Source organism: Methylorubrum rhodesianum (genome assembly GCF_014199985.1).
Lineage (GTDB): Bacteria > Pseudomonadota > Alphaproteobacteria > Rhizobiales > Beijerinckiaceae > Methylobacterium > Methylobacterium rhodesianum.
Genome location: NZ_JACHOS010000022.1, coordinates 1 through 56,111 on the forward strand (window position 1 = coordinate 1; position 56,111 = coordinate 56,111).

Sequence of the window (56,111 nt, forward strand, 5' to 3'; positions counted from 1 at the left end):
CTGCAGGCAATGGAGACGCTCGTCGAAGCCGCCCCCGACCGGCAGATCTCGCTGACCGATCCGGACGCGCGGGCGATGGCCACGCGCGGCAAGGGAACGGGGATGGTCGGCTACAACGTGCAGGCGGTCGTCGACACCGAGCATCATCTGATCGTCGCCCACGCGGTCACCAACGTCGGGCACGACCGCACCCAACTGGCGCACATGAGCTGCCAGGGCCAAGCAGCGACCGGGCATGAGGCGCTCACCGTGCTGGCTGACCGCGGCTACTTCTCGGGCGAGGAGATCCTGGCCTGTGATCAGGCCGGCATTGCGGTGACGTTGCCCAAGCCGCTGACCTCGGGTGCCAAGGCGGAGGGGCGCTTCGGCAAGCAGGACTTCGTCTACGAGGCGGAGGCGGACGCCTACCGGTGTCCGGCCGGCGAGCAGCTCTCCTACCGCTACACGAATGTCGAGGGTGGGCTGACGCTACGCCGTTACTGGACGACAGCCTGCCACGGCTGCGCGCTCAAGGCGCGCTGCACGCCAGCCAAGGAGCGGCGGGTGACGCGCTGGGAACACGAGGCGGTCCTGGAAGCCGTGCAGCGGCGGCTCGACGCGGATCCTCATGCAATGCGCACGCGGCGGCAGACGGTCGAACACGTGTTCGGGACGCTCAAGGGCTGGATGGGCGCGACGCACTTCCGGATGCGCCGGTTGAGAAACGTGGCGACCGAGATGAGCTTGCAGGTCCTGGCCTACAATCTGAAGCGGGTGATGGCGATCCTCGGCACTGGACCACTCCTCAGCGCCCTCCGGGTGTGACAGCACGCGGCACCGCGCGCTGTCATCGACTCCGAACCGGCCCAACACTCCGCGTTCTCACACAGCCTCCACCCTGAGCAGTCCCTCGGAAGGTCCGTTTTGGGGCAGCTTGGTAGACGACGACCTACGTCCGGGTTGGGTGGAAAGATGAAGGGCCGCTTTCTGGCCGAGACGGACGATAGCGGCAGTTCGGTCGCAGTTACGGCATCGCCGAGGGTGAGAATAAGCCAGGACAGGTGATCATGCTCGCGGAGGGGGGCGCTCTACAGCGACGCCCGCTGCTGGTCATAGCGCTTTCGGTTGTCATGGATGGTCGCGAGGTTGGTGATCGACCATTCGGCGAGCTGCCGCACGGTGTCCGACAGCGAGCGTCCGAGATCGGTCAGTGCGTAGCTTACCTGAGGCGGCGTGGTGGCTCGCACGGTCCGTTCGACCATACCGTCCCGTTCCAGCGTCCGCAGCGTGGAGGTCAACATCTGCTGCGAGATGCCGCCCACCTTTCGTCGCAACGCGCTGAAGCGACATGGTCGGTCGCACAGCGCGACGACGACCAGCACCGTCCACCTGTCGCCGACCCGGCTGAGGATATCGCCAACAGCCCGGCAATCGGTGTCTTCGGAGGTCGAGGTAGTCAGGTCCATATGACCATGTCCTGAAAAGATGCGTTCTTGCGACAGTTCGGGGTGTCTCATAGCCTGAGAAGGTCAGCAATTCGAACCGAACGTGGTGCATCCGCAAGCACTTCCGTGGAGATCTTCATGCGTCTCTATCTTTATCCCGGTGCGTGTAGCCTAGCCGATCACATCGCGCTGATCGAGGCCGGCCTGCCTTACGACCTGATGCCTATCGATCACGCCAAGCAGACGCAGGACGGTCGCGACTATCTGACAGTCAACCCGCGTGGCTACGTTCCCGCGCTTGAGGTTGAGGACGGGACCATTCTCACGGAGAACCTCGTCATCCTCGCCTACATTGCCGACAGGAGCGGCGCCCTGCTTCCCGCAGGTGAGTTCGGCCGGTGGCGCGCGCTGGAGGCGCTGTCCTACATGGCGACGACGATCCACGGTAATCTGGGGCCGTTCTTCAAGAAAGCGCCCGACACGGAGAAGGACGCGGCCCGCAAGGCGCTGGCGAAAGGTTTCGCCGTTCTCGATGAGCAGATGGGCGTGCAGCCCTTCCTGCTGGGGAGGACGATGTCGATCGCTGATCCCTACCTATTTTGGACCGTGCTGGCGACATCGCGCTTTGACATCGCTGTGCCCGAGCGGCTCCAAGCATTCTTCGATCGTATGAGCCAAGAGCCGTCGGTCCTTCGGGCGCTCGCCGAGGAAGGGCTCTCCCCATCCGGACGATGAGCCGCGGTCGCCTCAATGTACCGACATACCCGAACGTCTGGTCTCGGGATCGTGCAGCCATCGCCTGAGCGGCAAGGTTGGTCGGAGGCGGAACGGCCGCGTCGGCGCGAAGCGCTAGGGTCCGCTCCCCCCCTTGCGGACATTTGGCCCGCTTCCGCCGAAGGTCCGGATGGGGTCATTTGCAGGCCATTCGTGTAACTATCACCGCGAACGTTCGTCGACGTTTTGCGTTAAAAGCCATGCTTGTGCGACCGCCTCACGCCATGACTGGCAGCCCAACCAACCGCATCGAGGCTACTGATGTCGCAACTGGGCTTAAGCTTGTTCACGCCAAGGATCATTCTGCAGTTCGTGCGTTGGCACGGGCAAGCGAGGTGGGAAGCTGGCAGTCTCTGCTCACCCTATCCGTCGGCACCTTGGCCTGGGGTACGGTCGCGCACGATCGCCGGCTTGCCGCAGCAGGTCGGCGCATGCTGCGGGCTGGCATCCTGGCCAGCCTCGTGAAGACGAGTCTGGAGCGGACGGTGCATCGGACCCGCCCGAATGTTCTCCTAGATAAGGGGATCTACGCGCGAGGTTGGCCAGGGACAAACGTTGGGCCGTGGCAGTCCTTCCCCTCGGGTCATTCTGCCCTGAGTGCTGCTGTCGCCTGCGCCACGGCTCGTGCCTACCCGTAGATCAAGGGTCCCGCGTACGCCGCAGCTGCCGGGGTCATAACCGCTCAGGTTGTGCGCGGTGCGTACTTTCCCGCCGACGTGCTGACGGGCGCCCTCATAGGAGTTGCCGCGGAGGCTGCCGTCCATAAGCTCACGCACCGACGCCGACGACTTGGGATGAGAGAGTCTTCGGTCGCCTAAGAGGCCAGCGCGTGTGAGGAGCCGACGTTGGGTTCAGGGAGGGCGAACCGCCGCCCTCGGCCCTTAGCAGTCATTCAACGAATTCGCTGCAAGCAGCCCCTTTCGGCCTCGAAGCGGACGTGCATCATACGTGGCGAAGCTCGACGGAAGCGGACCCGTATCCCTTATAACCTGTTACTGTTGCAGCGTGATCGATCGGTCCGCGATCCGCTCGGCCATCACCGTGTCATGCGTGACGAAGAGGATGGCGAGGCCGTCCTGCTCGCTGGACTCACGCAGCAAGCCCGCAACCTCCATCTGGTTGACGGGATCGAGTCGTGACGTCGCCTCGTCCGCGAACAGGAAGACGGGATCGAGCAGGAGCACGCGTGCGAGGGCGAAGCGCTGCAGCTCGCCGCCCGAGAGCTCCCCAGGGCGTTGCTTACGGAGGCCAGGCGCGAGCTTGAGGCGCGCGAGCAGCTCCTCGACCCGCTCCCGGTCGACGCCATGTCTTCGCGCCAGGTGGTCGAGCGCCCGCCCCATGGTCTGGTGCGGCACGAAGGCCGCAGGAGGATCTTGATAGAGCTTCTGGAAGCCAAGGGGCGCGGCGCCCGGCACACGCCGGACCCGGCCGCGATCCGGCCGCTCGGTGCCCACGAGGATGTTCCCGAGCGTGGTCTTGCCGCTGCCGCTCGGGCCGACCACGGCAACGATCTCGCCTGCCCGGACCTGGACGTCTAGGTCTGTGAACAGCCGACGTCGGCCGAATGCTTTCGCCAAGCCCATAGCTTCGATCACCGAGGGGCCCGGCTCCCGCGGCGTGCGGGGTGGCCACGCGCTTGGGTCGGCGTCGATTAGCGCCCGCGTATAGCTGTGGGCGGGCGCATTGAGGAGCCGCACCGTCGGCCCCGCCTCGACCGCCTGCCCGTCGAGCATCACGCAAGCCGTGCCGCCGAGGACACGGGCCAGCGCGACGTCGTGCGTTATGGTGAGGAGCAGGCGCCCGGCCGCGATCTCCCGCTGCAGCCGCGCGACGACGTCGGCACGCAGGACGCCGTCGAGGCCCTTGCTGGGTTCGTCGGCGAGAAGCAGCGGGGTGTCCGCCGCGTGCGCTATGGCGAGCGCGAGGCGCTGACACATGCCGCCCGACATCTGGAACGGGTAATGCCCGCCCGCGTCGGCGAGGCCGACCTCGCCGAGCCCCGCGGCCGCGAGGCCGTCCGCGTCGTGGCGCCCGTGCACGTACCGGTGGACCTCGGCGAGCTGGCCGCCCGCCCGCATGGTCGGATCGAGGGCGGTCCAGGGCTCCTGGGGCAGGAGGCCGATGCGCCGTCCCCACAGGCTTCGTCGGGCCACCTCGTCGAGGCATAGGAGGTCCGCGCCGTCGAAGAGGATACGGCCGCTCGCAAGGAGGCCCGGCGGCAAGGTCCCCATGATGGCCTGGGCCACCAGCGACTTGCCCGAGCCGGACTCGCCGAGCAACGTCAGCGGCTCGCCCCGCCCGACCGTGGCCGAGAAGCCGGAGACCAGGATCCGGTCCGCCGTTCGGATCGTGAGGTCCTCAATGCGCAGGGCTGACGTCACCGGACCGTTCCCCCGCGCGCGGTGAGCTGCAGGCCGAGCACCAGCAGGAAGATCAGGATGCCGGGCATCAAGACGGTTAGCGGCGCCTCGTCGTAGTAGGGCAGGAGCTCGACGATCATGCTGCCGAGTTCCGGCGTCGGCGGCTGCAGGCCGACGCTGATCGCCGACAGGGTCGAGATCGCCAGGATGGCCGTGCCCATCGCGAAGGAGGCCAACGTCAGGAGGAGCGGTGCGATCTCGGGCAGCACCTGGTGGCGCAGGATGTAGAAGGTCCCGAAGCCGAGCAGGCGCGAGGCCTCGATCCGTGGCTCGACGAGTAGCCGGGCCGTAGTCGTGCGGGCGACGCGGAAGAACTCGACCCAGAGCGAGAGTGACAGGCCGAGGTAGAGCGGCAGGAAGTGACCCGGCGCGAACGCGAGCAGGAGCAGCACGAGTAGTAGCCCGGGCAGGGCGAGGACGATGTCAGACAAGGCCACGAGAGCCCGCTCCGTTACGCCGCCGCGCCAAGCCGCCAGCACGCCGAGCAGCAGGCCCGGAGCCGCGGCGCTCAGCATGGTCAGCAGCGCCATACCGAAGGAAAGCCGGGCGCCGTATGCGAGCCGCGCCAGCATGCTGCGACCGTAATGGTCGGCCCCAAGCAGGAAGTCGCTGCCGATGGGCGCAAGGCTCGCGGACAGGTCCTGACGAGCGGGATCGGCGGTGACGAGGACCGGGCCGAGGAGCGCGAAGGCCGCGAGCAGGGCGAGGAGCCCGAGGCCGATCCGGCGCGAGATCGGCCAAGGGTCCGAACGCGGGGGCGTCGTACCGGCGAGGTCCTGCATCTGGAGCATCATCGGCCGGCCCCCAGGCGCGGGTCGAGGAGCCGGCAGAGCAGGTCGACCCCGAGGTTCAGGAGGACGAACATCAGGCCCATGACGAGGGCGGCGCCCTGAACCATGGGCACGTCGCGGGCGATGACGGCGTGCACCAGCGCGTGGCCGATGCCTGGATATGCGAACAGCGACTCGACCACGACGACGCCCTCGATGAGGTAGACCGCCTGAAGGCCGAGGTAGGTGATGACCGGGATGGCCGCGTTGCGCAGCCCGTGCCGAACGAGCACCGCGCGCTCGGGCAGGCCCTTGAGCCGGGCGAAGCGGTAGTAGGTCGTGGCCCCGACCGCGGCGACGGCGTCGCGCGCGACGCGGCTCGATACGGCGGCGAGCCCGAGCGCCAGGGTCAGGCTCGGCAGCGCCATCTCGCGCCAAGTGCCATAGCCGGCGGGCGGCAGCCATTCGAGCCGGATGCTGAAGACCAGCATCAGCACGAGGCCGAGGACGAAGGGTGGCAGGGCCCGCAGCGCCACGGCTCCGATCAGCGCGAGGCGGTCGAGGCCCGATCCGGCTCGCAGGCCGCTCACGAGGCCGAGCGGCAAGCCGATCAACAGGGACAGGACGAGGGCGCTGGCGGCGAGCCACAGGCTGGGCCCGAGCTGGCTCGCGAGTTCTTCGGAGACCGGTTCGCCGCTGACCAGGGAGTTGCCGAGGTGCCCCTGGGCGAGCTCGCCGAACCAGCGCAGCAGCAGCTCCGGCCAGGGTCGGTCGAGGCCGAGCTCCTGCCGGACAGCCTCCGCGGCCTGGGCGGTGAGCGCGTCAGGGCCGTAACGGTCGGCGGCGATGCGGAAGGCTGCGTCGCCCGGCAGGACCCGGACGAGGGCGAAGCACAGGCCGCCGACGACGAGCGCGACGAGCGCGGCCTGGACCAACCGTCCGAGGAGAAGGCGCGTCATGGCGTCCCCCAGCGCATCTCGGCGAGCCCGTAGCTCCGCTCCAGTGGGTCGGCGCGCACGCCAGCCACGCGACGGTTGGCGACCACCGCCAGCTCGGCCCAGGTCACCGGGATGACCGGCAGTTCGGCCTGCAGGATCTCGGCCAGCCTGCGCTGTAGCGGCTCACGCTCGGCCGGATCGGCGAGGACGGCGAGCCGGTCGAGAAGGGAGGCGGTCTCTGCGCTCGACCAGTTCATCGCGCCCCAGTCGCCACCGTCCAGCCCGAAGTCCTGCAGCATCGTGCCCAGCGGATCCGGGATCATGGCGAAGCTGCGGGATACCAGCCCGAGATCGAGGCTGCCGTCGCGGTGGCGAGCCGGGATGTCCGAGGTGTTGCCGATCGAGACGGCGAGATCGATGCCGACCTCGCGGGCCTGCGCCTGGATGGCCGCCGCCAGAGGCGGCAACTCGGGCCAGGCGGAGTAGGTGCGCAGGGTTGCGGCGAAGCGCCGGCCGTCCCGTTCCAAGATGCCGTCCGTCCCCGGCCGCCAGCCGGCCTGCGCCAGGAGGAGGCGCGCCTGCGCGAGATCGCGGGTCAGCGGCGGGAGCCCCTCGGCATGCCAGCCCGAGACAGCGGGCGGGAAGAGCTGGTCGGCACCGAGGCCGGGATTGCGCAGCAAGACCTTGGCGAGGCCGGTGCGGTCGAGGGCGAGGCTCAGCGCGCGTCGGGCGCGGGGGTCGGAGAAGAGCGGCGAGCCCGCGTTCAGCTTCAGGAGCCGGGTCCGGGGAGGCGTGACCGTCTGCACAGCGAGCTTCGGGTTCCGGCGCAGCCGCGCGAGCGAGACCGGAAGGATCGAGACCACGACGTCTGCCTCGCCGCTCTCGGCCATAAGGGCGCGCGTCTCGCCCTGGCCCACGGCGAGGTAGCGCGCCCGCGCGATGGCCGGTCGTCCACCCCACCAGTCCTCGAAGCGCTCCAGTTCGATCCGCAGCGGCGGGGCGACCGTGACGGCGCAGTATGGGCCGGTGCCGATGATCCGGACGACGCGACCGCTTGGCTCATAGGAGGCCGGCGCCAGGATGATCGTGGTGTGGTTTGCCAGGAAGGCGGGCAGCAGCGCGAAGGGCCGCTGCAGCACGACGACGACGGCTCCGTCCTCGGCCGAGATCGTGGCTATGGGGACGCGCGAGAGCGGACCGACATTCGCCCGGGCGCGTCGCAGGCTCTCGGCGGCGATCCCCGCGGTCAGGGGCGAGCCGTCATGGAATCTGACGCCCGAACGCAGGAGGAAGTGCCAGGTGAGGCCGTCCGGCGCCACCGTCCAGCCGGTGGCGAGGCCGGGCGCCGGGGCGCCCGCTGCATCGACGCCGACGAGGGTCTCGGCGACCTGCAGGCGGGTGAAGGCGTGGCCGTTGCTCGCCGGATCGAGGCCGCCGACCTCCCAGGGGCCGACGACGGTCAGCGCGCGCTCGGGCGCGCTCCGACCCTCGGCGGCTCCGGCGGCCGGGGCCAGTGCGAGGAGGCCGGCAAGGCCAATCAAGCCGCGGAGGACGGCGCGGCGTGGCCGGGGCACGAACAGCATGCGGAACGGGGCTCCGGGGAGAGGCATCAGAAGCGGGCGGCGACGCCGCCGGTGATCAGGCGCGGCGTGCCCGGCGTGGCGTAGCGGTTGCTGAAGCCACGGTCGTAGTAGACCTCGTCGAAGAGGTTATCGACGTTCAGGTAGACCCGCACGTCCGGCGTGATCCGGTAGTAGGAGATCAGGTTGAAGGTCGCATATTCCGGCAGGTCGAAGGTCGAGACGGCCGTGCCCGCCGCGCGGCGGCCCACGAAGTTCACGCCGCCGCCGAGGCCGAGGCCTCGCAGCGCGCCGCCCTGGAACTCGTAGACGCTCTGGAACGCGAAAGCGTTCTCGGGGATGTTGGCGACGCGCGAGCCGACCGGGATGGTGTTGTCGCGGGTCACGGCGGCATCGACGTAGGTGTAGGTCCCGATGACCCGCCAGCCCGGTGCGAGATAGCCCGCGACGCTCAGGTCGAAGCCGCGGCTGCGGATCTCGCCCGCCGCGACGCTGAAGTTCTGGTCCACCGGATCCGCCGTGAGGACGTTCGTGCGGGTGATGTCGAACAGGGCGGCGGTGGCGCTGAGGCGGCCGTCGAACAGGTCGAACTTCGTACCGACCTCGTAGCCCTCGCCTTCCTGGAAAGCGAAGGGCCGGAAGTTGCGGTCGGTGCCGCTGTTCGGCCGGAACGAGCGCGAATAGTTGCCGTAGACCGAGACCCAGTCGAGCAGGTCGTAGACGAGACCGAAGCGCGGCGTCGCGGCCGTGCCCTGGAGGCGCGTCGTGCTGTTGTTGATGTAGGAGGTCGAGGTCAGGCCGATATCCTCGACGCGCACGCCCACCAGGGCGTGCAGGCGCGGCGTGATGTCGATCTGGTCCTGCACATATCCCGCGTAGCTCTCGGTGTTCTCCAGAAGGTTGCTGCCCGGCACGGTGAGCGGCGGCAGGGCTTGGCCGTAGCGGGGGTTGAGCAGGTCGAGGAAGAACGGGTTGGTGGTCGAATTCGACCGGGTGATCACTTCCCGGTAGCGGTAGCTGTCGTACTCCAGGCCGAGCAGCAGGGTGTGCCGGAAGGGACCGGTCTCGAACTTGCCCGCGAGGTTCACCTGCACGTCGAGGTCGGACCAAGTCAGCTCGCGATGGTCCAGGGTGCGCCGAAGGGTGCGTCCGTCGCCGAGGACGCCGACCGTCTGCACGGCGTCGCCCGCGATGTTGCCGCCCAGCACTTGCGTGCCTGCGGTCAGCACCCAGTCGGGATCGAACCGGTGCTCGATGCGCAGCTGGCCGAGCGCGTTATCGTTGCGGAACGGCGCGAGGCCGGGCTCGCCGATGTAGCGGGAGCGCGGCACCGCCAGGACGTTGCCGCGGAACGGCACGATGCCCCGGTCGAAGATCTGCCCGGCGCTGATCAGCTCGCCTTCGAGCGTGATCGTCGTGTCCGCGGTGGGGCGCCACGCGATGGCAGGCGCGACGTAGTAGCGGTCGCTGCTCACGAAATCGCGGAAGCTGCCGTTGTCCTCGACCGCGCCGGTGATGCGGGCCAGGACCGTCCCGTCCTCGCTGACGGCGCCCGTCGCGTCGAAGGTGCTGCGTTTCGTGTTGAAGCTGCCGTACTGCGTCCCGACGGCGAAGGTGCGCTCGGCGAGCGGCTGCTTCGAGACGATGTTGAAGGTGCCGCCCGGATCGCCCCGGCCGTAGAGGAAGGCCGAGGGGCCTTTCAGAACCTCGACCCGCTCGATGGAGGCGATGTCCGGCGAGTTCGGGTAGCCGCGATTGATCGGGAAGCCGTTGCGGTAATATTCGCCCGTGGCGAAGCCGCGGATGGTGAACTCCGAGAGCCCGAGGCCCGCGAAGTTGTTGGCCCGGCCGACGCCGGCGAGGTCGAGGGCGGTGTCGATCCGGGTCGCGGCCGCGTCTTCGAACACTTGGTTCGGGACGACGACGACGGTCTGGGGAACCTCTCGCAGGGGGGTATCCGTGCGGGTCGCGCTGACGCTCTGCTTCGCCAGATAGCCGTCCGCGACGAGACGCGGCCCGGCAGTCCCTTGGACCGTAAGCTCGTCCAGCCGCACCTCCTGGGTCGCGTCGGCGGCCAGTTGCGCGGACGCGACGACCGGATCGAGGCCGACGGCAAGGAAGGTGGCCAGGGCGACCGTGCACGACCGTGCCTGTTCCCGGCTGAGGCCGGATGCGGCAGCACGACCGACCTTGTCACCCGGCTTGCGAGCGGCTCGAAATGATTCCAAGAGCGTGAGACCTGACCGGCGCGGCATCGAAGAAGCCCTTGACCGGACAAGGGCAATTCCAGGCACGCTTGCGCGAGAGCAGGCGGTCAGCGCCTGCCACGGCCATGCGTTCCCTTCGGACACCCCGCCCGAGAAACGAAAACCATCGCCAAGGCAGGTCTCCTGGCTCGCGGGTCGTCACCTCTGCCTGACCTTCCCGGTGCGGGGCACCAGTGGTCGTTCTCGGCAGCGGCTCGCCGCTCACAGTTGCGGGGGCAGCTCCGGTCTCGCCCTCGCGGGCTTCACCGAATTCCCTCTTAGCTCACGGTCACGGGACCGTGAGAACCTTGACGGTAGCCCTCATCGGTCCTGCAGGTACGGGAGTCAACCGATCGAACGCGGCTTCGATAGCTGGCGCGTCCGGCACAGGGCTGTCCCTTCCTGCCCAGTAACAGGTGGCTCCTTCGACCGCATTGTCCTGTCCACAAGTCGGAACATCGCCGTCCAGCTGTCGAGAGCAGGTTGTTGACAGGTGTTGCCCGGCCGCGACGGACTGGAGCCGGAAGCTCGGTAGTATGTCCGCGACGGTTCCCCTCGGGGATCAAAAGGGAACGCGGTGAGGGCGCAAGCTCGATGCCGCGGCTGCCCCCGCAACTGTAAGCGGCGAGCCTTCCGCCACCATGTCACTGGGCAGCCTCGCCCGGGAAGACGGTGAGAGGGCAGCGACCCGCGAGCCAGGAGACCTGCCGTCAGTCGTGGTCACACGCGAAACGCGTCGGGCGGGGTGTCCTGGCGGGTGTCGAGGGTCCGCCAATCCTGCGAGGAGGCGGTTCCCGAGGCCTCGTTCGCGGTGACGTGCCACTGCCGTCGCCTGAGGCCTGTCTCCCGTGCCCCATCCCTTCCGTTCCGCTCTCCGGAGCGTGCTGGCGCTGTCCTGCGCCGGCCCGGCCCTGCTCGCCACGCCCGCAGCCCATGCCCAGCAGGTCGCCGCACCCTTCGCGGACTTGCCGCGCGGCGGCGAGGCCGCCGTCTCGCTCGCCGAGATCTCGGTCTCGGCCACCGGCGTGCCGACGCCGGTCACCCAGACGGGCTCCAGCGTCACGGTGCTGACCTCGGACCTGCTCCGAGCCCAGCAGGTCCGCACCGTGCCGGACGCCCTGCAGCAGGTGCCCGGCCTCAACGTGGTTCGCACCGGCGGCGCGGGCGGCCAGACTTCGGTCTTCATTCGCGGCACCAACTCGAACCACGTGAAGGTCCAGATCGATGGCATCGACGTCAACGACCCCTCGACCCCGAACCGCGCCTTCGACTTCAGCCAACTCCTGACCGAGGATTTGTCCCGCATCGAGGTGCTGCGCGGGCCCCAGAGCGGCCTCTACGGCGCGGACGCCATCGGCGGCGTGATCTCCTTCGTGACGAAGCGCGGCGAGGGACCGGCCAGGGCCACCGCGTTCGTCGAGGGCGGCTCCTACGGCACCGCCAACCAAGGCGCCCGCATCTCCGGTTCGGAGGGCATCTTCGACTACTCGGTCAGCGTCCAGCACCTGCGCCAGGCCGCGCTGCCGGTGACACCCTTCGAGCTCCTGCCAGTCGGCGTGCCGCTCCGGACCGCCTTCACCGACATCAAGACCGTCTCAACCAAGCTCGGCGCCCAGCTCACCGACACCTTCCGCCTGAACTACGTGTTGCGCTTCTCCGACAGCGCCTATCTCGACCAAGCGGACGGCGGCTTCCCCTACCGGCCACTACCGTACCGGAACCTCAACGACCAGCAGCAACTCCTCATGCGCGGCGAGGCCGAGTGGACGCCGGTGCCCGGCTTCCACAACGTCTTCGGGGCGAACTACGCCACGTTCGATCGGCTCTTCGCAGGTCCCCTCGATCCGCTCTCCGTGCCGACGCCGACCACGTATTTCGGCGAGCGCACCCGCTTCGACTACCGCGGCGACGTGCAACTCGCGCCGGGGAACCTCCTGCTGTTCGGGGCGCAACGCGAGGACGAGCGCATCGAGACGGCCGGCCTGAACCGCGCGAACGGCAACACCGGCGGCTTCGCCGAACTCCAGTCCGCCGTTACCGACCGCGCCTTCCTCGTGGCCAACATCCGCCACGACGCGAACGACCAGTTCGGCGGCGCCACCACCTTCCGGGTCGCGCCGAGCTACATCCTTCCGGGCACCGAGACACGCTTGAAGGGCAGCGTCGGCACCGGCTTCAAGCCGCCGACCCTGAGCCAGCTCTACCAGGACTATCCCGGCTTCCGCTTCTTCGGAAACCCAGCTTTGCGACCCGAGGAAAGCTTCGGGTTCGATGGTGGCTTCGAGCAGCCGCTCGGCGAGAGGGTGCTGGTTGGTGCGACCTACTTCGAAACCGACTTCCGCAACCTGATCCAGACGGCCTACTTCCCGACCTACTCGACCAACGTGAACGTCGGCCGGGCGGTGGCTTACGGCGCCGAGAGCTTCGTCTCGGTCAAGCTCACCAACACCTTCAGCGCCCGCGCCGACTACACCAACACGGTGACGAAGGACGAGGTCGCCAACCAGGAACTGCTGCGGCGGCCCCGCCACAAGGTCAGCTTCACCGGTATCTGGACGCCCCTGCCGAACCTGACGCTCACCGGTACGCTGATCTCCATCGGCTCCTTCGTCGATGGGAATCGGGATTTTTCGGTCACGCGGCTGAAGAACCCGGGCTTCACGCTGGTCAACCTCTCGGCCAACTACGTCTGGTCGGAGACCACGACGTTATTCACGCGCATCGATAACCTGTTCGACCAGCGCTACCAGAACCCGACCGGGTTCCTCGGGCCCGGCTTCGCCGTCTACGGCGGCGTGCGCCTGACCACGTTCTGAGGTGACGATGCGGTTGCGGGCTATCCTCGCTTTCTGGGCCATCCTGGCCGCGATGCCCGCGGCCTGTGCCGCCGGCTCGGCGGAGGCGCCAGTGCGCGTGGTCTCGATGAACCTGTGCGCGGACGAGCTCGTCCTGCGGCTCGCCGACCGAGACCAGGTACTGGCGGTCACCTACCTCGCCCGGGATCCGCGCGGATCGACGGTCGCGAGCGAGGCCGCAGGAGTGCCGGTGACCCGTGGCCTCACCGAGGAGATTGTGGCGCTCAAGCCCGATCTTGTCATCGCGGGCGCCTTCACGACGCGCGCCACGGTCGGCATGCTCAAGCGCGTCAGCTCGCCCGTGCTCGAACTCGGCGTACCGGCCGATCTCGACGGCGTGCGCGCCCAGATCCGGCAGGTCGCGGGGGCGCTCGGCCATCCTGAGCGTGGCGAGGCGATGGTGGCAGACCTCGACGCTAGGCTCGCCTCGGTTACCCCGGCGACGAAACCGTTGCGGGCGCTCGTCATGCGCCCGAACGCTTTCACGGTCGCGCCCGGTGGCCTCGGCGACGCACTCATTCGCGCCGCCGGCTTGGTGAACGTGGCGGCCGAGATCGGGCGCGACCGTTTCGGGCAGGTGCCGCTCGAAGCCGCCGCGCTCGCGAATGCGGATCTGATCGTGGTGGACGAGGCCGCGCCGGGTCTGCCCTCGCTCGCGGACACGCTCCTGCATCACCCCGTCTTCCGGGCGCTCGCGCGTGAGGGTCGGACCGTCGCGATCCCGAACCGGTTCTGGACCTGCCCGGGGCCCCAAGTCGCCGAGGTTGTGGCACGGCTGGCTGCGGCCGCGAACGAGCCGGGGCCCCGGCCATGAACGCGCCCGTTCGGACCATCGCCAGCCCTGCCGCGCGGCCCCTCGGCATGCCGCGCGCACGGCGGGCGGTCATCGCCGTCCTCGCCCTCGCCGTCCTCGCGCTGACACTCGTCTCGGTCGCCATCGGCTACGCGCCCTTCGACGTGCCGGCCGCGTTCGCAGACCTCGTCGCGGGCCGGACCACGCTGCCGGCCATGGTGCTGTGGGAGTTGCGCGTCCCGCGGGCGCTGCTGGGCAGCCTCGTCGGGTTCAGCCTCGGCCTGACCGGCGCGGCGATGCAGGGCTACCTACGCAACCCGCTGGCTGATCCCGGCATCCTCGGCATCTCCTCGGCCGCGGCGCTCGGTGCCGTGATCGTCTTCTACGGCGGTCTCGCCGCTTCCTTAAGCCTTGCCCTGCCGCTCGGCGGCATCGCAGGGGCGGGCATGGCGGCGCTGCTCCTCAACGCGCTCGCCGCCCGCGGCAGCTCCACGCTCGGCCTGATCCTGGCCGGCGTCGGCCTGTCGAGCCTCGCTGGCGCCCTGACCGCGCTGGCGCTCAACCTGTCGCCGAACCCCTACGCCGCCCTGGAGATCGTGTTCTGGCTGATGGGGTCGCTCAGTGACCGCAGCCTGGATCACGTCGTCCTCTGCCTACCGCTGATGCTGGTCGGCTGGGGCCTGATGCTCTCGACCGGCTCCGCCCTCGACGCCCTGACGCTCGGCGAGGACACCGCCGCGAGCCTCGGGGTCGGCCTCGTCTCGGTCCGGCTGCGCCTCGTCACAGGAGCGGCGCTGGCGGTCGGCAGCGGGGTGGCGGTCTCCGGCGCCATCGGCTTCGTCGGCCTTGTGGTGCCGCACTTGATGCGGCCGCTCGTCGGGGCCCGGCCCGGTGCCGGCCTGTTGCCGAGCGGGCTCGCCGGCGCGGTCCTGGTCCTGGCGGCGGATATCGGTGTGCGCCTGCTCGCCACCCGGCCCGAGCTGAAGCTCGGCGTGGTCACCGCCTTGGTGGGCGCGCCGTTCCTGATCGTGCTGCTCCTGCGGAACCGCGGGAGGCGGGCATGAGCCTCGACCTCAACGACGTCCGGGTGACGCTGGATGGCCGGACGATCCTCACGGACATCGACCTCGCCCTGGAGCGCGGCCGCTTCGTCGGGCTCGTCGGTCCGAACGGAGCCGGCAAGACGACGCTCCTGCGCGTCCTGACTGCGCTAGTCGCGCCGAGCCGGGGCGGTGTCACCCTGGAAGGCCAAGCGCTGTCCGGCATGAGCCGCGAAGTACGGGCCCGCCGCATCGCCGCCCTGTTCCAGGGGGCCGGCGTTGGCTGGCCGATCACGGTGCGCCAGATCGTGGCACTCGGCCGGCTGCCGCACAGGCGCGCCTTCGCGGGATTCTCGGAAGCCGACGAGGCCGCGGTCGCGCGTGCGATGGCACGCACCGATGTCGGACACCTTGCCGGCAGGACCGAGCCCACCCTGTCCTCGGGCGAGCGCATGCGCGCGCTGCTCGCCCGGGCGCTCGCGGTCGAGGCCGAGTGGCTCCTCGTCGACGAACCGATCACGGCCCTCGACCCAGCCCACCAGCTCGACGCCATGGCGCTGCTACGCGCGGCGTCACGCGACGGTACCGGCGTGGTCGCCGTTCTGCACGACCTCGCGCTCGCAGCCCGGTTCTGCGACCGTATCGTCGTGCTATCCGACGGCCGGCTCGTCGCGGACGCCTCACCCGAGGAAGCCATGACGGACGCCTTGCTGGCCCGCGTGTTCGGCGTGACGGCCGAGCGTGGCGAGGCCGCGGACGGAACCCGATACCTCCTACCCTGGGCGCGGTCCGGGGCCACCACGGAGACGAGCGATGACGCCATCATCCCAGGCTGAGGCGGTCGCGGCCCTGCTGCGCGAGGCGCTGTCCGACCCCAGCACCGCCTGGAGCCTCGGCAGCTTCGGTGCCATCGCCGAGTTCATGCGCGACCCGGACGAGGCGGTCTCGGCCCTACCGGACGACCGAATGGGCATGGCGACCGAGCGCGGCGCCATCGCCCTGACTGCCTGTCCCGACTTGCGCCCGGTGGCCTACGAGACCGCGGTCGCGTCCGGTTGGAACCACGCCGTCGCCCTCTGCCTGCCGCAAGACGACTGCGCCATGAGCCGGCGGGGCGTGGTGACGGAACTCGGTCCGGACCATCATGCCGCCCGCGAACAGGATCGAGACGCCCTCCTGTTCGACCTGGGCCTCGACCTGCTCGCCGTCGATGCCTGCGTGCGCACGAGCGACCCGAAGGCTATCGCATGTCTTCGGTCGGGCGTCGGGCAGCCCCTGTTCGACCCCGCCAACCCCATCGGTCGGCAGCTCGTAGCGATGAGCCCGCACCGGGTATTCCTCGCCAGGGCCGGCCGCATCGAGGTCTATGCCCCGATCCCGGGGCCGGGAGGCACGAGCCCTGAGGGACCGCACACCCACGTCCTGCCCAAGCTCCTGCGCAGCGGGCGCACGCACGCGGCGACGACCCCAATCCCCGCGGGCTGGGTGCCCTGCGCCGGTCTCCATCCGGCCCACCCCTACAAGGACATGATGGGCCAGCGAATCGACTTCGATGCCAGCCGGCACGCGGCCTTCCAGGTCCTACTTGACCGCTGGGGCGACCCGGACCTGCTCTCGGTCAAGCGCGGCGGCGACCTCGGTTCGGACAGCCTCGTTTCCAGCCGCCACGCGCAAGGTGCCCGGCGCGTCGCTGAGGTGCAGGCCCGGTACCTGCGAGGTGAGGTCATCGAGGCCGACCCCGAGGCCGACGAGGACGAGGCGGTCGCCGACCATGCCTGACCCTGTTCGCGATGGCCGGTGACCTGCCCCTACGCCGACAAAGGGTGGTCGGGCTGATCGGCTGCCCCGGCGCCGGCAAGACGACCTACGCGCGTCGGTTCGAGCCGTCGAAGGGATGGGTGCACCTGACCCTCGACGACTTCCGGCAATCGCTCTGGCCGCCGGATCGACAGGTCTACTGGGAGGTGCGCCGCAGGGGCTGGGACGGACCGGCTCATCGGCTCCTACATGCGGTGAAGGTGGCCGCCCTCGACACCGCCCTGACCCAGGGCTTCAGCGTAGTGATGGCTGACACCCACCTGACGCGCACCGTGTTCGAGGAAGAGCTTGAGGTCGTCGTTCGGCATGGCCTCAACGTCGAGTGGAAGGTGTTCGACGTGCCCTGGAAGGTGCTCCAGGCCCGCAACGAGGAGCGCGCCGCCCACGACCCGTCGCATCGCCAACCGGAGGATGTACTGAGATTCACCTATAATGCCTTCCATGCGCCTGAGGCTTGGTGGCGGACGCTTCCTTCTGGTCAAGTCGAGATCATTGAGGGCTGATTGCGACTGCCGCGGGAGGTCTCCATTGGCATCATGAGCGGACGTTGCGTCCTGAGAATTCCAGAGTCTGCTGCTGGCGCGATCCTCCCATCCAGCTTCAAACCGGTGAGCCACCGCTACCCACCCTCTGCAGGCATCGAGTCGGCGATCAAGCGCTACTGGCTCTCTACCGGCAATTGATGGCAGATTGGTGAGCTTCCGTTCTACGGGCCGGTTGCCCAATCTGGGTTTGATCAGCCTGCGGACCGCCGGCTTTTCGATTTGGAAAGCCATAAAGCCATCGGCCCTTACGAAAAATCGTAAACAGTTCAGTCAAGATCGGTCATCCCATCGGACGTCTGATTGGAAGCTCCAGAGCGGCCGCTGAATGTCTGCCAGTCGATATGATCTCCATTGGGAAAGCGGATTCTTACATCTCGCATGCCCAGCTTCGTAACTCGTTCAGCCTCTTGATAAGCGCCACGAGCGGTAGGCACAACCGCCGATACGGGCCCCTCGGGCGTCGTCCACTCAACTGTGAAGCACATCTCCCCTCCGTGTGACCGGATAGGCCACAATGGACCCGCAGAGCGAACGCTCACGATGCCGTGATTAATCCGACTGCTGAGTTGATCTGGCAAAATTGCTAAGCTGCCAAGCGGGCGATCATTATCTCCAGCACCGAGAACGTAAGCGAGTGGATCTCAGCGCATTGCCGAGTTGGAGTGCCAATCGCGGTGGACTAACCGCTCGTCGTCACCCGTCTACCTTATACCCGCTCTCCAGCGGGTTTCGATACCTGACTTGCCTCGCCCGGCTCAGCCGCGGCGGGGTTTTTCGTTTCCGGCTTAGGCGCGGCGCATCTGCTTGGGCACTGGTCGGGGCGGGAGCTTCTTGAACGGTACCGGGAGGCACAGCGTTCGTTTGGGGTTGGTTCTGTAGCCAATACCCATGCGAACTGGTTCGCCGTCCATCGCGGGGGCAACAGCGCACGATGCACATCAGAGACATAGGATCCTCTATCGCGGCGATCGAGCATCAAGGCTTCCGTCTGCGAGAGCGACGACTGCCGCGCTTACCTCTTTCGCGTGCGACCGGCGTATCCCTCTACCTTTAGAGAGACCGCCAGTGGACGCCAGTCTCACATTACTCAGCATTCATTTGCTCCTGATCAGCGTGGCAATATCAGCGCGATCAGGTCCAGAGGCATCGGCTTCGTTGTTGGGTAAGAATGATACGATCTTTCAGCGTCGAGCAGCGGGGTTTTAACCCGTGCCGCAGGTCATGTCATAAAGAAGAAAGAAGCAACTCTTTCGCGCGGCACTCTCGGGCAGACTGTCTGCCGGATCTTTGTTGGCTGTAGTCAAGTCGCTCATTGGAGGATGTGGTTATAAGGACATTCGACGTTGCGCCCCTGTTCAGTTCGTCGGTCGGCTTCGACAGGCTGCTCGATCTGCTGAGCCTAGCCGAAAGGGCCGAAGCGACAGCCGCTTGGCCGCCCTACAACATCTAGAAGGTGGCTGGATTCTGTCCGGCCCGAACCAAGTCAGCGGCAGCATCTTAGTTAGAACAATTCGTTTTAGTTGCTGTGAAAACACATCCACAGAGCGATGGTGCCATTCCGCTTGCTCACATCGCTGTGATCGCCTATTCGCTCAAAATATTGGTGCAGATGAAGTCGCATGACGACTTGAAGCAGCTCTATGGTCCTGCGGGAGCGCGCTCCGCTGGTCATTGGACTAAGGACGCAACGGTGTTCAATCCTGGATATCAGCTTACTTCAGCCTCAATCTGTGCGCTGATCGGCGCCGCATCACTCGGCATGGCCGCCCCATGGTCGGTGACGAAAGCGTGGGCGCAGGACGCGGTGCAGCTCGACGAGCTCGCGGTCCACGGCCAGGTCGGCAATGTCGGACGGGTCGGTCAGGGCGTTGGCCTCCAGAAGGACCTGCCCGCCCCCTATGCCGGCGGTCAGTTTGCCCGCGGCGGCTCCCTCGGCGTCCTTGGAACCCGGGATGCGTTGAACACGCCGTTCAGCACGGTCAACTTCACGCAGCAGGTGATCCAGGATCAGCAGGCGCGTACCGTCGCAGACACACTCGTCAACGACTCATCGGTGCGACTGACCACGGGCAGCAATGGCTTCGACGACACGTTCCAGATCCGGGGCTTCCAAGTTCCTTCTCAGGACGTCGGCCTGAATGGCCTCTACGGGCTGATCTCCTCCAACCGCGTCGCCGCGCAATACATCGAGCGCATTGAATTGCTGAAGGGCCCGGGCGCGTTCATGTATGGCATCCCGCCGGGCGGCAGCGTCGGCGGCAGCATCAACATCGTGACCAAGCGCGCGCTCGATGTGCCGTTCCTCCGGATCACGCCGCAGTTTATCAGCGCCGGCAACTTCGGTGCGCATGTCGATGCCAGCATGCGGGGCGGTGAGAACAAGGAGTGGGGGATCCGCTTCAACGGCCTGGGCCGGACCGGAGAGGCGTCGATCAACGACGGCAACTGGCAGACCGGACTGGGCGCCCTGGCCCTCGACTATCAGGGCGAGCGCCTGCGCTGGGCCCTCGACGTCATCACGCAGAATGACGATACTAAGAACTTCCGTCCGCAGATGACCCTGCAATCGACGATCCCGTTCATTCCCCGTCCGCCGGACGCCCGCGGCAACTGGTATCCGGGAACGCTTCTCAAGCAGCGGGACAACACGATCGCCTCCTTCATCGAGTACGATCTGACCGACTGGCTGACGGCCTATGGCGGCATCGGCTATCGCGCCGGCTCGAACGAGCAGACCTTCCCGGATTCCCGCGTCGCCGGCTTCACGAGCGGAGCGGACGCGCTCGGCAATTTCCGGCTCATCAACGCCTATTACGACTCCTACAGCAGTTCCGTCAGCGGCAATGCCGGCCTCAAGGCCCGCTTCGACACCGGGTTCATCAACCACTCGCTCAACTTCGTCTTCACCGGCTTCGCGCGCGAGGACGGAAACGCCTATGTCGCGAACTCGGCGGCGCAGTCGGTACCGTCGAACATCTATCGTCCCTCGCCGCTTCCGGTCGTGACGGGCGCGCGGATCGATCCCCGGCGAGCCTCGGACACGTCGCTGACGAGCGTCGCCGTCGTCGACACGATGTCGATCGCGGACGACACCGTCCTGCTGACGGCGGGCGTCCGCTACCAGATGGTGCATCAGCAGGGCTACAGCACCACGACCGGCCTGCGGACGACCGAGTACGACGCCGACGCGACCTCGCCCCTCGCCGGCATCGTGATCAAGCCCTGGCAGAACGTCGCGCTCTACGCGAACTACGCCGAGGGTCTGACCTCGGGGACGATCGTCGGGGCCGGCTACAGCAATACGGGCGAGATCCTCAGCCCCTACAAGTCCGATCAGCAGGAAGTCGGCATCAAGATCGACTGGGGCACCATCACGACGACGGCGGCGCTGTTCCAGATCAGCCGGCCGAACCAGGTCCGCACCGCCGCCAACGCCCTGGCCTACGATGGCGAGCAGCGCAATCAGGGGCTGGAATTATCCGCCTACGGTGCAATCGTGCCGAGCGTGCGCGGTTTCGCGAGTGCGACCTTCCTTCGTCCCGAGTTGACCAAGCCGGCCAATCCATTGGAACGCGGCAACGACGCTGCCGGTGTGCCGGATCTGACAGTGTCCGCTGGGCTCGAATGGGACACGCCCTGGGTTCCCGGGCTCACCCTGAACGGCCGGGTGATCTACACGTCGGGCTCCTACCTGACCAACGCCAACACGCTGCAGTTCCCCGACTGGGCGCGGGTCGATCTCGGACTTCGCTACGCGACGATCGTATACGATCGTCCGATCACCGTTCGGTTCAACGTCGAGAACGTCGCCGACAATCGGTACTGGCTCACGACAGGTACCTTCGTGACGGTTGCGTCGCCCCGAACCTTCATTCTGTCCGCGTCTCTTGATTTTTGACGATGACCACCTCCAGCGATCGAACTGCGGCGGCCGCCTTTCGCGCTTCAGTCACAAGGGTGTCGAGTATCCTCTGGCTGTGTAGACGGACATGTCAGGGAGGTGGTGCCACCGACTAGCGAGATCGTTCCGCCGCTCCAGGACGGGCCCGGCATCAGCTCGAAAGCGAGAGCAGGCGACACGACACAGGCGAGCCAGCGCCGCGAGCAGAAGCACACAGGTCATGATATTGGTCCTGAAAATGTGGTGCGCGGCTGGCCCGGTTGGCGCAGGACATATTTTCGGGGCAGCCGAAGGTGCCCCTTGTGCGGCTTTGAATTGAGGCGCACGAATGAATGGGTCTGCTAGACCGTATCACTGCGCGGAGGCTGCGGACTGCGGGCCGGTGCTCTTCTGAGGGCGCGCCGAGTATAAGATGTGATGTCGCCGTGCCGAAGGCTACTCAGCTTCGCGGCCGTCAGACGGGCGGCCAGCGGAACGCGGTGAACTCCTTGCGCGGGAAGGCGGCGATCGACCACGCATTGCCCCGGTTGCCGCCGAGTAGGAAGATCTGCGTCGGGCACGCGCCGACTACGAACTCGACATGGCCCTGCCAAGACGAGTTGCCTCGCTTCTTCGTGGCGATGGCGCCGAGCGCCGGCTCCTTCAGCCCCACGCCTCATCCTTCATAGCACCGCGCCGCAAGGCTGCCCAAGGGCTTGTGACCGGCCCGCTTCAGCATGGCGCCGACGGCCGCCGAGCAACACGCCGCTGAGACCTGTTTGATGCTGGAGAATCCCGCATCGGCGAAGAGCTGCACAACGCGCGAATTTTTGGCAGCGCCTGCGCCTTCGCGCACGCCGAATTCGCCCTCTTCCAGCACCGGCCGCCCGCCTTGTCCGGTACCTCGGGCCGCTCACTGATGTCGGCCTACTGTATGGCGGACCGCGTCTTCGGCCCAGCGATGCTTTCGGCGACGAGGCCGGCTTCGCGCTGGAACGCGGTCACGGCGGCGATGGCGCGCGGCCCGGCATCGCTGTCCGCTCTGGAAAGTCCGAGGTCATACCCGCGTGCGAGGAGCGCGCGCTGGATCTCAACGACGGTGATGGTGGTATTCTCCGATGTGAAAGTTTCCCGGCAGACCTGCTGGGAGCGGGGGAATGGATGAATCACGGGACCGTGAGCGTCTGACCTCGAGGGACGATCTCGCCCGACGGCATCAGCGGGAGGAGGAATGGCTTTCGCGGTTCAATGGACGAGTTCACTGGGCACAGTATCGCTGGCGCAAGCGACGGCGCAGGGCGCTTATCGCCAGGCTGAACGCGTTACGATGCTGGGGATGAAGAATGTCAGAATTCGCCTGCCAAATGGAGAGCTCGTTACTCTCGCCGATTTTCAAGAAGCATTTGCGCCGCCTCGATCTAAGGGGGCTTCTGGGATGAACAATTTTGGCGGAAGCGTCAGTTGATTGTCGTCAGGGATCTCAGCCTCATCAGCGCAAGCGACGACAGGAGGGCCGACCTTTCCCCACTCTCACAGGTCGGTCCGCCACATTGAGTGGGCGACTTGGATCGCGCGACCGCCATAGTGTTCTTCGATGTCAAGGGAAGGCGTAGGGCTCGGGCCGGGTGGCGCGGCGAGCGGGTCCGGGTGAGGCTGACGACGGCTGGCCTTCATTTATGAGGTCTGGTTGGCCGGCCTGCGTTTCTACTGAGGTCGGGATGGCGCGCGTCGTTTCGGATCTCGTCGGTGACCTGCGCGGCGACCTTGCCACCGTTCTTCATGGCGGCGAGCCCTTGGGCCACGAGCGTCTTGAGAGCGTCGTTGTTCATCGTCGTCCTCCGGGTAGTGTGCGCCGGCGCGGGATCCAGCCGCCGACGACAATGAGAACGTCTGGAAAGCAAGCAGCACTTCGTGTGCGACGATAAATGTCGGTTGCTTTATGATACCAAGCTGAATTCAACTAAGTATAAGTTAAGCTCGGCGCTCGCACCAGCCGCCCTGATCAGCAAGCCATTAGAATACAAGCAAACAAGTGCCCAATTAGCGCAGCCATTGCTGGAACAGGGTAATCCAGAGATAGGCTTGGCATGGCGCTTCCGTCGCACATCCATACCCGGAACGGAGGTGCCCGGTTCACGTTGGCGGGCGAACCCGACACCAACAAGGAGTCAGGACAGCATGGCCAGCACGGACATCGGCACGATCTACGCGGGCGCGCTGCGCAACACCCGCGCCCTGGAACGGCAAGGCCTGGAGCAGATGGAGCGCCAGCTCTCCGGCCTGGAGCGCTACCCGGATTATGCCGCCGTCCTGCGCCGTCATATCGAGACTACGAAAGGTCAGATCGACCGCCTCGACAAGGCGCTGGACGCCGTTGGCGACAGAGCTTCGACCCTGAAGGCGACTGCGACCAGTGTCGCCGGCTCCATCGGCGCGGCCGTGCACGCCGTTGCCCAGGACGAGACCCTGAAGAATCTCTACGCGGGCTACGCCTACCAGTACGACCGGATTGCCGCCCGCCGCTCGCTGGCCGTCATCGCCGAGCGGGCCGGCCAATCCGACAAGGTCGAGGGCTTCCGCACGGCGGTCGAGGAGGAGACGAAGGCGGCCGATAAGATCGCAGCGCTGATTGAGCCGGTCACCAAGACCTACCTCGACCTGACGCTGAGCGGCTCCAAGGCCGACAGCTAATCCTGTTCCCGGGCGGCGTCACTTGAGGTCGCCCGTCTTCCTACCCGGAGGCGGACCATAGCGGAGAAGGACGACTACGAGGAGACCTAAATGGCGTTCAAGGAGGTCGTGAACATGACCGCTTCGGCGCTGGAGAAGCATCTCAAGACCGAGGAGAACCAGTTGGTCGGCCAGAAGAAGGACGGAGCCGGCGAGGCGACGGGCCACGTCGAGGGCCGGCGCGTCGTCGAGATGCTGCACAAGAAGAAGTCCGGGCTCTCGGACGAGGACTACGGGCACATGCGCAAGGTGGTCGGCTACGTGCACCGCCATCTCAAGCAGGGCGGCCCGAAGGACAAGGACGTAGTGAAGGATTCGCCCTTGCGCCTCTCCCTGAGGAACTGGAGCCACGACCCGCTCAAGAACGCGTAGCAGCATATCCTGCTGGTCGGTGCGGATCAGGCGCCGCCCAGCACGAGCCGCATCTTGGTCGCGAGTTCCTCGCGCTGGTAGGGCTTGCTGAGGAGCGGCAGGTCGGCCGGCACGCCCTGGTCGTCGAGCGCCGTGCCGGTGTAGCCCGAGGTCAGCAGCACCCTCAGTCCCGGGCGCAGGCGCCGCGCCTCGACCGAGAGCTGTACCCCGTTCATCCCGCCTGGCATCACCACGTCCGAGAACAGGATGTCGATCCGCTCCGGCCCCTGTAGGCGGTCGAGCGCCTCGCTGGCCTGCGTGGCGGTCAGCGTCCGGTAGCCGAGCTCGCCCAGGCTCTCCACCGCCATCTCCAGCACCGCCGGCTCGTCCTCGACCACGAGCACCACCTCGTCAGCGGCCGCCCGGCGCAGCGGCAGCAACCCCTCCGGCCGGCTCTCCGCCACCTGCCCGACCGAGCGCGGCAGGTAAAGCTCCACGCTCGTGCCGCGACCGGACTCGCTCTTGATCTGCGCGTGGCCACCGGCCTGCCGCACGAAGCCGTAGACCTGGCTCAACCCGAGGCCCGTGCCCTTGCCGACGTCTTTGGTCGTGAAGAACGGCTCGAAGGCGCGCGCCATCGTGGCTGTGTCCATGCCGTGGCCGGTATCCGTCACCGCGACGAGCACGTAAGCACCGGGGCAGAGATCCGGTCGGTCGGCGAGTTCGCCGGGGTCGAGATGCGCGTTGCAGGTCTTCACCGTCAGCGTGCCGCCGCCCGGCATCGCGTCGCGGGCGTTCACGGCGAGGTTCAGCACCGCGCTCTCGAACTGCCCCGGGTCAAGCCGGACCGGGTCTAGGCTGGCGTCGAGGTCGAACCGCACCTCGATGGTCTCGCCCAGCGCGCGCCGCAGCAGGCCCTGGAAGTCCTTGAGCAGACGGTTCGGGTTGACCGTTTCGGGGCGCAGCACCTGCCGGCGCGAGAAGGCCAGGAGCTTCTCGGTCACCTCGGCACCCCGCTTGGCCGCCTGCAGGCCGGAGGCCGCTAGCCGCGTGACGCGCCCCTCGTCTCCGGGCCGGCGCACGATCATGTCGAGGTTGCCCACGATGATGGTGAGCAGGTTGTTGAAGTCATGGGCCACGCCCCCGGTGAGCTGGCCGATGGCTTCCATCTTCTGCGCCTGGTTCAGGCGCTCCTCCGCCTCGTGCTGGCGCGTCGTGTCCATGACGATGCCGGCCAAGCCCCGTACCTGCCCCGCGTCTCCGAGGTACGCCTTGCCGCGCAGCGCGATCCAGCGCATCGCGCCGTCGTCGGCGCGCCGGATGCGGCAGTGCAGGTCGATGCGCTCTCGCCCGACGGCGTCCTCCAGCGCCGCGCGCGCAAGGGCTCGGTCCTCCGGGACGACGTGGCGCAGGAAGGTCTCGACGTCCCACGCCGCGACCGGCCGCTCGTAGCCGAAGATCGCGTCGTGGCGTGGGTGGCGTCGGGACGCGCCCGACCCGAGGTCGAGCTCCCAGTCGCCCATCTCGGCGGCCTCCAACGCCAGGGCGAGATTGTCGCGCGCGAGCTGCAGCTCGGCCCGGCGCTCCTCGCGCTCGCCGGCCGCGTCCTCGGCTCGGGCGTACAGGAAATCGACCTCACGCAGGTAGACCCCAAGCAGGATGAGGCCGGCGAACAGCGCTTCCATGCGGCCAGCGAACCAGCCGACCGTGCCGCGGGCGGCGCCCGGCAGGGTGATGAGGTTGTCGCAGACCAGCAGGAACAGCGAGACGGCCAGCCAGAGCTGTAGCACGGTGCGGAGGCGCGTGGTCCAGCACAGCACCGCGAGGGCCAGGACCGTCAGGGCGATGACGGCCGGGCCGACGCCCGAGGTGGTCAGCAGCCAGTAATCGTCGCCCTCCACGCTTTTCGGCAGCAAGTGCACGTAGCGGGTCACCGCCACGGCCGTGAGAGCGGCAGCCGCCACGGTCCCGGCGACGGCGAGCAGGCCGACCCGGTCTGTTCGCGGCGGAGGGATCGACCGGTCGCGTCCGTTGCCTTCCATGATGGCGTAGGGCAGCGCGAACAGAGGGGGGCCGAGATGCCAGAAGGTCCAGAGCCAGGTCGTGGTGTCCGGTCCGCTGCCGAGGATGCGTCCCTGCGCCAGGACGTTCGGGAAAGACAGCATCTGCAGGAGCACGGCCAGCGTCACGTAGAGGCTGCCGGTCGCGAGCACGAGCAGCGAGCCCGAGCGGGTGCGGCGATACTGGACCAGGAAGAGGTAGGTGGTCAGCCCGTAGACCACGATGAGCGCCGATTGATACACGGGCACGAAGCCCGGCATCGGCGGCATGGGTCGGCTCGCGAAGGGCAGGAGCGCGAGCGTGACAGCGCCGAAGGCGAGGCTGACGAGGCCGGCGGTCAGGCGCTGCGTCTTGCCGGCCCGGGCGGTTGCGAGGGTTGCGAGCGCGGGGCTCGCGGTAGCCGTGCCCATCGTGTGCTCCGTGACGAAGCGCGATGGCTGACCGTGCGGTAAGTCGCTCGCGAAGCACAGGGGTACCATGGCTTCGGCCGAGGCGCCATTTGTCACCTCGGCAAGCGCCCGAACCGGCGTTCGTATCCGGAGGCGTCGATGGCGCCTCCACCCTCTCGCCTCGACGGAGGGCGCCGCACCCCCGGGCCGGCGGAGCGGACCGGCGAAGAAGCCTATATCTCCCAGGGGGCGGCACGGACCTGCCGCATGCGCGCGATGACCGTCCTCAGGACCTTCCCGAGCTGCTCGGCCGAGTAGGGCTTGCGCACGAGCTCGAAGCCGTGGGCATCGTCGCTCGCCAGCACGTGGCTGTAGCCGGAGGTGAGCACCACCGGCAGTTCCGGGTGGAGTTCCCGCAGCCGCTTGGCGAGTTCGACGCCGCCCATGCCCGGCATCACCACATCGGAGAACACGGCGTCGAAGCGGAAGGGCACTGCCTCGATCTCCGCGAGCGCCGCCTCAGCGGTTTGTGCCAGGAATGTGCCGTAGCCGAGGTCGTGCAGGATCTGGGTGCAGAAGCGGCCGACCTCGATGTTGTCCTCCACCACTAGGATGCACTGGTCGACTTCCTCGACTGGGGCGCCCTCCAGCTCCGCATCCGTCCCCGCCGCGTCCGCCTGCGCGTCGGCTTGCGCGTCGGCCTGCGCGTCGGCCTGCGGCAGGTAGACCGTGAAGGTGGTGCCACGCCCGACCACGCTGGAGACGTCGACGTCGCCGCCGGATTGTTTGGCAAAGCCGATGACCTGGCTCAATCCCAACCCGGTGCCCCTGCCGACTTCCTTGGTCGTGAAGAACGGCTCGAAGATCCGTCCGACCTGGTCTGCCGCGATGCCCGTGCCGGTGTCCGTGACCGACAGCACCACGAAGTGGGTCGCCGCGCCGGCATGGCCGCGGATGGCGGGCTTCGGCCGGTCGCAGGCCAGGGCGATGGACAGCGTGCCCTCACCGCCCATGGCGTCGCGCGCGTTCACCGCGAGGTTCACCAGCGCGGTCTCGAACTGGCTGACGTCGGCGCGCACGAAGCAGGGAGTGTCAGGCTTCTCCGTCACGATGCGAATGCGCGCGCCCATGAGGGAGTCGAGCATCGTCGCCACGCCGGCCAGGCGCTCGCCGGCGTCGAACACCTCCGGCTTGAGCGCCTGACGCCGGGCGAAGGCGAGGAGCTGCTCCGTCAACTTCGCTGCCCGCTCCACCGTATCGGAGACCGCGTCCATGTACCGGGTGCGTCGCTCCTCGGGGAGGTTGGGCCGGCGCAGGAACTCGATGGACGAGCGGATGATGGTCAACAGGTTGTTGAAGTCGTGCGCCACCCCGCCGGTGAGCTGGCCGATGGCCTCCATCTTCTGGGCCTGCACCAAGGCATCCTGCGCCTCGGCAAGCTCGCGGGTCCGCTCCTCGACCCGCCGCTCCAGGGCTTCGTTCATGCCCCGTAAGGTCTCCCGCAGCCGCCGCTCGGCAATGGCGCGCCGGTCGATGTTGCGCGCCATCCGGATGACCAGCGCGGCCAGCCAGAGGGTGAGCACGATGACGAGGAGCGCCGTGCCGGTCCCGGCTTCGATCAGGCCGGTACGGACGGCGTGAAGCTCCAGCCATCCCAGAAGTAGCGGCGCGAGCACGACAGCCGGCAGGAGGTGGCGCGTCAGGGTACCCGCCTCGCCTGCGCCCAGGATGGTAACGACCCAGGGCCGGCTTGGCCGGCTGAAGAGGACGCCCACGGCAAGGATGCTCAACGTCGTGGCGGTCACGAGCGCCATGCGCGAGAACATCCCCTCCTCGTGGAAGGCATCCAGGCCGTAGGCGTAGCCGAGGCCACCGACCGCCGCGATGACGAGGCTGCCCAGTGTGACGAGGGTGCCGAGGCCGCGCAGCCACCGTTTGCCCGCACCCTGAAGGAGGAGGCCCACCGCGGTCGCCAGGACGCTCGCGGCCGTCGCCAGGGCCATGCCGGTATCCGGCTTGAGCGGTCCGAAGACCAGGCGCTGCACCCAGTCATCGAGCTGGAACTGTCCCGGGGGGATGTACCTCAGGAGCCCTGCGAGCCCGACAGCCGCCGCCGCCGCCGCGAGCCACCGGCCAGCCTGACGAATGGGTCTGGACGTGCCGGGACGGGTGGCGAGCAGCGCGCAACCGAGCAACAGGGTGCCGACGGCGGTCAGGACGACCATCGGCGGCTGCCCGGGGATGATGCGCCGGAGGATGGGTATGTCGAACCACCAGCCGGCCAGAACCGTCAGCGCGGTGGCGACACCGAAGCCGCCGCTCGCCCATGCGATCCACCGCGTTCGAGGAACGACGTTCATTGGGCTCGATCGTGACGGCAGCCCCGGATGAGGCAACTCGCTCTCAGACATTCCACACCGACCGGCCACTTACTCGTTGTGTCACCCGCATGCGCCACTCGTGTCGTGCTCGCTCGTGCGTCGCCATTAGCGTGTCATATCGCGGCCAGGGGTGGCACTTGGCACCGTGTTCCACGGTTAAGTTTGCCGACAGCGGCGAAGCTTCTTCCCTCGCTACCAGTCCTCGCGCGCAACACAATCACGCGCTAGGTCGCGAACCCATAATGGCTGGCACGGTTGAGCCGCAGCATCGTTAGCCCTCTGAGCAGGAGGGGCTTGGATGGCGCGGTTTGACCTGACGGATGCGGAGTGGGCGGTGATCGAGCCGCTGTTGCCGACGGACGTGCGCGGCAAGGAGCGCGTGGACGACCGGCGGGTTCTGAACGGGATCTTCTGGCGGCTGCGCACGGGCGCACCCTGGGCCGATATCCCGGCGCGCTATGGCCCACATACGACCTGCAGCAACCGCTTCCGGCGCTGGCGCAAGCGTGGCATCTGGGATCGGCTTCTGGACGCGGTGTCAGAGGCTTACGAGGGCGACCTGCAGATGATCGACGCCACGAGCGTGCGGGTGCATCAGCATGCCGCCTGCGCCCAAAAAAAGAGGGCGGATCCGGTGGCATGGGTCGCTCGCGCGGCGGCCTGACGAGCAAGATCCACGCGCTGGTGGATGCCGAAGGTCGTCCCGTGGCGCTGAAGATCACGGAAGGCCAAGCGCATGACGGGCGTTCGGCCGCCGACATGCTGGGCGGGTTGGGTGCCGGTCAGATCCTGCTGGGGGACCGAGCCTACGACAGCAACGCACTGCGGACCCGGATGGCCGAGCAAGGTGCATGGGCCAACGTGAAGCCAATGCCCAACCGCAAACAGGTGCTGGCCTTCAGCCCGTTCTTGTACAAGTACCGCAACCTCGTTGAGCGCTTCTTCAGCAAGATCAAGCACTTCAGAGCTGTTGCCACGCGCTACGACAAGGATCCCGATAACTTCCTGGCCAGCGTCAAGCTCGCAGCCCTGCGGGTCTGGCTGCGAGCTTTATGAGTCCGCGACCTAATCCGCCCCGCATGCCTGCAACGCAAATCTCTGACCCGGAAACAATGACTCGCGAGGAGCTCGAAGCGGAGGTCCGCCGCCTGCGCGCGCACTCGGCCTCCCTCGCGCAGATGTTCGAGCAGGCCCCGAGCTTCATCGCCCTGCTGAGCGGACCGGAGCACCGCTTCACGCTGACGAACGCCGCCTACCAGCGTGCCATCGACGACCGCAACGTGACCGGCCGCACCGTGGCCGAGGCCCTGCCGGACGCCGCCGCCCAGGGCTATGTCGACCTGCTCGACGAGGTCTTCCGCTCCGGCCAGACCCACCGGGCGACGGGCGCCAGATTCGACGTCCAAGCCGTCCCCGGCGGCCCCGTCAACGAGCGCTACCTCGACTTCGTGTATCAGCCCATCACCGACGCGCACGGCACGATCAGCGGCATCTTCGTCGAGGGCCATGACGTCACTGAGCGCACCCGGGCCGAGATCGCGCTCCGGGAAAGCGAGGCGCGCTACCGGACCCTGTTCGAGAGCATCGAGGTCGGCTTCTGCATCGTCGAGATGAAGTTCGAGGGCGCCCGCGCGGTCGACTACCGCATCGTCGAGGCCAATCCCGCTTTCGTGGAGCAGACGGGGGCCGACGTCGCCGGCAAATGGGTGAGCGAGTTCGCGCCCAACCTGGAGCGGCACTGGTTCGACACCTACGGGCGCGTTGCCCTGACCGGCGAGCCGGCGCATTTCGAGCACTACGCCGACGTGTTCGGGCGCTGGTTCGACGTACGGGCGCTGCGCACCGGCAACCCCGCCGCGCACCGGGTCGCGATCTTCTTCTCGGACATCACCGAGCGCCGCCGGGTCGAGCAGCGCGCGGAAGCCGGCGAGCGCGAGCTTCGCCTGATCACGGACGCGCTGCCGGTCCTCATCGCCTTCATCGACGCCGACCTCGTCTACCGCTTCGCCAACAAGGCCTATGAGGACTGGTTCTTCCTGCCGCCCGACCAGGTCGTCGGCCGTGACGTTCGGGACCTCCTTACCCCTGAGGCGTACGCCGCACGTGAACCCTTTCTGGAGCGGGTGTTGGCGGGTGAGGCGGTCACGTTCGAGCTCGACTGGCCGCACCGCGACGGGCGCCACCGGGTCGCCGAGATCCGCTACCTGCCGCGACGGAACGCCGAGGGCCGCGTCGACGGCTACCACGTGTTCGTTCAGGATGTGACCGTCCGCAAGCAGACCGAGGCCGAGCTCGCCCGGCAGGTCGCGGCTCGCACGGCCGAGCGCGACTAGGTCTGGCAATCCTCCTCGGACATGCTCTGCGTGGCCAACTTCGACGGCTGCTTCGTCAGCCTCAACCCGGCCTGGCGCCTGACGCTCGGCTGGACCGAGGCCGAGATGAAGGCGCGCCCCTTCCTCGACTTCGTCCACCCCGATGACATCGCGGCCACGCTGGCGGCGGCCGAGGGCTTGGCGCGTGGGGAGGCGCAAACGACCTTCGAGAACCGCTACCGGCACCGGGACGGCAGCCATGTCTGGTTGTCCTGGAATGCGGTGCCGCGCGACGGTCTGATCTACGCCTCGACGCGCGACGTGACGGAAACCAAAAGGCAGGCCGAGGCGCTCGCCAAAACCGAGGAGGCGTTGCGGCAGTCGCAGAAGATGGAGGCGGTCGGACAGCTCACCGGGGGCTTGGCCCACGACTTCAACAACTTGCTCGCGGGCATCTCCGGCTCGCTGGAGCTGATGCAGACCCGCATGTCGCAAGGCAGGATGGGCGACCTCGACCGCTACATGTCGGTGGCACAGGGGGCGGCCAAGCGCGCCGCGGCGCTGACGCATCGCCTGCTCGCTTTCTCCCGACGCCAGACGCTCGACCCCAAGCCGGCGAACGTGAACCGGCTGGTCGCGGACATGGAGGAACTCGTCCGGCGCACGGTCGGCCCGGCCATCCACCTGGAGGTGGTAGGCCTCGCGGGTCTGTGGCCGGCGCTGATCGACGTCGGCCAGTTGGAAAATGCGTTGCTCAACCTCTGCATCAACGCGCGCGACGCCATGCCGGGCGGTGGTCGCATTACCATCGAGACCGCCAACAAGTGGATCGACGAGGCCGGCTCCCGCCAGCACGACCTGCCACCCGGGCAGTATCTCAGCGTCTGCGTGACCGACACCGGCACCGGCATGCCGCCAGACCTCGTCGACAAGGTGTTCGAGCCGTTCTTCACCACCAAGCCCACCGGCGAGGGCACGGGCCTCGGTCTGTCTATGGTCTACGGCTTCGCCCGCCAGTCCGGCGGACAGGTCCGAATCTATTCCGAGGTCGGCCAGGGCACGACGGTCTGCCTCTACCTGCCGCGCCACTACGGCGAGGCCGACGAGGACGACGTGACCCGGAGGCTCGCCGAGGTCGAGCGCGCCGGGCAGGGCGAGACGGTGCTCATCGTGGACGACGAGCCTTCGGTGCGCATGCTGGTGACCGAGGTGCTGGAGGATCTCGGCTACACCGCCATCGAGGCCGCCGACAGCGTCGCCGGCCTGAAGGTGCTGCAGTCGGACGTGCGCATCGACCTCTTGGTGACGGATGTTGGCCTGCCCGGCGGCATGAACGGGCGCCAGATGGCGGACGCAGGCCGCGAGCGGCGGCCGGACCTGAAGGTGCTGTTCATCACCGGCTACGCCGAGAACGCGGTACTCGGGAACGGGTACCTGCGGCCCGGCATGCAGGTCCTCACCAAGCCGTTCGTGCTGGAGACGCTCGCCACGCGCATCAAGGACCTCATCGTCCAGGCTTGACCGACGCGTTCGTGCCGCACGCGATGCCGATGCCTGGGCGCCGCCTCATGGGCGACGAGGTGGGAGCCCCCTGTCGAGGGTCTCGCGGAACGGGATATCGAACAGAACGGGCCCCGCCTCGTTCGCGACCAAGAAGCTGTACCCCCCGCGGGTGCCCCCCGGCGCGCACCAGCTCGGCCGTGAGGTTCGGGATGGCGGCGCACGCCTTCAGGGAGGCCGCCTCGGCGCTGGCGAGTTCGAGCCCGTCCTCGTCGGCCTCCAAGGCGGCCCTGGGCGCACACGTCGAAGAAGAAGACCGGCATGGAGGTGCGTGCCCGCGTCCCCTTCGGTTGTAACCCGCCTCGCGTGGTTCGGTCCCGGGCGGCGAGGATTCGCACACCGCGGTCGCAACCCGTTCCCGGGGACTGTAGGGTTGTCGGTGCGGGAACCGCCCTCCGATGCTCAAACTTATACACTATCCGTCCGGGACGACAGCTCGGGCGCGAGGAACGACAGAAGTCGAGCAGTGGCCGGAGAGGCGGTGCAGTTCAGCGCGACGCAGCGGGACGCGGGTGACGGCCCGCCAGGAGCGACGGCCACCTTCCCTTATGACCGCACGACCGTGGAGCGGTTCCGCGCGGCGTTCCCTCGGGCGCGGTGGCGCGACGACCTGGGCGCTTGGTTCGTGCCGGGCGCCACGGCGGAGCGGCGCCTGAACGCCTGGTCCGGCCGCGAGTGGACGGGCGTCCTGGCCCATGCCGACGAACGCGGCCGCGACGCCTTCGCGTTCGAGCCGCTCGCGAGCCCCTACCTGGAGGCCGCGGACGACCTGGTGGTCCGGACGCCGTATTCCCGCGTCGTCGTCGCCGAGTTGCGGATGGTACCCTGGGCGCGGTGGGACCCGGCATCGAAGGCGTGGCGCGTGCCGTTCCGGTCGCTGGAGGAGCTGCGCCAACGCTGGCCCGCCATCGAGGATGCCGCCCGTCAGGCCGAGCCCGAGGAGCGGCGCAAACGCGAGGCGAGCCGCAGGGCCGCGCCCGAGCACGCGGATAGACTGGCCGAGGTCGCCGAGCGCCGCCGCAACCGGTACCCTTTGCCCGAAGATGCGCTGCCGCCACTCGGGCAAGTGCTGCAGACCCACCTGGTGTGCTCGCGAACGACGCCGAGATGGTCCTCATGGACGAGCCGTTCGGGGCGCTCGACGCCATGACCCGCGAGCGTCTGCAGGACGAGCTCGTCGATCTGTGGGCGCGGACCGGCCTCACCGTGCTGTTCGTCACCCACGCCATTGAGGAGGCGATTTTCCTCGCCGACCGCATCGTGATGATGTCGCCGGGGCCGGGCCGGATCGAGGCCGTTCACACCGTCGACCTGCCGCGGCGCCGGGACGTGTCGAGCCCCGCCTTCAACGACCTGCGCCGCATGCTGTCGGCCCAGCTCCACAGCCACCACGCGCCGAAGGCTGCCTGATGGCGTCGACCAATGCCGTAGATTGGCGCAGCCTCGAACGTGCTTCGCTGACGAGAGCCTACGACAATTCAGAGGCGGTCCGGGACAGCGCCGCGCTTGTGGCGGGCTGGCGCACCCGCAGCGCCGCCTTCCGGGAGGCCAAAGTCGGACAAACCCTCGCCTACGGCCCCGTCCAGCGGCAAGCCCTCGATCTCTACCGCTGCGGCGCGGCGGGTGCGCCCTGCCTCGCCTTCGTTCATGGCGGCTACTGGCAGCGCAACGCCCGGGAGGATTTTACCTGCATGGCCGAGGGACCGCTCGCCCTCGGTCTCGACGTGGCGCTGGTCGGCTACACCCTGGCGCCGGAGGCGAGCCTCACCCGGATAACCGAGGAGATCGGGGCCGCGCTCCGCCTGCTGCGGCGGGAAACCGGGGCGGGCCGTCTCGTCGTCGCGGGCTGGTCGGCCGGCGGCCATCTGGCGGCCCTGATGGCGAGCTTTGTTGCGGATACGGCCGATGCTGCCCTGGCGGTGAGCGGGATCTTCGATCTGGAGCCGATCGCCGGGACGGCGCTCAACGACGTGTTGCGCCTCACTCAAGTCGAAGTGGCCGAACTCTCTCCCATCCGCCGTCTCGCTCCGGGCGGGCCGCCGGTCTCGGTGATCTACGGCGGGGCCGAACTGCCCGAGCTCTGCCGCCAATCCGAAGACTACTACGCCGCTCGCCGGACCCTCGGCCTCGCCGGCGACCTGCAGGTCGTGCCGGGGGCCGACCACTTCCGGGTGCTCGACGCCCTGATCGCGCCGGACGGGCTCGTCGCCCAGGAAACCGCCCGTCTCGCGGGCCTGTGACACGCATAAACGCGGACGGACGGTGACCTCTTTTCGACGATCAGTGCGTCGGCCTCACCATCCAGTTGGCGCGCTCGATTGCGCGCCTCGTCGGCGTCGCGCGTCCCAAGGCTGACTCAGAACTCGCGGCCGGCCTGGCTTCCCTTCAGCGAGGGCCGGTGCACCCTCGTCGAAGAGGTTAGGCCCTGCCGGTCCGAGCACGGCCGGCATGTCGGCGCGCAGCGCGTCCGGAATGGTGCGACGGAAATAGAAGACGCGCCAACGTTGGACCAAGCCCACCATCTGCCTCATGGCTTCGTAGCACTCGTTCGTAGCAGGAGCGTGCTCAGAAGCCTATGGAGTCACAAAGATACCGTGATCACAATGAGCGTTCATAGAACCACCGAGAGCGTGCTTTGAGGACGGAGGAAGCTTGCGCGATCTATCGTTGCAGGACGGCGGTGCCGATTAGCATGTCGCGGCTGACGAGACCTGCGAGATCGATCTCGTGTCGACCAACGGTTTCAGCCGGAGGCATGGGGAGAACGAGGTAGCGCATGTCGGCATTGCTATCGTGCACGCGCACGCGGACCGCTTCCGGGATATCGAGCCCAAACTCGTGAAGGACTGTCCGTGGTTCCCGAACCGCTCGAGAACGGTACGTCTTGGAGATGTACCAGGAGGGAGGCTGTCCGAGTATGGACCGAGGATAGCAGGAGCACAGTGTGCAGACGATTAGGTTGTGAACGTCCGGCGTGTTCTCCACCACGACAAGCTGCGCCTCGCCCACTTTCATACCGAGTTCCGCAGCGGCGAGCTTTCCGTCGGCTAGGAGGCGGTTTTTGAAGTCAGGGTCGACCCACGCGCGAGCAACGAGGCGGGCACCGAGGTGGAGACCCGGAGTTTCGATCTTTTCGATCTCCTGGTCGGCCTCGCCTTTCGCCAGCAGGCCTTTGGTCACCAGTATGCCTTCGAGGATGGTGGTGATCCGCGCGGCCTCGGCATTGCCGGCATCGTCTTCGACGACGAGAGCCTCCTGGGCCGTGTAGGCCGTACGGAGAGGCAAAGGACAGGGATCGGTGGTGTCGCGTTCAGCCATGCGCCGGCTCCATCCAGTGCTCGTAGATCTCGGTCACGAGCGTGTCGTCGGGGTATTCAGAGTAGTCAGTCCAAAGGTCCGTCTGCAGGAATTCGACGCGATAGCAGCCGACCACGCAGCCGCCCGCATTGCCGATGGCCAGATCTTCGGGATTGAGGAACACGCCGCAGAACTGCACGACGGTTCCGACGTGTCCGCGGACATAGGCTGGGATGCGGACGTGCCCCGCCTTTCCCAGATCCAGCACGCGTATCCGTTCTCCCGCATGAAAGAGCGGCATCAGGTTTCTCCCGGCTCTTGAACGGAGTTTTCCACGGCTGCAGCCAATTCGGCTCGTGTCAGAACGCCCTTCTCCTCGAGGATGTCGATCATCGCCTCAAGGCGCCGCCGATAGAAAGAGAGTGTTCTGTACTTCTCGGGCCCGAAGGACTCGAAGCCTCTGCGCATCTCATCAAGACTGATCACGCGTCGCGTGCTATCCCCGAGAAGATTTCGGATGGCTTCCACCCTCTTTTCCCAGTCGAGCCAGGGCAATTCAGTTCGGGGAATGGGCCCGGACAGCGAGCCGCCGATGTCGTGGTAGCCGCGCATGCGCCTGATCCTTAGTTGGCCCGGATGGATTCTTGGAAGATTGCCAGAGCCTTCGCCTTCAGCGCCATGAATTCCGGCTCTGTCGTCGCTTCAGGGACGCGGGGACGAGCGAGGGACACGTCGAGATAGGCTGCAATCCTCGTCGGCCTGCGGGTCAGAAGAAGGACCTTGTCCGCCAGATAGATCGCCTCATCGAGGTCGTGGCTTACCAGAAGCGCGGTAGTTCGCGTCTGACCGAGCACCTTCTGAAGCTGGTCGCGCATCGTTAGCGTCATCTCGTAGTCGAGTGCCGAAAAGGGCTCGTCGAGGAACAGCACCTCCGGCTCGGTCACCAGGGCGCGCATGATCGAGACCGTCTGCTGCTGTCCTCCCGACAATTCGTAGGGGTACCGATCAAGGTCGAACTTGAGATCGAACGCTGCCGCCAAGCGTTCGATCCGCCGACGCTGTTCTGCAGGCGCGACGCCCATCAGCATGAGCGGATACACGACGTTGTCCCGAGCTCTCATCCAGGGGAAAAGGGCTTCCCGATAGTTCTGGAATACATATCCGATGCGGGCTTCCGAGACCGGACGCCCGTCAAACAGTATCTCGCCCCCGTCACGCGGCATGATGCCCGAGATCATGTTGATCAAAGTACTCTTCCCGCAGCCGTTCGGCCCGAACACGGAAACGATGGCTCCACGCGGCAGATCGAGGTCGAAGCGATCGTAGACGGTCTGGCCCCGAAACCGCTTGGCGAGGCCTCGGATGGTGATGTGGGGGTCAACGACGGGTTGAGCCGATGAAGTCGATGCCGGCGTATTCATAGGCCGATCTCTCCCTTTCGGAGTATTACGTCCGAGACCTTAATCGGATTCTTGAGAACACCCTCCGCGGCGAAAACATCGACGAGTGCCTGATAGGAGGCAAGATCGGTGTCGCCCAGATCTGCAAATGGCCTGAGGTAGGGCTGAGCCACCACGTCGACTTGCCCCGCCTTGATGGCCGTGTACTTTGGCAGAACCTTTCGGAAGCGAGCGAAATCGCTCTCGGCGAGCCGCGTCGCCTCATCCAGGACCATGACGATCTTGCGGGCCACCGCCGGCCGCTCGGTTACGAACTTCGTGGTCAGCACCGAGACGCCGGAATAGAACGGGTCGGCAATGACGGAGGCACAGGCATTCGTGACCGCTCGCTTCGCCTCACCGAGAGCCGTCGCGATCGAGCCAGCCGGCTCCAAGGACAGCGTCGCGTCCGCACTCCCTGAGATGACCGCAGGGACCTGCAGGCCGACCGCGAGTTCGACGAGACGCACGTCCCTGTCGGGGTCGAGGCCGGCCTTGCGCACCATGTGGCGGGAAATCGTCCGCCACTGAATTCCAGGGAGATGTCCGAGCGTCTTGCCCTTCAGGTCGGAGAAACTAGCGATCGAGGAATTGCTGGCAACGATCAGTCCGTCATTGATCCGCCCGATCTTAATGCCGCCGCCCTGAAGTCCGAACACCTTGAAAGTGCCTGGAAACTTCACTTCCGCCAGCACGGTGATCCCGGCAGCAGTTCCCGGAGCACCGACCTCCGCCCGGCCGGATACGAGGGCGTCGATGATCTGATTGGGAGCCTCGAACCGGACTGCCTCCACCTCGATGCCTGCCTTTTCGAAAAGCTTCTCCTCCTGCGCAACATAGAAGGCGGTGGTCTGCATAATCGGCAACCAGGCGATCATGACCTTTTCGCGGGCCTGCGCCAAGGCAGGAGCAGAGGGAGCGAAGGCTGCACCTAAGGTCGCCAGCGTAAATGTTCGGCGCGTGAGAGCGTTGGACATCTTCGTATCCAGACTAGCGGCCGGCCCAGTGGACGAGGCGGCTTTCGAGGGCAAACAGGGCGAGGTTGAAGGCATATCCGAGCGCACCCGTCAGAAGGATCGTCCCATAGAGGCCCGGCATGTCGAAGGTGATCTGCGAGTCGATGATCCGTTTGCCCAGGCCATTGTCCGAGCCGATGAACATCTCGGCCACAATGATCACGACCAGGGCTAGTGATACCGCGGTGCGCACGCCGATGAAGGTCTGCGGCAGAGACTCGTAGATCGTCACATCTCGGAAGATGCGAAGCCTGGAGGCCCCCATCACCTGCGCAGCGAGCATACGCGTCGGACGGGCGTTCATGACGCCATAGGCCACGTTGAACAGCACGATCAGGAACGCCGAGAAAGCGGCGACCGCAATCTTCGAAAGTTCGCCGAGGCCGAAGATGATCATGAAGAGAGGAAACAAGGCGGTCGCCGGTGTCGACCGAAAGAAATCGATCAGGAATTCAATGCTGCGGTAGATGCGCTGGCTGGAACCGACGGGGCAGCGGGCCGCATCCAAGAACGCGGTCCGGCACGCGTCTTGGACTGAGCGTCGGCGGTGTCTGCGTCGTTCAATGAAGTGGCGCTAGACATCTCTGCTACCTCGAATCGAGCCGGGCATATGTTGAAATCGCCCGCGGTGATGGGCGTGAGCATCGGAGTCAGGCGTCCGCCGCGATCGTCAGCCTTGCAAGAGTTGCGCGAGAGGCATTGGTCGGAGCTGAATCTGAGCTTTTCATCCGATAACTGGCGAGATATGCGCGCCAGCCTCCGAAGAGCGCGATCTCCGCCGTAGTGGATTCGACGAGTAAGCCCTTCGTGTGTGTGCCATCGGCAAGCTTCAGCGTGCCAATGCAAAGCGGAGCGGGTATGCCGGCGACGAAGTCGCCGAGACCTGCGAGTGGCTGCGCCCAGATTTCCGTCGCGATCGATGCACCCATCTCGGGTTCGCAATGAAGAAGGCTCGGCCGAAGCGAAGGACCTCCCGGTAGAACGAAGAGTCGATAATCCGGGTATGTCGAGACCGCGCGCAGAATGCGGCCGCCGGGTCGCGTCAGTTCGTGGTTTAAAGGCAGACCGGACACGGGCGCTGCAATCACGGCGATCTCGACTTCACCAGGGCACGGAGCCGTCGAACACGCCTCCGGAGACGGTACGGGCTGTCCGGATGCGCCGATTGTCGTCCCCGAACGTGCATGAAGGCGCCCGCCCAATGCAGCCAGAAAGCCATCTTTAAGCTGCCTACAGAGCGTCGCGGCGAACTCGGTCGGAGTTGGAAGTGCCCTTGTGCGCCCGTCGGCCGCCGCTCCCGACCCCAGAGCGGAATATCCCGGATCGAGATTTGCGCTGCCGCCCGGCACGGACGACGCGGCGAACTTCCAGATCGCAAGGAGTGTGGCCAGGATAACCGCAGACAGCAGGGCGGCCTGTAAGGTGATTCGATGGGTCACCGGGCATGTTCCCCTTGGCGCCGGGCTTGCGTATCGGAAAAGACGAAGAGGTCTGCACGACCGGAATCAGGAGATCCCGAGGCATGGCGCTCAATCTCAAGCAGCTTCGCTATCTCGTCGCGCTGGCGCGCCACCGGCACTTCGGCAAGGCGGCGGCCGAGTGCGGGATCACGCAGTCGGCGCTTTCCCAGGCCATCCGCCAGCTTGAAAGCGACTTCAACGCCCTGATCATCGACCGGCATAATCATGGGTTCGAAGGTTTTACGCCCCAGGGGGCGATGGTGCTGGACTTCGCGCGCCGGACGCTCGACCATCACGAGCATCTTGTGCAGGACATCGGATCGGCCGGAGACGAGCTGAACGGCCATGTGCGGCTCGGCGTGATCCCAGTCGCCATGCCGGCGATCTCGATCATCACGACGGCCTTCAACAGGCTCTATCCAGACGTCAGCGTCTCGGTGACGTCGCTGAACTTCACCGACCTCAAAAGCGGTCTCGAGAATTTCGATCTCGACATCGGCATCAACTATCTCGACCACGGCGCCTCCGCCGGTCTGAGGCCCTACTTCCTCTACGACGAGAGCTATTTCCTCATCGCACCGGCCGATTACTCGATCGCGCAGCGCAAGTCGGTGAGCTGGACCGAGGCTGGCCGGCTGCCCCTGTGCATGCTGACGCCCGACATGCAGAACCGCCGCATCCTCGACCGCGTGTTCGCGAGCGTCGGCGTGACCCCGCGCACGGTGCTCGAGACCAATTGCGCGCTGGCGCTCTGCTCGCACGTGCGCCCTGGCCATTGGTTCGCCGTGGTGCCGAACACCTTCTTCATGATGGTCGGAGACTGGAGCCAAACCCGCGCGGTGCCGCTGATCGAGCCCAGCATCACCAACACGATCGGCTTGATGGTGCTCGAACGCGACCCCCAGCCGCCTGCCGTCAGCGCGTTCATCGAGGTGGCCGAGGACATCCGCATGGCGCGCGAACTGATGCGCTACGCACCTGCGCATCTGAAGTGCGAGCAGGCCGATCACGGTGCGGGCGCCACGACCGATACGCCGATCATGCAGTCGTGCGTTACTCGTGCGGCGAGTTGATCTTCGCTGAACCTCTCCGTCCCAGCGGGACACTGCGGAAGGACGAGGTACCGCATGTCCGCGTTGCTGTCGTGGACCAGGACACGCACTTCGCCCGGAAAGATGAGGCCGCGGCCGACGAGCAGTGCCTGCAGTGCGTCGACCAGGATCTGCCCCTCGATGTTGCCGGCTTCAGCCTCGACGACGAACGGCACGTGAGCATCGTGCTCGTGCCCGTGATGGTGGTCGCCGATAGCCGCCTCCCTGTCGCCGGAATTGTTCAGGCAATCGCCGTGTCGTTCGATGCCGGCGCCAGACAATGGTCGTAGAGTTCGATGCAGAGCAGGTCCGTGGGTGAGCCGCGGTACTCGTTCCACAGATCGGTCATTGCGAAACCGCCCCGATAGAGCGGCTAGGCCGGACCGCCGACGTTTCCCACGAGAGGTCTCCGGGATTGAGGTACGAGCCGCATCGCTGCAGCACGCCCCCCGGGCGCAGCCGGACGTAGAACTGTGTCCTGATGTGCCCGCCTTGCCGAGTTCGAGCACCGTCACCTTGTCGCCGGCCTTGAAGCGTGGCGTCATGGCTCGCGGGCGAACGAAGGCTCCCACCGTGCCCGCGCTTCCGCGATACCAGCGTCGAGTTCCTCACGGATGAAGACGTCCTTTTCGACGAGAATGTCGATCATCGCCTTCAGCCGGCACCTGTAGAAGGACAAAGTTTTGTGCCTGTCCTCGCCGAACGATTTGAACCTGCGCCAGAACTCGTCGAGCGACATCATGCTGCGCGTGCCGTCACCGACCAGGTTACAGATCGCCTCGACCTGCTTTCCCCAGTGAAGCCAGGGAAGCTCGACGATCGGGACGGGGCCGGCGGGGTTTCCAGCGATGTCGTGACATCCGCGCGTCATATCGTTCACTCAGATCCTCTTGATGGCGAAGCTGTCGACGTAGGCCTGGGGCGCATCCGGATCGAACGGCCTGGCCATGACGACCGGCTTGAACGCGGCCGGGGCCTCGAAGCCGATGTCCTTCATCCGCTTTGCCGCGTTGGTCGCGAGGAAGACCTTTTCGGCGAGAGCCCGGTACTCGACGTCGGCAGGCACCATGTCCCAGCGGCGCAGCTGGGTCAGAAGCCAGATTGCGGTCGAGTGGTAGGGGAGCGCCTTGAAGCCGATGCGGTCGGGCTCGTTAACCACTTTCCCGAGGCCGTCCGCGTAGCGGCCCGTCAAAACCTGCTCGAGCACTGTCTTTGGCTGGTTGAGATAGGCGGCCGGAGCCAGAAGTTCCGCGACCTGCTTGCGGTTCTCCGGCTTGTCCGCGAATTCAGTCGCCCTGACTACGGCGCGAAACATTGCTCCGTAGCTGTTGGGACTTTCCTTGACGAACCCGTCGGTGACCGAGACGACGCAGCAGGGATGGCCGGGAAAGATGTCGCGCGTCAGCATGTGGAGGAAGCCGACGCCCTCGAAGACGGCGCGCTGGCCCCAGGGTTCGGCGAACAGCATGCCGTCGAGGTTGCCGGCCGCCATGTTTGCGACTGAGTCCGGCGGAGGATAAACGCGGATCTCGACGTCCTTGTCGGGATCGAGGCCATGCTCCGCGAGATAGTACCGCAACAGCATCGCATGCATCGAGTGCTGATGGGGAACGCCGAACTTGAATCCCTTCCAGTCCTTTGGATCGCGGCGGTCCTTGTGCCGAATGCTGAGGGTGATGGCGTTGCCGTTGACGTTCTGCACGCTCGACACGTGCGTCGCGAGCGCCGGTCCGCCCACGCCCATCGTCATTGTCAGCGGCATGGCCAGCACCAGATGGCTGGCGTCGAATTCTGAGGACAGCAGCTTGTCCCGCACGATCGCCCAGCTCGGCGTGCGAACCAGATTCACATCGAGACCTTCCTTGCCGTATTCTCCCATCGCGTGGGCGAGGAGCAGAGGTACGGTGCAGGTGATGGGCACGTAGCCGACGTTGAGCTTTGTCTTCTCAAGCGTCGTCGCTTCCTGGGCGATGGCCTGCGCCTCCGCGAGCGGCAGAAGCTGCGAGATCGCCGCGAGCACCGTCGATGCGCCTACGGCCTTCAGGAAGGCCCGGCGGAACATGGGGTCGGGTGCGATCGCCGAAAGCAGGACGGCCTCGACCTGGCGATCCACCTTGCGCTCGACGCCTTCGTAGGCCTCGTCCGCAAACACCTCTGAAAACGGATCGCGATGATCGGTTGGCGATCCGCCGCATCCGCATGCGCAGGACGCTTCGAGCCTGAAAGATTTGCCTTCGGCGGTCATATCGCGATGCCCGTGGATCCGCATTCGGATGCACTGCAGCAACCCGCGTGCCAGTATCGAATGAAGTCACTACGCACTATCAGGTCATGACAAGACATATGACAGATAAGTTTTTCTAATGGCCGTATAAGCAGTTGCAACCAGTGTTTCGTGCGAAGAAGTGGTTATAATTTGGACTGTGAGGGCAGGCTCTATCGTTTCGGATCCCGACCTGAGTACAGGCCCGATCGCGAGCTTGGCGCATTTCGATCTAGAGGGAGGGCTGATGAACGGACTTGGCGGACTGAACAAATCCCCGAACGGCGTCGTCATCGGCCTCGTCCAGCTTCAACTGCCGACCATCACCACACGTGTCGACGTGACCGCCCAGGCCGAGCGCATCGTCGCGATGGTCGCCAAGGCGCGCGTCAACATGGCGACGATGGATCTGGTCGTCTTCCCCGAATACGGCCTGCACGGCCTGTCGATGGACACCCGGCCCGAGATCCTCTGCACGCTCGACGGCCCCGAGGTCGCGGCGTTCAAGCAGGCCTGCCGCGACAACCGGATCTGAGGCTGCTTCTCGATCATGGAGGCCAAACCGGCACACCAAATCGCATTCTCACACAGCCTCCAACCGGAACGGACCTTCGGCTGCAGCCTCTCGAATGTCCGCAGGGGGTCAGGAGTTTGCCCCGCCTTAGTCGGCTTCGCGCCGATTTCGTTGGAAAAACTCGGGATCGGCCCGAAGTAGCATCGCCAGCCGCGGTTTCAGGAGAAGATTGTACTTCCGTATTGCTCAGGATGCGCGGCTATGGTGGCATCTTATTTCTGGTGAGAAACAAACATTCTCCGACCACCTGTGCTGCGCGACGCTTGGCGCACGGTCCCAGAATTTTTTCAACAAAATCCGCCACAACCGGACTTTCTGTTTGAGTGAAACAGAGTCCGCCTTTTCCGAAATAGATTGCCTTCACGCTATCAAAAGACGCAGCAGCGAAGCTGCTCGGAACAGCGTCGCCTGAAGCAGAGCCTGCCCGGACCATCCTCACGGCGGCTGCCCGTCACGGCTCTGTCAGCGGACGAAGATTATAGCCCGGCGGCTTCGTCCGCTCGATCGCCGCAGCCGCTCGCATCACGTCGTATTCGCCGAGAGTGCGGCCCACGATCTGGAGGCCGACGGGCATTCCATCCGAGGCAATCCCTGCGCAGACAGAGACCGCGGGCTGGCCTGTGAGGTTGAAAGGATAGGTGTAGAATGCCCAGGAGACGAGGCTGCGATCTTCCAGCCCCTCCGGGATGTTTCTGCCTGCTTCCAAGGACGAGATCGGCAGTGTCGGTGACACGAGGACATCGTAGCCGGTGAAGAAGTTGACCATCCGGTCCCGCAGCGCGTAGCGTGCGAAGACGGTCTCGTAATAGGCGCGCATCTCCTGAGCGAGGGCGGCGTCGAGCAAATCGGCGACAGCGGGGTCCAGGAGATCGCGGCGGCTTTCGAGAACGCCGCGCAGGCGGGTGCCGATGCCGGCGTAGAACTCGGCCGTCCAGAGAGCGGCTGGATCGGACTCGAGGACGGTCTCGACCTCTTCCACGATCGCGCCCTGGTCTGCCAGCGCCATCGCAGCGGCATGGGCGATGGCGGCAACCTCAGGGTTGGGCCGCGCGTAGCCGAGTGTCGCGCTCCAGGCGACCCGGAGGCCGGCGATGGAAGCCTTGACCGCCACCAGAAGGTCTGGGACGGGGCCGGCCACCGCGAAGGGATCGCGCGGATCGTGGCCGGCGACCGCCGTCGTCAGCAAGGCGGCATCGGCGACGTTGCGAGCAAGCGCGCCGACATGGGCCAGCGTCGGCGTTGCCGAGGTCGGCCAGACCGGAACCCGCCCGAATTGCGCCTTGAACCCGACGAGACCCGTCAGCGCGGCGGGAATGCGCAGGGAGCCGCCACCGTCGGTGCCGAGTGCGCAGGGCGTGATCCCGGCTGCCACCGAGGCGGCCGCGCCGGCGCTCGATCCACCCGGCGTCTTCGCCAGATCCCAGGGATGGCGGGTGATGCCGGTGAGCGGCGAGTCGCCGACGGGCTTGGCTCCGAACTCGCTCGTGGTGGTCTTCCCGATGATGATGGCGCCGGCGGCACGCAGGCGCTCGACGGCGGGGGCATCGGCGGCGGCGATGTTGCTCGCCATGGCCCGCGAGCCGGACGCGTAGGGCTGGCCACCCACCGCGATCAGATCCTTCACCGAGACGGGCAGGCCGTGGAGCAGCCCGAGAGGCGCGCCGCGCATCACAGCCTCCTCGGCCCGGCGCGCGGCGCTGCGGGCTTCCTCCGGCACCAGGTGGCAGAAGGCATTCAAGGAGGCTTGGCTAGCCTCGGCACGCGCGAGGGCGCGCTCCGTCAGCTCTACCGGCGAAATCGCGCGCGCCGCGATAAGGCGGCGCAACTCAAGCGCGGTCATGAAGTCGAAGTCGCTCGTCATCGCTCCACTCTCTGCAACGGAGGCGCGGCGCCCCAGGGGCGCCGCAGTGGCGTCAGTCGTTGACGAGGGCGAATGCGCGGACCGGCGAGCCGGAACCGCCCTTGAACTTCAGCGGCACACCGAAGAACTGCACCTCGCCCTTGCCCAGAAGTTCCTCCAGGTTCACCAGCCATTCCCAATGGCTAATGCCCAGTTCACGGCAGAGGCGGTGCTGAGCGAAGATGTTGTCGCTCGGCTTATCGGTGGAGGGCCCCTCGACACCGTGCATCTTCGAGCCGCGCTCGTGCAGCCACTGGGTGGCCTCCACGGTCAGCAGCGGGTTCTTCCACACCGAGTCGAGGCTTGGATAGTTGCGGGCGTGGAAGCCGGTGCAGAGCAGGACGATGTGGCCGTCGACGTTGACGCCGCTCTTGGCTTCCGCCTCCTCCATGTCGGCGACCGTGATGTCGCCCAGGTCGGGGATGTGACGCAGGTCGAAGCAGACCGCCTTGCCCATGAACAGCTCCAGCGGCATCTCGTCGATGGGCTGGCCGTTCGGATCGACGTGCCGGAAGGCGTCCACATGGGTGCCGACGTGGTCGAGCATCGCGATGAAGTTCGTCTGGAAGGTCATCGCGTCGCCCGGCACGCCGAGATTGAGGGCGGCCGAGCTCTCGTGACTGAGATGCGTGGTGATCACCGGCCGCTGGAAGAGCTTGTGGGCCGGCATGTTGTCCTCGATCAGGAGGCTCAAATCGACGACGCGCTGGGGCATGGCGGGTCCTTTTCGGGCGTGACGGATCGTTCACGGCACCGTCCGGTGCCGTGCCGTTTCGGGTTCGGCGGGATGCCGCGTTCAGGCGGCTTTCTTCTTGCCGAGAAAGGTCTCCATGACCTCCGGATCGCGGGCGATGAGCCCGCTCGGGCCGTCCCGCACCGTGCGCCCCTGCGCCACCACGTAGGCATGGTCGGCGATGGCGAGCGCGTAGGATGCGAGCTGCTCGACGAGAAGAATGGTGAGGCCTTGGCCGTTGAGGTCGCGCAAGACGCCAATGAGTTGCTCGACGACGCGGGGCGCGAGGCCGAGCGAGAGTTCGTCGATCACGAGGAGGTCGGGTTCGGCCATCAGACCGCGGGCGATGGCGAGCATCTGCTGCTCGCCGCCCGACATGCTGCCGGCAGGCTGGCGCAGCCGCTCGCGCAAGCGCGGGAAGAGCGCGAGCGCCCGCTCCAGCGTCCGTTTCGCCTGCGCGTTCTTGAGGCCGCCATGGGTGTAGGCACCCAGTATCAGATTGTCCTCGACGGTTTGGTCGGGGAAGATCAGGCGTCCCTCGGGCACCATCGCGAGACCGCGGGCGACCTTGGCATGGGCGGGCAGCCGCGTGACCTCCTCGCCCTTGAACAGAACGCGGCCGCCGCTCGGTCGTACGAGGCCGGTGATCCCGCGCATCAGCGAGGTCTTGCCGGCACCGTTATTGCCGATCACGGCGACCAGCTGGCCGCGCTGCACGGTCAGGTTCGCACCGCGGAGCGCGGTTGCCGCGCCGTAGCGGACTTCGAGGTTCTCGACCGAGAGAAGCGGAGTATCGGTCATCAGGCGGCCTCCTCGTTGAGGATGGCGGACGGGCCGCCGAAATAGGCCTCGATCACCCGCGGATCGGCTTGCACCGTCTCCGGACGGTCGCTCGCGATGACCTGGCCGTAATCGAGCACCGTCACGGTGTCGGCAACCGCCATGATCAGGTCGACGTGATGCTCGATGAGCAGCACCGAGACACCGAGTCCCGCGATCTTCCGGATCATGACCTCCAGTTCGTCGATCTCCTGCGTGGTGAGCCCGGCGGCGGGCTCGTCGAGAAGCAGCAGACGCGGACGCGTGGCGAGGGCCCGGGCAATCTCCAGCCGGCGCTGATGGCCGAAGGGCAGGAAGCGGGCCTGCTCGTTGGCCACCGCGCTGAGCCCGACGAAATCGAGCAGGCCGGTTGCGGCGGCGCGGCAGGCGGCCTCCTCGCGGCGGAAGCGGGGCGTGCGCAGGATCGCCCCGGGCAGGCCGTAGCCGTGATGGGCGAAGCCACCCACCATGACATTCTCCAGAACCGTCATCTGTCCGAACAGCTCGGTGTTCTGGAAGGTGCGGGCGAGACCGAGCCGCGCAATGCCGTGAACCTTGATGCCGGCGAGATCGGTCCCGTCGAGGTGCACGCCACCCTTGCTCGGGCGGTAGAAGCCCGAGATCGTGTTCACGAAGGTCGACTTGCCGGCTCCGTTCGGACCGATCAGAGCGTGGATCTCGCCCGGGGCGACCCGAACGCTCGCAGCGCTTAGCGCCGTGAGCCCGCCGAAGCGAACGGTGAGGCCGTGGGTCTCCAGGCCGGCAGGCTTGCGGCTCGCGAGAAGCTCGGCGGCGGGCATGCCTTGGCCCGGCTCGACCCCACGCGGGCCGGGGCGCAGACGGGCGTAGAGTTGGCCCAGCGTGCCCAGGATGCCGCCGGGCAGGCCGAACATCACCGCGAGGAGCAGGGCGCCGTAGGCGAATTTCTGCCACTCGGCGAAGCGCTGCAGCACCTCCGGCAGATAGGTCAGGATGAAGGCGCCGACGACCGGTCCGAAGGTCGAGGCCGCTCCTCCCAAGATCACCATCAGCAGGAAGCGGACGGAATCCGAGAAGGTGAAAATGTCGGGCGAGATGTAGGCGTTGAGGAAGGCGTAGAAGCTGCCCGCGATCCCCGCTGTCATGGCCGCGACCGCGAAGGCGAGCGTGCGGATCCCCGTCGCGCCGATGCCGAGGCTGCGCGCGGCCGTCTCGCTCTGGGCGACGGCCAGCATCGCGCGGCCGTAGCCCGAGTGCTTCAGGTTGTGCGCCGCCAGCGTCGCGAGAAAGAGGGTGACGGCGAGCACGGCGTAGAAGGCGTAGCCCGAGAGCGGATACCCGAAGAGGTTCGGGCCGGGGATGCCGCTGAGTCCCGTCGTGCCGCCGGTGAGGCTCTGCCACTCGATGGCAACGTTCTCGACGATGAGGCCGAAGGCGATCGTCACCACCGCGAGATAGACGCCCCGCACCCGCACGCTCGGATAGGCGAGCGCCGCGCCGAAAAGGCCGGCCACCACCGCCGCGCCGATGCTTGCGAGGACGAGGTCGAGGTTGAACCGGATCGCCAGGATCGCGCCGGTATAGGCGCCGAGCGCGAACAATCCGGCCTGGCCGAGAGAGACGAGGCCGGTGAGCCCGACGAGGACATTCAGGCCGACCGCGATCACGCCGTAGATCAGGAACAGCATGAACAGGCGCAGTTCGTACTCGTTGCCGGAGGTGAGCGGCACGACAACGAGGATGGCCGCGAGCAGCGCGAAGCCGAGGGTATAGAGGGCCTTCATACCTTGAAGATCTCCCGGCGGCCGAACAGACCCTGAGGGAAGGCGACGAGGACGAGGATCATCGCGCTGAAGCCGACGATCTCCCGCGCCGCGGTCGAAACGTAGCCCTCGACGAACTTCTCCATGACCCCGAAGGCGAGGCCGGCCAGGACAACGCCGGGGCCACTGGTGATTCCGCCGATGATGGCGACAGCGAAGCCCTTGAGCCCGAGGAGGACGCCTATGCTGGCGGAAGCCTGGATCACGGGGGCGACGAGCACGCCTGCCCCTGCGCCGAACAGCGCCGCGAGGCCGAAGGAGAACATCACGATTCGGTCGACGTTGATGCCCATCAGGGCAGCCGCTTGGCGGTTGTGCGCGACCGCCTGCATCGCTCTCCCGACGAGCGTGTGCCGTTGCATCGCGTGGAGGCCCGCCATCGCCAGCAGTGCGACGGCCGGGATGACGAGTTCCTGCGGATAGACGCCCGCGCCGAGGATCGAGATCGCCCCTGCAACGCCGGGCGAGGGTAAGGGGCGCGAGAAGCCGCCGAACTGCATCGTGGCAAGGGATTCGGCCATGATGCCGACCGCGATCGTGGTCAGCATCCAGCCGATCGAGGCGTTGGTGCCGATGAACGGTCGCACCGCGAAACGCTCCAGCACAACGCCGAACAAGGCCCCGGCCAGGATGGCGAGGAGGCAGGCCAGCGGCGGCGGCAAGCCGGCATCGATGCCCATTACGGCAAGGACTGCGCCGATCATCAGCGTGTCGCCGTGGGCGAAGTTCACGGCCTTGGCAGCCGACCACATGATGTGGAAGCCGAGCGCGACGAGGGCGTAGATGCCCCCGATCGCGAGGCCTGAGAGCGTATATTGCAGGGCGGTCGTCATGGCTGCCGCGAGAGTTCCCTGTGTGAAGCGGACAGGCGTTCAGTGGAGTTGGGGCGACCCGGCGATCGGGATCCGAACGAGCCACCCCGGCCCCACCGTTCGAAGACGGAGGGGACGCGTCTGCCGTCAGTTCGTTCTGCCGTAGGGGGTCTGCGCAATCGGCAGGAGCTTGCCGTCGGACCAGACCGTCAGCTTGTATTCGCTCGGCAGAATTGCGTCCTGGCGTTCCGGGTCAGAGGAATCGAAGGCCGGATCGTATTTCGCGACCAAGCCCTCATATCTGACTTGATAAAGCGCCTCGCGGACCTTCTTCCAATCGTAGGCACCGGCCTTCTCAATGGCCTGGGCCACGATGTGCACGGCGTCGTAGGTGTTGGCGATGCCGGAGCCCATCTTGATCTGCGACGGATCCTTCAGGCCGTACTTCGTCTGGATCTTCTGCCAGAGCGCTTGGCCTTTATGGTCGAGGTCGCCCATGAAGCTGTAGGTCTGCACGACCTGGACGCCATTGGCGAGCGGGCCGGCCAGTTCGCCGAGATTGCCGGCGATGCCCCAGGCGCCGATGATGGTGGGCTTGTAGCCGACCTTGTCCATGGAGCGGACGAGTTGGTTGCCCTCGCGGTCGAGAGCCCAGAACAGGGCAACGTCGGCACCCGAATCCCGCGCGCGGATCGCCTGCGCGGTCATGTCCTGATCGTTCCAGTTGAAGGTCTCCGTGGCGACCAGTTCCTTTCCGGCCTTTGCGGTCGCCGCCTTCACATCCGGCACGGCACCGTTGCCCCACCCTGTATTCTCATAGAAGAAAGCGATCTTTCCGGTCTTCGAGACCTTCGCTGCCTGCTCGACGAGGAAGCGGGCGACCCATTTGTCCTTGGCCGATACCCGGAACATGTAGTTCGGATTACGGCCGTTCTCGATGGCCTGTGTGTTGGCTGCGAGCACGCCGACGAACGGAATGCCGATGGCATGGACCGGCTCGACCTGAGCCACCGAAACGGTGGAGTGGTAACCGCCGAGGATGACGACACACTTATCGGCCAGCGCGACGCGCCGGGTGTTGTCGACGCCGCGTGGCGGTGTTCCGGCGTCGTCATACTGGACGAAGCGCAGAGGCTTGCCGAGGACACCGCCCTTGGCATTGATCTCCTCAAGGGCGATCTCGGCGCCCATTCTGATGGCTTGGCCGGTGAAGGCCGCCGGGCCGGTGATGGCGGCAGAGTTGCCGATGCAGGGCTCCTGCTGGGCAAGCGCCGAGCCGGGAATCGTGAAAGCCAGTGGCACGATCAAAAATAGTCGGCGATAATACTTTGGCGCAACCATGCGTTGGGCTCCGATTCCCTGATGATGCTCGGGTTCAGCCACGATGTTCAAGCGATGGCAGTCAGGCTACGCAACGAATACATCAGGCATCAAAGACCAATTTCCGATGTGAGCCATTGGAATTACCTATGAGCTTCGTTCATAGGCGAGGCTTGGCGAAGCGCTACCTAGCTAACATCATGTTTTTTCATTCTAAATTTTTATTTGATGCACATAGTTTGCGCAGATTGCTCTGCCTTAGAGCAGTTTGACATGGGCGTGGAGTTCCGCGCCTTGTCACAAAGTCCCCGGATAGGATTGCCATGGATCTTCGTCAGCTTCGGTACTTCACGCAAATCGCGGAGAGCGGGAACGTCTCGCGAGCCGCTGAGGTGCTGCGGATCGCCCAGCCCTCGCTCAGCCAACAGATGCGCAACCTTGAGGACGAGCTCGGTGTCGAACTGCTGTTCCGGCACGCCCGCGGGGTCACGCCCACGGAGCTCGGGCTGAAGTTCTACGAACACGCGCGGCGTATTCTGCAGGAGGTCGAGCGGGCCAAGGATGTCATGCGCTCACAGGCAACGAGCCCGAGCGGACGGATCTCGGTCGGATTACCGACTTCAGCCTGCCGTGGACTTTCTCTGCCACTCCACCGCGCTATGGCGGAGGCGCTTCCCAACATCAGTCTCCATATCGTCGAGGCGATGAGCGGTACGTTGGACGAGTGGATCCAATCCGGACGTCTGGACGTCGCACTGCTCTACGACCACAAAGCGTTCGAGCACGTGGCTTGGACCGAGATGATGGTCGAAGACTTGATGTTCATCGTCCCCACCTCGCATCCGCTGGCCGCGCGACGCGAGATCGAGTTCGGACAGGTCTTTCAGCAGGCACTTCCAGTGGTGCTTCCTGGCCGCCCGAATGTGCTGCGCGGCGTGATCGAGCAACTCGCGGCACGTCACGACATCACTCTGGCTGCAACGGATTGCGAGAGCCTGCCGGCGATCGCAGAGCTCGTGCGCGCTCAGGCCTTCGCGGCCATCATGCCGCATTTCGCTTTGGCTGCGGAGATCAAGCGCAGCGAGATGGTAGCTATACCAATTGTCGATCCGACACCTTCCTGGCGACTTTCTGTTGTGGTGTCGCAGCGAACTCTGAATACGCGTGGCAGCGAGGCCGTTGCCGAAGTTCTGGCAGGCGTCATCGGAGATCTTGTCCAGCGCTCCGTCTGGCGCGCTCGTCTCAAGCCCACGGAGCGCCCCGCCCCTGCGCGCGCTCGTGCCTAAAACGCAGCCACATCATTTTCGGTGCGAGCATAGGTCCACCTGTGCAGCGTTGCATGTCTCAACCAACAGCTGCGCTCCGCAATGGCGACCTACGGGTACGGCGAAATTCAGCGCTCTTTGTCGAGCCACTGTCTTCCGAATGTCTGCTGCACCACATTGAGCGGTCCTTCGTCATCGGCCGTATGTATGACCGCTTTGGGTCGCAAGCGGCGGTTCAGGCGTGGCTAGCCCGATGTCGGCTCCTGGCGCACAGCCGAACAACCGACGTGCGAACTCCTGACCCCTAGTGCCGTGCCCGAGCGGTTTGGGACGGTTGGAGAGTCGGGACGTTGAGGGGTGAAGGAGGATGCCGATGCCTTCACCCTTGTCCGTCGATCTCCGCCAGCGTGTCGTCTCTGCTGTTTCGGAGGGCGCGTCCTGTCATCAGGCGGCAGCCCGGTTCGGGGTCAGCGTGTCCACCTTGATGTTGGGCAGCGACGCGGCTTGGGACAAGCTGAGGCCCTACGGGATCAAGCGGATCGTCGAGCGGCATCCGACAGAGGCGGCGAAGATCATCGTCGGCGAGCGCGAGATCCAGGTGCGCTGACCAAGCGCCGAGGGATCCGCCAGCGCACGGCAGGGGCTGCATTATTTCGGCCCGACTGCTGGACCTAGAGCAGCATTCGATCAGGTTGGATCATATGCGTCGTAACCTGCGGCGGCGAGATAGCGGCGGCATTCGGCTGACGGGAAGCGTCTGAAGGCTCGGTGGATAGTGTTCCAGAGGTCGCTGATCGTGCGAGCGGCTTCGGCACGAAGAATGACCTTGAGCTTGGCGAAGGCGAGTTCGATCGGATTGAAGTCGGGGGAATATGCCGGCAGGTAGAGCAGCCTCGCTCCCGCCGCCTCGACGCGCTCACGGATACCGCTGACCTTGTGGGCGGGCAGATTGTCGAGCACGACCGTGTCACCGGGCCTGAGAGCTGGGACAAGGGTTTCTTCGACATAGCCGCGGAAGCGAGCGCCCGTCATCGGTCCATCGAAGAGTGCGGTGGCCGTCAGGCCGCTTCTGCGCAGGCCGGCCGTGACCGTGATGGTCTTCCAGTGGCCGAACGGCACTGCGACCCGGCAGCGTTCGCCGCGCGGGGCCCGCCCATAGCGGCGGACCATCTTCGTGTTGGTGGCGGTCTCGTCGAGTAACACGAGCCTGTCCGGGTCGAGATCGAGTTGGTGCTCGAACCAGGACAGGCGTGCGGCCTTCACGTCCTCCCGCTCCTGCTCGGCGGCGTGGGCGGTGTTTTTTTTGCGCGTGCTGCCGTGGCGCTTGAAGAAGCGGGACAGGCTACTGACCCCGACCCGCAGGCCTCGTTCGGCCAGACGGTCGCGCAGCTCATGCAAGTACAGCTCGGGCTGTGCTTCGTAGGTCTGCCGGATCAGATCAGCCTGCGCCTCGATGGTGTGCGAGCGTTGATCGCCGCCCATCGGCCCTCCTGCACGAAGGCCCCGTGCCAGCGCACAGCGCTGGCCGGGCTGACCTCGAAGCGCCGTGCCGCTTCCCGGCGCGAGGCCCCAGCTTCGATTGCGGCCACGACGCGGTCGCGCAGATCAACGGACAAGGCAGCCGCCATCGGCTCTCCTCCTCGGAAAGCCGTCCATCGAATCACAAATCCGTCCCAGCCGAAACCCCAGACGATTCAATCCGGTCGGTGCCTGCTCTAGACGGTGCTACGCAATCTTGTGACTCGCATTTGCCGCCAGTGTCGGCATTTAAGCGATATGAAGATCCTCGCGATTTATTTTCGAGCAAAGGCCGAGCTCTGCCGGGAGTTGGCAGATACTATATCCGACCAACGAAATCAGGTTGCTTCAAAACTTCGCAGCATGGCTGACGAGTTTGAGCAGAACGCGAGCGTTCTCGAAGACCGGCTTGCGAATGAGGGTGAGGCGGAAGAAGTACAGATTAATAATCCCGACCGCCACTGACCTATAGACATCCGAAGGACAGGCGGATCCTGCAGCGAGGACAGAGGCATGGCGACAGGCGCCAGCGATGATGACTGCATGGCCAAGGTGCGGAAGCGGATGCTCACGGCGGCGCGGGGAGCTTGAAACGAAAAACCCCGCCGCGGCTGAGCCGGGCGGGATCAGTCTGCCATGTAAGTCAAAACCCGCTGAAGGGCGGGCATGAGGCAGACGGACCGGGGAGACGGTTTCATCCCCAACCGACCATGCACCGAGATCATTCGACCCGTGAGCAGCCTGTGTGGAGAAGGCTATCCCTGTCGAGCGCTATCCCGGCAATAGGCCGGCATGCAGAAGCTCGCGATCCTCCTCGAAATCGTCATGCTCATCCTCCTTGGCATCGCGCTGTCTGCCGTCGGGCTCTACGTTCTAGAGGTGGCGTTTGGGGTGCCGCTTGAACAAAAAGACCCTGCGCCGGCGGACCGGGCGGGGCTGATGACACGGCGTCAGGTCGGCGCGGGCCTGCCGCTATAACGTTCGCCAGAGCGCTTCCAGTCCACGCTCCAGGCAAGCGCGCTTGATCCCTGACCATGCATACTCAGCGGGCGATGCAACCCAACGTTTGTTGACTTGTAGTTTTGCGTTTTGTTGGCTACAACCCTTGTCCCCAATTGGCCTCCCATCGCAAGACTCCAACCGGGCGGACTCCGAAACATGAGCACATCCGTTCCGAAGCCTAGGCACACCACTGAGGCTGATCGCATCGTAGGGCTCAGGATCACCACGCTGCGCAAGGCGCGAGGCCTGAGCCAGACTGCCCTTGGGACCGCCGTGGGCGTAACGTTCCAGCAGGTCCAGAAGTACGAGAAGGGCCTGAACCGCGTCGGCGCCGGGCGCCTGAGCGAGATCGCCCATCTCCTCGAAGTGCCGGTTTCCGCCTTCTTCGAAGAGGCCGATGGCGCCACTGCCCAGAAGCAGACAGAGGTAGTCGACTTTCTGCGGGTCCACGGAGCTGTCGATCTGCTGCGCGCCTTCGCCACGATCGAGGACGATCAGCTGCGCCGCAAGGTTCTAGCGATCGTCCGCAGCGTTGCTCGTACCGTTTCAGCAAAAAGCTCGTAAGATCTGAAAGATCCGCCAAGCGGTGTCTGCCGCTCCACGCACAGCGCCCGCACCACCTCCTCCGGTGTCTTCCGGGCGAATGTCACAATCGGCCCAATGGTGATCTCGGACCGGGCGTGCAGCCGCTCGCCCAGCGCGCTGATGACCGGGCTGATGCGCTTGCACGGCCCAATGAACAGGTAAGCTCGAGCGTCCTTGGCCGGCTTCCCGCTCGCAAGCATGCCGACTAGGGTGACCGCAATGAAGCAGGGCGTCATCGTCGCCCACCTCGCGGCGGATTTTCGTGCGTGTCGTCGTGGTGGTTCAGTACGTCAGTGAGCCGCTGGAGCACCTGCGCGAACTGGCTAGCGTGCTGCGCCTCCTCCGAGG

At 66.4% G+C, this 56,111-nt stretch carries 49 protein-coding genes, 7 pseudogenes and 2 riboswitches (1 of these 58 running past the window's edge); of the genes and pseudogenes, 26 read left to right on the top strand and 30 right to left on the bottom strand.

The features are described 5' to 3' along the window. A pseudogene (locus tag HNR01_RS24155) lies at window positions 1-804 on the top strand (IS1182-like element ISMpo6 family transposase); the annotation flags it as partial. 263 nt (window positions 805-1,067) lie between these two features. Here the strand turns inward: HNR01_RS24155 and HNR01_RS24160 are convergent. After that, complete coding sequence (locus tag HNR01_RS24160) at window positions 1,068-1,445, bottom strand: winged helix-turn-helix transcriptional regulator (protein ID WP_012455653.1); 378 nt, start codon at window positions 1,443-1,445, stop codon at window positions 1,068-1,070. A gap of 117 nt (window positions 1,446-1,562) precedes the next feature. On the opposite strand from HNR01_RS24160, the gene HNR01_RS24165 reads away from it, so the two are divergent. Both HNR01_RS24165 and HNR01_RS27725 read left to right on the top strand, forming a co-directional pair. Beyond that, window positions 1,563-2,159, top strand: a complete 597-nt coding sequence (locus HNR01_RS24165; protein ID WP_012455652.1) for a glutathione S-transferase N-terminal domain-containing protein — start codon at window positions 1,563-1,565, stop codon at window positions 2,157-2,159. Window positions 2,160-2,629: 470 nt separating this feature from the next. Beyond that, window positions 2,630-2,836, top strand: coding sequence for a phosphatase PAP2 family protein (locus tag HNR01_RS27725; RefSeq protein ID WP_244409885.1), 207 nt, complete (start codon window positions 2,630-2,632; stop codon window positions 2,834-2,836). Window positions 2,837-3,190: 354 nt separating this feature from the next. Here HNR01_RS27725 and HNR01_RS24175 read toward each other — a convergent pair whose 3' ends face one another. From HNR01_RS24175 to HNR01_RS24195, 5 genes are read right to left on the bottom strand one after another with little or no spacing between them, the layout of a single operon-like run. Next, entirely contained in the window at window positions 3,191-4,579 is a 1,389-nt protein-coding gene (locus HNR01_RS24175; RefSeq protein WP_012455651.1) for an ABC transporter ATP-binding protein, read from the bottom strand. After that, the gene (locus HNR01_RS24180) at window positions 4,576-5,412 is read right to left on the bottom strand and encodes an ABC transporter permease (RefSeq protein WP_012455650.1); all 837 of its coding nucleotides are present in this window, start codon (window positions 5,410-5,412) and stop codon (window positions 4,576-4,578) included. The genes HNR01_RS24175 and HNR01_RS24180 overlap by 4 nt, the downstream gene beginning before the upstream one ends. Next, window positions 5,409-6,347 (bottom strand): ABC transporter permease, encoded by a 939-nt coding sequence (locus tag HNR01_RS24185; RefSeq protein ID WP_012455649.1) that lies wholly within the window; start codon window positions 6,345-6,347, stop codon window positions 5,409-5,411. The genes HNR01_RS24180 and HNR01_RS24185 overlap by 4 nt, the downstream gene beginning before the upstream one ends. Then, entirely contained in the window at window positions 6,344-7,909 is a 1,566-nt protein-coding gene (locus HNR01_RS24190) for an ABC transporter substrate-binding protein (RefSeq protein WP_012455648.1), read from the bottom strand. Before HNR01_RS24190 ends, HNR01_RS24185 begins: the two co-directional genes overlap by 4 nt. Before the next feature lie 26 nt (window positions 7,910-7,935). Further along, the gene (locus HNR01_RS24195) at window positions 7,936-10,161 is read right to left on the bottom strand and encodes a TonB-dependent siderophore receptor (protein ID WP_012455647.1); all 2,226 of its coding nucleotides are present in this window, start codon (window positions 10,159-10,161) and stop codon (window positions 7,936-7,938) included. 108 nt (window positions 10,162-10,269) lie between these two features. Further along, a riboswitch (cobalamin riboswitch) is annotated at window positions 10,270-10,478 on the bottom strand. Between the two features lie 203 nt (window positions 10,479-10,681). Further along, a riboswitch (cobalamin riboswitch) is annotated at window positions 10,682-10,878 on the top strand. A gap of 122 nt (window positions 10,879-11,000) precedes the next feature. Here HNR01_RS24195 and HNR01_RS24200 point away from each other — a divergent pair. The 7 genes from HNR01_RS24200 to HNR01_RS24230 all read left to right on the top strand — a co-directional run bounded on the left by HNR01_RS24200 (window position 11,001) and on the right by HNR01_RS24230 (window position 21,101). Next, on the top strand, window positions 11,001-12,968 hold the full coding sequence (locus HNR01_RS24200; RefSeq protein ID WP_012455646.1) for a TonB-dependent receptor plug domain-containing protein: 1,968 nt from the start codon (window positions 11,001-11,003) through the stop codon (window positions 12,966-12,968). A 7-nt stretch (window positions 12,969-12,975) separates the two neighbouring features. Next, the gene (locus HNR01_RS24205) at window positions 12,976-13,821 is read left to right on the top strand and encodes an ABC transporter substrate-binding protein (RefSeq protein ID WP_012455645.1); all 846 of its coding nucleotides are present in this window, start codon (window positions 12,976-12,978) and stop codon (window positions 13,819-13,821) included. Next, entirely contained in the window at window positions 13,818-14,864 is a 1,047-nt protein-coding gene (locus HNR01_RS24210; RefSeq protein WP_012455644.1) for a FecCD family ABC transporter permease, read from the top strand. The genes HNR01_RS24205 and HNR01_RS24210 overlap by 4 nt, the downstream gene beginning before the upstream one ends. Continuing rightward, the gene (locus HNR01_RS24215; RefSeq protein ID WP_012455643.1) at window positions 14,861-15,676 is read left to right on the top strand and encodes an ABC transporter ATP-binding protein; all 816 of its coding nucleotides are present in this window, start codon (window positions 14,861-14,863) and stop codon (window positions 15,674-15,676) included. Before HNR01_RS24210 ends, HNR01_RS24215 begins: the two co-directional genes overlap by 4 nt. Further along, window positions 15,654-16,619, top strand: coding sequence for a DUF6925 family protein (locus HNR01_RS24220; RefSeq protein WP_012455642.1), 966 nt, complete (start codon window positions 15,654-15,656; stop codon window positions 16,617-16,619). Before HNR01_RS24215 ends, HNR01_RS24220 begins: the two co-directional genes overlap by 23 nt. A gap of 11 nt (window positions 16,620-16,630) precedes the next feature. Then, window positions 16,631-17,161: an AAA family ATPase gene (locus HNR01_RS24225; protein WP_012455641.1), complete on the top strand. Its 531-nt coding sequence runs from the start codon at window positions 16,631-16,633 to the stop codon at window positions 17,159-17,161. Window positions 17,162-18,893: 1,732 nt separating this feature from the next. Further along, complete coding sequence (locus tag HNR01_RS24230; RefSeq protein ID WP_312893409.1) at window positions 18,894-21,101, top strand: TonB-dependent receptor; 2,208 nt, start codon at window positions 18,894-18,896, stop codon at window positions 21,099-21,101. 457 nt (window positions 21,102-21,558) lie between these two features. On the opposite strand, the gene HNR01_RS27735 is transcribed toward HNR01_RS24230, so the two are convergent. The 3 genes from HNR01_RS27735 to HNR01_RS28085 are packed head-to-tail and all read right to left on the bottom strand — an operon-like array spanning window position 21,559 to window position 22,253. After that, a complete protein-coding gene (locus HNR01_RS27735) occupies window positions 21,559-21,756 on the bottom strand; it encodes a C40 family peptidase (RefSeq protein ID WP_244409687.1) in 198 nt (65 codons plus the stop codon). Window positions 21,757-21,759: 3 nt separating this feature from the next. After that, entirely contained in the window at window positions 21,760-21,963 is a 204-nt protein-coding gene (locus tag HNR01_RS27740) for a hypothetical protein (protein ID WP_244409686.1), read from the bottom strand. 47 nt (window positions 21,964-22,010) lie between these two features. After that, window positions 22,011-22,253 carry a peptidoglycan-binding domain-containing protein gene (locus HNR01_RS28085; RefSeq protein WP_026105550.1) on the bottom strand — a complete coding sequence of 81 codons (243 nt, stop codon included), beginning with the start codon at window positions 22,251-22,253 and terminating at the stop codon, window positions 22,011-22,013. Window positions 22,254-22,314: 61 nt separating this feature from the next. On the opposite strand from HNR01_RS28085, the gene HNR01_RS24240 reads away from it, so the two are divergent. Further along, window positions 22,315-22,548 (top strand): hypothetical protein, encoded by a 234-nt coding sequence (locus HNR01_RS24240; RefSeq protein WP_157228161.1) that lies wholly within the window; start codon window positions 22,315-22,317, stop codon window positions 22,546-22,548. A 205-nt stretch (window positions 22,549-22,753) separates the two neighbouring features. On the opposite strand, the gene HNR01_RS24245 is transcribed toward HNR01_RS24240, so the two are convergent. Next, window positions 22,754-22,912: a hypothetical protein gene (locus tag HNR01_RS24245; RefSeq protein WP_017484712.1), complete on the bottom strand. Its 159-nt coding sequence runs from the start codon at window positions 22,910-22,912 to the stop codon at window positions 22,754-22,756. A 349-nt stretch (window positions 22,913-23,261) separates the two neighbouring features. Here HNR01_RS24245 and HNR01_RS24250 point away from each other — a divergent pair, with 349 nt between their 5' ends. Both HNR01_RS24250 and HNR01_RS24255 read left to right on the top strand, forming a co-directional pair. Next, window positions 23,262-23,774 (top strand): DUF892 family protein, encoded by a 513-nt coding sequence (locus HNR01_RS24250; RefSeq protein ID WP_012455638.1) that lies wholly within the window; start codon window positions 23,262-23,264, stop codon window positions 23,772-23,774. A gap of 90 nt (window positions 23,775-23,864) precedes the next feature. Beyond that, window positions 23,865-24,185 (top strand): DUF3140 domain-containing protein, encoded by a 321-nt coding sequence (locus tag HNR01_RS24255; RefSeq protein ID WP_012455637.1) that lies wholly within the window; start codon window positions 23,865-23,867, stop codon window positions 24,183-24,185. Between the two features lie 26 nt (window positions 24,186-24,211). On the opposite strand, the gene HNR01_RS24260 is transcribed toward HNR01_RS24255, so the two are convergent. Together HNR01_RS24260 and HNR01_RS24265 are read right to left on the bottom strand one after the other, a co-directional pair. Then, window positions 24,212-26,635 carry an MASE4 domain-containing protein gene (locus HNR01_RS24260; RefSeq protein WP_012455636.1) on the bottom strand — a complete coding sequence of 808 codons (2,424 nt, stop codon included), beginning with the start codon at window positions 26,633-26,635 and terminating at the stop codon, window positions 24,212-24,214. Between the two features lie 212 nt (window positions 26,636-26,847). Continuing rightward, window positions 26,848-28,974 carry an ATP-binding protein gene (locus HNR01_RS24265; protein ID WP_012455635.1) on the bottom strand — a complete coding sequence of 709 codons (2,127 nt, stop codon included), beginning with the start codon at window positions 28,972-28,974 and terminating at the stop codon, window positions 26,848-26,850. Between the two features lie 319 nt (window positions 28,975-29,293). On the opposite strand from HNR01_RS24265, the pseudogene HNR01_RS24270 reads away from it, so the two are divergent. From HNR01_RS24270 to HNR01_RS24295, 5 genes and pseudogenes are all read left to right on the top strand, one after another. After that, window positions 29,294-30,051, top strand: a pseudogene (locus HNR01_RS24270) (IS5 family transposase). 23 nt (window positions 30,052-30,074) lie between these two features. Beyond that, a pseudogene (locus HNR01_RS27750) lies at window positions 30,075-32,828 on the top strand (hybrid sensor histidine kinase/response regulator). 520 nt (window positions 32,829-33,348) lie between these two features. Next, window positions 33,349-34,017: a hypothetical protein gene (locus tag HNR01_RS24285; protein WP_012455631.1), complete on the top strand. Its 669-nt coding sequence runs from the start codon at window positions 33,349-33,351 to the stop codon at window positions 34,015-34,017. Continuing rightward, window positions 33,954-34,277: pseudogene (locus HNR01_RS24290) on the top strand (ABC transporter ATP-binding protein); the annotation flags it as partial. The gene HNR01_RS24285 and the pseudogene HNR01_RS24290, both read left to right, overlap by 64 nt. After that, window positions 34,277-35,107: an alpha/beta hydrolase gene (locus HNR01_RS24295; protein ID WP_012455630.1), complete on the top strand. Its 831-nt coding sequence runs from the start codon at window positions 34,277-34,279 to the stop codon at window positions 35,105-35,107. The pseudogene HNR01_RS24290 and the gene HNR01_RS24295, both read left to right, overlap by 1 nt. Before the next feature lie 421 nt (window positions 35,108-35,528). On the opposite strand, the gene HNR01_RS24300 is transcribed toward HNR01_RS24295, so the two are convergent. The 7 genes from HNR01_RS24300 to HNR01_RS24330 all read right to left on the bottom strand — a co-directional run bounded on the left by HNR01_RS24300 (window position 35,529) and on the right by HNR01_RS24330 (window position 40,058). After that, entirely contained in the window at window positions 35,529-36,185 is a 657-nt protein-coding gene (locus tag HNR01_RS24300; RefSeq protein WP_012455629.1) for a nitrile hydratase subunit alpha, read from the bottom strand. Beyond that, window positions 36,178-36,465 (bottom strand): SH3-like domain-containing protein, encoded by a 288-nt coding sequence (locus tag HNR01_RS28190; protein ID WP_012455628.1) that lies wholly within the window; start codon window positions 36,463-36,465, stop codon window positions 36,178-36,180. Before HNR01_RS28190 ends, HNR01_RS24300 begins: the two co-directional genes overlap by 8 nt. Next, a complete protein-coding gene (locus HNR01_RS28195; RefSeq protein WP_012455627.1) occupies window positions 36,465-36,776 on the bottom strand; it encodes an SH3-like domain-containing protein in 312 nt (103 codons plus the stop codon). The genes HNR01_RS28190 and HNR01_RS28195 overlap by 1 nt, the downstream gene beginning before the upstream one ends. A gap of 11 nt (window positions 36,777-36,787) precedes the next feature. Next, window positions 36,788-37,585 carry an ABC transporter ATP-binding protein gene (locus HNR01_RS24315; RefSeq protein ID WP_012455626.1) on the bottom strand — a complete coding sequence of 266 codons (798 nt, stop codon included), beginning with the start codon at window positions 37,583-37,585 and terminating at the stop codon, window positions 36,788-36,790. After that, window positions 37,582-38,580, bottom strand: coding sequence for an ABC transporter substrate-binding protein (locus HNR01_RS24320; protein ID WP_051061592.1), 999 nt, complete (start codon window positions 38,578-38,580; stop codon window positions 37,582-37,584). Before HNR01_RS24320 ends, HNR01_RS24315 begins: the two co-directional genes overlap by 4 nt. A gap of 13 nt (window positions 38,581-38,593) precedes the next feature. Beyond that, on the bottom strand, window positions 38,594-39,127 hold the full coding sequence (locus HNR01_RS24325) for an ABC transporter permease (RefSeq protein WP_012455624.1): 534 nt from the start codon (window positions 39,125-39,127) through the stop codon (window positions 38,594-38,596). Between the two features lie 142 nt (window positions 39,128-39,269). Continuing rightward, on the bottom strand, window positions 39,270-40,058 hold the full coding sequence (locus HNR01_RS24330; RefSeq protein WP_157228163.1) for an allophanate hydrolase-related protein: 789 nt from the start codon (window positions 40,056-40,058) through the stop codon (window positions 39,270-39,272). A gap of 83 nt (window positions 40,059-40,141) precedes the next feature. Between HNR01_RS24330 and HNR01_RS24335 the strand changes: the two genes are divergently transcribed. Continuing rightward, window positions 40,142-41,152 (top strand): LysR family transcriptional regulator, encoded by a 1,011-nt coding sequence (locus HNR01_RS24335; RefSeq protein WP_012455623.1) that lies wholly within the window; start codon window positions 40,142-40,144, stop codon window positions 41,150-41,152. Here the strand turns inward: HNR01_RS24335 and HNR01_RS28090 are convergent. Further along, window positions 41,086-41,241 carry a nitrile hydratase subunit alpha gene (locus tag HNR01_RS28090; RefSeq protein WP_244409882.1) on the bottom strand — a complete coding sequence of 52 codons (156 nt, stop codon included), beginning with the start codon at window positions 41,239-41,241 and terminating at the stop codon, window positions 41,086-41,088. The two genes, HNR01_RS24335 and HNR01_RS28090, sit on opposite strands and share 67 nt — an antisense overlap. Here HNR01_RS28090 and HNR01_RS28095 point away from each other — a divergent pair. Next, a complete protein-coding gene (locus HNR01_RS28095) occupies window positions 41,224-41,460 on the top strand; it encodes a hypothetical protein (protein WP_017484718.1) in 237 nt (78 codons plus the stop codon). The two genes, HNR01_RS28090 and HNR01_RS28095, sit on opposite strands and share 18 nt — an antisense overlap. Window positions 41,461-41,711: 251 nt before the next feature. Here the strand turns inward: HNR01_RS28095 and HNR01_RS24345 are convergent, their stop codons facing one another. Together HNR01_RS24345 and HNR01_RS24350 are read right to left on the bottom strand one after the other, a co-directional pair. Further along, window positions 41,712-42,041: a nitrile hydratase subunit beta gene (locus HNR01_RS24345; protein ID WP_012455621.1), complete on the bottom strand. Its 330-nt coding sequence runs from the start codon at window positions 42,039-42,041 to the stop codon at window positions 41,712-41,714. 9 nt (window positions 42,042-42,050) lie between these two features. Then, complete coding sequence (locus HNR01_RS24350; RefSeq protein WP_183670352.1) at window positions 42,051-43,415, bottom strand: CmpA/NrtA family ABC transporter substrate-binding protein; 1,365 nt, start codon at window positions 43,413-43,415, stop codon at window positions 42,051-42,053. A 265-nt stretch (window positions 43,416-43,680) separates the two neighbouring features. Between HNR01_RS24350 and HNR01_RS24355 the strand changes: the two are divergent. Continuing rightward, window positions 43,681-43,965, top strand: a pseudogene (locus HNR01_RS24355) (nitrilase-related carbon-nitrogen hydrolase); the annotation flags it as partial. 493 nt (window positions 43,966-44,458) lie between these two features. Here HNR01_RS24355 and HNR01_RS24360 read toward each other — a convergent pair. From HNR01_RS24360 to HNR01_RS24385, 6 genes are all read right to left on the bottom strand, one after another. Further along, window positions 44,459-45,868 (bottom strand): amidase family protein, encoded by a 1,410-nt coding sequence (locus HNR01_RS24360; RefSeq protein ID WP_012455618.1) that lies wholly within the window; start codon window positions 45,866-45,868, stop codon window positions 44,459-44,461. Window positions 45,869-45,920: 52 nt separating this feature from the next. After that, the gene (locus HNR01_RS24365) at window positions 45,921-46,622 is read right to left on the bottom strand and encodes a cyclase family protein (protein ID WP_012455617.1); all 702 of its coding nucleotides are present in this window, start codon (window positions 46,620-46,622) and stop codon (window positions 45,921-45,923) included. 81 nt (window positions 46,623-46,703) lie between these two features. Then, window positions 46,704-47,441, bottom strand: coding sequence for an ABC transporter ATP-binding protein (locus HNR01_RS24370; RefSeq protein WP_012455616.1), 738 nt, complete (start codon window positions 47,439-47,441; stop codon window positions 46,704-46,706). Beyond that, window positions 47,441-49,222 carry a branched-chain amino acid ABC transporter ATP-binding protein/permease gene (locus tag HNR01_RS24375; protein WP_012455615.1) on the bottom strand — a complete coding sequence of 594 codons (1,782 nt, stop codon included), beginning with the start codon at window positions 49,220-49,222 and terminating at the stop codon, window positions 47,441-47,443. Before HNR01_RS24375 ends, HNR01_RS24370 begins: the two co-directional genes overlap by 1 nt. Further along, window positions 49,219-50,094, bottom strand: coding sequence for a branched-chain amino acid ABC transporter permease (locus HNR01_RS24380; protein ID WP_012455614.1), 876 nt, complete (start codon window positions 50,092-50,094; stop codon window positions 49,219-49,221). Before HNR01_RS24380 ends, HNR01_RS24375 begins: the two co-directional genes overlap by 4 nt. A gap of 126 nt (window positions 50,095-50,220) precedes the next feature. Next, window positions 50,221-51,414, bottom strand: a complete 1,194-nt coding sequence (locus HNR01_RS24385) for an ABC transporter substrate-binding protein (RefSeq protein ID WP_012455613.1) — start codon at window positions 51,412-51,414, stop codon at window positions 50,221-50,223. A 302-nt stretch (window positions 51,415-51,716) separates the two neighbouring features. On the opposite strand from HNR01_RS24385, the gene HNR01_RS24390 reads away from it, so the two are divergent. Both HNR01_RS24390 and HNR01_RS24395 read left to right on the top strand, forming a co-directional pair. Further along, on the top strand, window positions 51,717-52,679 hold the full coding sequence (locus tag HNR01_RS24390) for a LysR family transcriptional regulator (protein WP_012455612.1): 963 nt from the start codon (window positions 51,717-51,719) through the stop codon (window positions 52,677-52,679). Window positions 52,680-53,031: 352 nt separating this feature from the next. Further along, window positions 53,032-53,139 (top strand): annotated as a pseudogene (locus tag HNR01_RS24395) (helix-turn-helix domain-containing protein); the annotation flags it as partial. Between the two features lie 206 nt (window positions 53,140-53,345). On the opposite strand, the pseudogene HNR01_RS24400 reads toward HNR01_RS24395, so the two are convergent. After that, window positions 53,346-54,286 (bottom strand): annotated as a pseudogene (locus HNR01_RS24400) (IS630 family transposase). A gap of 148 nt (window positions 54,287-54,434) precedes the next feature. Between HNR01_RS24400 and HNR01_RS24405 the strand changes: the two are divergent. The 3 genes from HNR01_RS24405 to HNR01_RS24415 all read left to right on the top strand — a co-directional run bounded on the left by HNR01_RS24405 (window position 54,435) and on the right by HNR01_RS24415 (window position 55,742). Next, on the top strand, window positions 54,435-54,641 hold the full coding sequence (locus HNR01_RS24405) for a hypothetical protein (RefSeq protein ID WP_153876384.1): 207 nt from the start codon (window positions 54,435-54,437) through the stop codon (window positions 54,639-54,641). Between the two features lie 327 nt (window positions 54,642-54,968). Continuing rightward, window positions 54,969-55,154, top strand: a complete 186-nt coding sequence (locus HNR01_RS24410; RefSeq protein WP_017484791.1) for a hypothetical protein — start codon at window positions 54,969-54,971, stop codon at window positions 55,152-55,154. A 180-nt stretch (window positions 55,155-55,334) separates the two neighbouring features. Continuing rightward, the gene (locus HNR01_RS24415; protein WP_012455609.1) at window positions 55,335-55,742 is read left to right on the top strand and encodes a helix-turn-helix domain-containing protein; all 408 of its coding nucleotides are present in this window, start codon (window positions 55,335-55,337) and stop codon (window positions 55,740-55,742) included. Between the two features lie 253 nt (window positions 55,743-55,995). Here the strand turns inward: HNR01_RS24415 and HNR01_RS24420 are convergent, their stop codons facing one another. Continuing rightward, window positions 55,996-56,111, bottom strand: partial view of a hypothetical protein gene (locus HNR01_RS24420; RefSeq protein ID WP_012455607.1) — the 3' end only. The gene runs 277 nt beyond the window's last position; only the last 116 of its 393 coding nucleotides appear in the window; its start codon lies off the right edge, out of view; the stop codon is at window positions 55,996-55,998.

Coding starts and splice junctions, on each gene's coding strand:
- HNR01_RS24210 (WP_012455644.1), top strand. CDS start 13,818: ATGAACGCGCCCGTTCGGACCATCGCCAGCCCTGCCGCGCGGCCCCTC.
- HNR01_RS24405 (WP_153876384.1), top strand. CDS start 54,435: ATGAAGATCCTCGCGATTTATTTTCGAGCAAAGGCCGAGCTCTGCCGG.
- HNR01_RS24375 (WP_012455615.1), bottom strand. CDS start 49,222: ATGAAGGCCCTCTATACCCTCGGCTTCGCGCTGCTCGCGGCCATCCTC.
- HNR01_RS24260 (WP_012455636.1), bottom strand. CDS start 26,635: ATGGGCACGGCTACCGCGAGCCCCGCGCTCGCAACCCTCGCAACCGCC.
- HNR01_RS27725 (WP_244409885.1), top strand. CDS start 2,630: ATGCTGCGGGCTGGCATCCTGGCCAGCCTCGTGAAGACGAGTCTGGAG.
- HNR01_RS24240 (WP_157228161.1), top strand. CDS start 22,315: ATGGCTTTCGCGGTTCAATGGACGAGTTCACTGGGCACAGTATCGCTG.
- HNR01_RS24410 (WP_017484791.1), top strand. CDS start 54,969: ATGCAGAAGCTCGCGATCCTCCTCGAAATCGTCATGCTCATCCTCCTT.
- HNR01_RS24205 (WP_012455645.1), top strand. CDS start 12,976: ATGCGGTTGCGGGCTATCCTCGCTTTCTGGGCCATCCTGGCCGCGATG.
- HNR01_RS24380 (WP_012455614.1), bottom strand. CDS start 50,094: ATGACGACCGCCCTGCAATATACGCTCTCAGGCCTCGCGATCGGGGGC.
- HNR01_RS28190 (WP_012455628.1), bottom strand. CDS start 36,465: ATGCCGCTCTTTCATGCGGGAGAACGGATACGCGTGCTGGATCTGGGA.
- HNR01_RS24295 (WP_012455630.1), top strand. CDS start 34,277: ATGGCGTCGACCAATGCCGTAGATTGGCGCAGCCTCGAACGTGCTTCG.
- HNR01_RS24215 (WP_012455643.1), top strand. CDS start 14,861: ATGAGCCTCGACCTCAACGACGTCCGGGTGACGCTGGATGGCCGGACG.
- HNR01_RS24360 (WP_012455618.1), bottom strand. CDS start 45,868: ATGACGAGCGACTTCGACTTCATGACCGCGCTTGAGTTGCGCCGCCTT.
- HNR01_RS24365 (WP_012455617.1), bottom strand. CDS start 46,622: ATGCCCCAGCGCGTCGTCGATTTGAGCCTCCTGATCGAGGACAACATG.
- HNR01_RS24220 (WP_012455642.1), top strand. CDS start 15,654: ATGACGCCATCATCCCAGGCTGAGGCGGTCGCGGCCCTGCTGCGCGAG.
- HNR01_RS24315 (WP_012455626.1), bottom strand. CDS start 37,585: ATGAATACGCCGGCATCGACTTCATCGGCTCAACCCGTCGTTGACCCC.
- HNR01_RS24300 (WP_012455629.1), bottom strand. CDS start 36,185: ATGGCTGAACGCGACACCACCGATCCCTGTCCTTTGCCTCTCCGTACG.
- HNR01_RS24195 (WP_012455647.1), bottom strand. CDS start 10,161: ATGCCGCGCCGGTCAGGTCTCACGCTCTTGGAATCATTTCGAGCCGCT.
- HNR01_RS24265 (WP_012455635.1), bottom strand. CDS start 28,974: ATGAACGTCGTTCCTCGAACGCGGTGGATCGCATGGGCGAGCGGCGGC.
- HNR01_RS24320 (WP_051061592.1), bottom strand. CDS start 38,580: ATGTCCAACGCTCTCACGCGCCGAACATTTACGCTGGCGACCTTAGGT.
- HNR01_RS24370 (WP_012455616.1), bottom strand. CDS start 47,441: ATGACCGATACTCCGCTTCTCTCGGTCGAGAACCTCGAAGTCCGCTAC.
- HNR01_RS24160 (WP_012455653.1), bottom strand. CDS start 1,445: ATGGACCTGACTACCTCGACCTCCGAAGACACCGATTGCCGGGCTGTT.
- HNR01_RS24335 (WP_012455623.1), top strand. CDS start 40,142: ATGGCGCTCAATCTCAAGCAGCTTCGCTATCTCGTCGCGCTGGCGCGC.
- HNR01_RS24385 (WP_012455613.1), bottom strand. CDS start 51,414: ATGGTTGCGCCAAAGTATTATCGCCGACTATTTTTGATCGTGCCACTG.
- HNR01_RS24345 (WP_012455621.1), bottom strand. CDS start 42,041: ATGACGCGCGGATGTCACGACATCGCTGGAAACCCCGCCGGCCCCGTC.
- HNR01_RS24250 (WP_012455638.1), top strand. CDS start 23,262: ATGGCCAGCACGGACATCGGCACGATCTACGCGGGCGCGCTGCGCAAC.
- HNR01_RS24245 (WP_017484712.1), bottom strand. CDS start 22,912: ATGAACAACGACGCTCTCAAGACGCTCGTGGCCCAAGGGCTCGCCGCC.
- HNR01_RS24390 (WP_012455612.1), top strand. CDS start 51,717: ATGGATCTTCGTCAGCTTCGGTACTTCACGCAAATCGCGGAGAGCGGG.
- HNR01_RS24415 (WP_012455609.1), top strand. CDS start 55,335: ATGAGCACATCCGTTCCGAAGCCTAGGCACACCACTGAGGCTGATCGC.
- HNR01_RS24350 (WP_183670352.1), bottom strand. CDS start 43,415: ATGACCGCCGAAGGCAAATCTTTCAGGCTCGAAGCGTCCTGCGCATGC.
- HNR01_RS24165 (WP_012455652.1), top strand. CDS start 1,563: ATGCGTCTCTATCTTTATCCCGGTGCGTGTAGCCTAGCCGATCACATC.
- HNR01_RS24225 (WP_012455641.1), top strand. CDS start 16,631: ATGGCCGGTGACCTGCCCCTACGCCGACAAAGGGTGGTCGGGCTGATC.
- HNR01_RS24185 (WP_012455649.1), bottom strand. CDS start 6,347: ATGACGCGCCTTCTCCTCGGACGGTTGGTCCAGGCCGCGCTCGTCGCG.
- HNR01_RS24255 (WP_012455637.1), top strand. CDS start 23,865: ATGGCGTTCAAGGAGGTCGTGAACATGACCGCTTCGGCGCTGGAGAAG.
- HNR01_RS24180 (WP_012455650.1), bottom strand. CDS start 5,412: ATGATGCTCCAGATGCAGGACCTCGCCGGTACGACGCCCCCGCGTTCG.
- HNR01_RS24190 (WP_012455648.1), bottom strand. CDS start 7,909: ATGCTGTTCGTGCCCCGGCCACGCCGCGCCGTCCTCCGCGGCTTGATT.
- HNR01_RS28195 (WP_012455627.1), bottom strand. CDS start 36,776: ATGCGCGGCTACCACGACATCGGCGGCTCGCTGTCCGGGCCCATTCCC.